Origin of the sequence: Streptomyces thermospinosisporus (genome assembly GCF_039526425.1) — a bacterium.
Lineage (GTDB): Bacteria > Actinomycetota > Actinomycetes > Streptomycetales > Streptomycetaceae > Streptomyces > Streptomyces thermocarboxydovorans.
Map to the genome: position 1 here is coordinate 1 of NZ_BAAAIZ010000110.1, position 56,643 is coordinate 56,643.

The following is a 56,643-nucleotide window of genomic DNA, read 5'->3' on the forward strand; positions in this document are numbered from 1 at the left end:
CGGTCAGCCCGGTACCGGTCGCCCCGGCCGGCTGTCAGCGCGGTACCGGTTCCGCGGCGGCGACTTGGGTCCGCCGCAGGAACCGGAGCAGGGCCTTGGTCTCGAACTGCACCACGGTGACACCCTGCGCGGTGTGGAACTCCACCACGGCCTGGACCCGTCCGCACGGCCACACCCGCACCTGACCGCTGTCGACCGGTTCGGTGAGCCCCCGCTCCAGCAGGTCGCGGTCGACGGGCCATTCGGGCGCCCCGGCCCCCGGCAGTCCGATGCGGACGCATCGGGGATCCCGCTCGGGGTCGTAACGCAGGACGACGCGGACGGGCCGGTCGTCCTCCGGCGGGGCATCGCTGATGACGTGGGCGCGTGCGTACTGCTCTATTACGGACATCGTCCGGCCCCTTTGCGGTGCGCCACCCCCGTGGAAGTTGTCCTTGCGCCCCCTGTCCAGAGTCGCACATTTCCCGCATTACGCCTCCCGGTGAAGGGATCCTTCCCGTGACGGCGCCCGCCCACGCAGTGCAACGACAGGCTCGCTCTTGCAAGGAGGTTGCAATAACGGGCATCATCGGAGCGTGCACGCACCTGACGGATTCATCGACGCCCCCATCTCCGCCGCGGCCGGAGTGCTCGCCGCCGGCGCCATCGCCGTGTCCCTGCGCGGCGCGCGCCGGGAACTCGACGAGCGGACGGCCCCGTTGGCCGGGCTCGTGGCGGCGTTCATCTTCGCCGTCCAGATGCTGAACTTCCCCGTGGCCGCCGGAACCAGCGGCCATCTGCTCGGCGGCGCGCTGGCTGCCATCCTCGTAGGCCCCTATACCGGCGTGCTGTGCGTGTCGGTGGTCCTGCTGCTGCAGGCCTTCCTCTTCGCCGACGGCGGCCTGACCGCGCTCGGCGTCAACATCACCACCATGGCGATCGCCACCGCGGTCACCGCCTACGCCGTGTTCCGGGTGCTGCTGACGCTGCTGCCGCGCACCCGCCGCTCGGTGACCGTCGCCTCCTTCGTCGCCGCCCTGCTCTCCGTCCCGGCCTCCGCCGTCGTCTTCACCCTGCTCTACGCGATCGGCGGCACCACCGAGGTGTCCATCGCCAAGGTCGCCACCGCCATGGTGGGCGTGCACGTCCTCATCGGCATCGGCGAGGCCGTGATCACGGCCCTGACCGTCGGCGCCGTCATCGCCGTACGCCCGGACCTGGTGCACGGGGCGCGCGGGCTGCGACAGCGGCTGAAGCTGCGGGTGAACGGCGAGCTGGTCGACGCCCCGGAGAACGAGCCGGCGCCGGCCCGCTCCCCGCGCAAGGTGTGGATCGCGGGCCTGGTGACGTCCCTGGTGCTGGCCGGCTTCGTCAGCTTCTACGCGTCGGCGAACCCGGACGGCCTGGAGAAGGTGGCCACCGACCACGGCATCGACAAGAAGGCCGAGGAGCACCCCTACGCCGACTCCCCGCTCGCCGACTACGGCGTCAAGGACGTCGACGACGACCGGCTGTCCGGCGGGCTCGCCGGTGTGATCGGCGTCAGTGTCACGGTGGCCGCCGGCACCGGGGTGTTCTGGGCGGTGCGCAGGCGCCGCACGGACGACGGCAACGGCGAGGGCGGCGAGGGCGGTGGCAAGAGCGGCAAGAGCGGCAAGAGCGACAGCAGCGGCGACGGCCGGGTCGGCAACGGCGACGGCACGGACGCGGACTCGCCCAGCAACACGTCCACCACGGTATGACATGGGCGCCGGGCACGCCCACCGGCTGTACCGGCACGGGAACTCCCCCGTGCACCGGCTGCCGCCGCACACCAAGATCACCGCGGTTCTCGCCTTCGTGCTGCTCGTGGTGTCGACCCCGCGCGAGGCGATGTGGGCCTTCGCGGTGTACGCCGGGCTGCTCGCCCTGGTCGCGTACGCCGCCCGCGTCCCGCCCGGCTTCCTGCTGAAACGGCTGCTGATCGAGGTGCCGTTCGTCGCGTTCGCGGTGCTGCTGCCGTTCGTGGCCGAGGGCGAGCGGACCGAGGTGCTCGGGCTGTCCCTGAGCGTCGAGGGGCTGTGGGGCGCCTGGAACGTGCTGGCCAAGGGCACCCTGGGCGTCGCCGCCTCGGTGCTGCTCGCGGCCACCACCGAGCTGCGCGAACTGCTGCTCGGCCTGCAGCGCCTGAAACTGCCGCCGCTGCTGGTGCAGATCGCGAGCTTCATGATCCGCTACGGGGATGTGATCACCGACGAGATGCGCCGCATGCGGATCGCCCGCGAGTCGCGCGGATTCGAGGCGCGCGGGGTGCGCCACTGGGGCGTGCTGGCCAAGTCGGCGGGCGCCCTGTTCATCCGCTCCTACGAGCGCGGCGAGCGGGTGCACCTGGCGATGGTCAGCCGCGGCTACTCCGGCTCGATGCCGGTCATCGACGAGGTGACCGCCTCCCGGGCGCAGTGGTCGTACGCACTCGCCCTCCCCGCTGCCGCCCTCGTCGTCTGTCTGCTGGGATGGGTGCTGTGACTGCCGATACGACCCCCGCTCCCCCGTCCCTCGAGGTCTCCGGGCTCGCCTTCGCCTACCCCGACGGCCATCAGGCCCTGTTCGGCGTGGACTTCTCCGTCGCACGCGGTGAGCGGGTCGCCCTGCTCGGCCCGAACGGCGCCGGGAAGACCACCCTCGTGCTGCACCTCAACGGCATCCTCACCGGCGGCACCGGCACGGTGAAGGTGGCCGGACTGCCCGTGGACAAGCGGCACATGGCCGAGATCCGGCGCCGGGTCGGCATCGTCTTCCAGGACCCGGACGACCAGCTGTTCATGCCGACCGTGCGGGAGGACGTGGCGTTCGGCCCGGCGGCGGCCGGGGTGAAGGGGCCCGAGCTGGAGGAGCGGGTGGACCGGGCGCTCGGCCTGGTCGGCATGCGGGAGTTCAAGGACCGGCCCCCGCACCATCTCTCCTTCGGGCAGCGGCGCCGGGTGGCGGTGGCGACGGTGCTGGCGATGGAGCCGGAGATCCTGGTCCTGGACGAGCCGTCGTCCAACCTGGACCCCGCCTCCCGCCGGGAACTGGCCGACATCCTGCGCTCCCTGGACGTCACCGTCCTGATGGTCACCCACGACCTGCCCTACGCCCTGGAGCTGTGCCCGCGCTCGCTGATCCTCAGCGAGGGCACGATCGCGGCGGACGGCCCGACGGCGGAGCTGCTCTCCGACGACGAGCTGATGCGCGCCCACCGCCTGGAGCTGCCGTTCGGCTTCGACCCGCGCTCGGTGCAGGCGCCCTCGGCCCGCTCCTGACCCACGCGCCGTCCGACACGGGCTCCTGGAACCCCACGCGTGCCCGAGCAGCCCCGGAGGCATGTGGGCCTCAACACTCCAGCGACTGCGGCGGCCACATCGGCATTACGATCGTGCGCGGCCGGTCCGGCCAAGGAATCACAGGCGAACCGCGGCTGTTGCATCCACTGTCACAGGCGACTGCCGGATCGGCGGCTGCCGGATCGCAGCGCACGCGACGGCAACGGCAACGGCAGCACATCGGAAGGGGCCTACGGACGTGGTGGACGTGCACGGCACAGTGGCCGAGGGATTTGAACCCGTTCGCGAGGCCTTCGCACGGAACTTCCAGGCGCTCGGTGAGCGGGGCGCCGCGGTCGCCGTCTACCGGGAAGGGCGCCGGGTCGTCGATCTGTGGGCCGGCGTGAAGGACGTCGACGGGCAGGACGGCGGCGAGCCGTGGCGGCGGGACACCGCCCAGGTGGTCCGCTCGGCGACCAAGGGCGTGGCCGCGGCGGCCCTGCTGATGCTGCACCAGCGCGGCGAGCTGGACCTGGACGCGCCGGTCGGCCACTACTGGCCCGAGTTCAAGGCCCACGGCAAGGAGCAGGTGCTGGTCCGGCACGTGCTGAACCACCGCGCCGGGCTGCCCGTGCTCGACCGGCCGCTCACCCCCGAGGAGGCCGCCGATCCGCAGCGGGCCGCCGAGGCGATGGCCGGCCAGGCGCCCGTGTGGGAGCCCGGCACGGATCACGGCTACCACGCGCTCACCTACGGCTGGCTGATCGACGAACTGGTCCGGCGCATCACCGGCCTGGGCTCCGGCGAGTGGACAGCCCGGGAGATCGCCGGGCCGCTGGGCCTCGACCTGTGGGTCGGGCTGCCGGACGAGCAGGCGCACCGGGTCGGACGGGTCGGACCCGTGGACGGCCCGGAACCCGCCGGTGTGCTCCGCGCCCGGCCCAAGCGCGCGGTGACCGAGGCCTACGCCGACCCGGATTCCCTCACCCGCCGGGCCTTCGCCGCGATCACCCCGTTCCCCGACCAGAACGACCCGGCGTTCCGCGCGGCGGCCCTGCCCGCCGCCAACGGCATCGCCACGGCGGACGGGCTGGCCCGCTTCTACGCCTCCCTGATCGGAGAGGTCGACGGCATACGGCTGCTGGACGCGGCCACCGCCGGCCTCGCCCGCGCCGAGGAGTCGGCGGGCCCCGACCGGGTCCTGGTGGTCGGCACCCGCTTCGGCCTCGGCTACATGCTGCACGGCAGCGCCTCGCCCTTCCTGGCCCCGGGCTCCTTCGGCCACCCCGGCCGCGGCGGCTCCCTCGGCTTCGCCGACCCGGAGACCGGCATCGCCTTCGGCTATGTCACCAACGGCTTCCGCAAGACGGTGACCGCGGACCCCCGCGCCCAGGCGCTGGTCCGGGCGGTGCGCTCGGCGATCGGCGCCTGATGTTCCCCCCCATCGGGTGCCGAGTTGCCGTATCGGCGTCCGATGTCCCGTATCAGGCGTCCGAGTTGCCGTATCGGCGTCTGACGTCCCGTATCAGGCGTGGATCGGGTGGGAGACCCGCCCCGACGCCTGGTCGATCTCGTCGTGCGCCTTGGTCAGCAGCTGCATCGCCAGTTCGTTGAGCGCCCGGGCCCCGGCGACCTCCTCCCCGACCCTGGGCTGATTCGCGTCCGTGTGGTGCCTGGTGGCGTGTCCGTGTGCCCGCAGCTCGGATCCGTCGGGCAGGCGGACCATCGCCACCGCGCGGGTGTGCGTGTCGTCCTCCCTGAACTCCAGCTCCACGTGCCATCCCACAGCGGTGTGCATCATGACGATCACCTCCGGAAGAGCTACTTCCAGGGTGCGCCCGGCGCCCCGCCTCCGCACCCGCCGCGGCGGGCCCGCCGGTCACCCGGCCGGCGCTATCGGGCGTGCAGCATCAGCCCGATCCCCAGCACCATCAGCCCGGCCGCCGCGATGCGCGGTGCACCGAACCGCTCCTTGAAGAACACCGCGCCGATGGCGGCGCCGACGATGACGGACGATTCGCGCAGCGCGGCGATCGGGGCGAGGGCGGCGCGGGTCTGGGCCCACAGGACGAGGGCGTAGGCGGCGACGGACAGGGCGGCGCCGAGCAGGCCGAGGCGGATGTGCGGGCGCAGCATGGCCGCGGTGCCGCCGCGCCGGCGCCACAGGACACAGGCGGGGATGAGCGTGCCCTGGACCGTTATCAGCCAGGCGATGTAGCCGAGGGAGGAGCCGGAGACGCGTACGCCGAGTCCGTCGACGACCGTGTACGCGGCGATGCTCAGCCCGGTGGCGAGCGCGGCGGTGATCGCCGCCCAGTCGGGGCGGCGTCCGCGCAGTCCCCACAGGGCGACGCCGGTGAGGCCGGCGCAGGACACGGCGATCCCGGCGGCGGCCCAGGTGCCGGGCACCTCGTGCGCGAAGACGGCGGCGAGCACCGCCACGACCAGGGGTGCGCTGCCCCGGGCGATGGGATAGGCCTGGCCGAAGTCGCCCAGTTCGAAGGAGCGCATCAGCAGGGCGTAGTAGGCCGTGTGGAGCGCGGCCGAGCCCAGCAGGTAGGGCCAGGCGCCGGCCGCCGGGAACGGCACGAACGGGGTGAGCGCCAGACCGATGAGCAGGCCGCCGCCGGAGATCAGGGCGAAGCCGGCGAGTTTGTCGGAGATGCGGTGGGCCAGCGCGTTCCAGCCGGCGTGGGTGACCGCGGCGAGCAGCACCGCCGCGGTGACCAGGGGCGTCACGAGGAGCGCTCGCGCACGTCCGCCAGGGTGGCGCCGGCGTGGGCGATCAGCGCCTTGGGTTCCATCGGGAAGACGGTGTGCGGGGTGCCGGCCGCGGCCCAGACCAGGTCGTGGTCGAGCAGAGAGCGGTCGGCGAGGACGCGGGTGGTGGTCCGGTGGCCGAAGGGGGGCACGCCGCCGATGGCGTATCCGGTGGCCTCCCGTACGACGTCGGCCTTGGCCCGGGTGACCCGCTCGGCGCCCAGCTCCTGCCGGAGCAGCTCGACGTCGACCCGGGAGGCCCCGTCCATCAGCACCAGCACGGGCTCTCCGTCCGCGGCGAAGATCAGCGACTTGCAGATCTCGCTCAGCTCGCAGCCGACCGCGGCGGCGGCCTCGGCCGCGGTGCGGGTGCCGTCCGGGAAGCGGCGGACCTGCGCGAGCACGTCGGTGAGGCCCAGTCGGCGCAGGGCCTCGGCGAACCGGGGGTGGGCCCCGCTGCTCTCGGCGTCGGGTGTCGTCGTCATGGTGGGCACCGTAGCGGTCGGTGTAGGGGGCATGCGACGGGGTTCCGCGGCGTGGACACGGCCCCTGGGAGGCGAGGAAGCCGGTGAGGGCGCCCCGTCCCCACGGAGCCCTCACCGGCTGGTTCAACCGCGGCCGGGTGTCACACCGAGGTGTCGCAGCCGCGCCGGTTCACGGGGCTGTCACAGCCGCGCCGGTTCACGGGGCTGTCACAGCCGCGCCGGTTCACGGGCGTGTCACACCCGCACCAGTTCCCGGTCCTCGTCCGGGTCGCCGTCCTTCCGCGCGTCGCCCGCGTCGGCGCCGGTGCGCAGGCCCTCGCCCTCGACGTCGACGTCGGGCAGGACCCGGTCCAGCCACTTCGGCAGCCACCAGGCCTTGTGGCCGAGCAGCGCCAGCACCGCCGGGACGATCGCCATGCGGACGATGAACGCGTCGAAGAAGACGGCGACCGCGAGGCCGAAGCCGATCATCTTGACCATCGACTCGCTGGAGCCGATGAAGCCGGAGAAGACCGCGATCATGATGACCGCCGCGGCCGTCACCACCCGTGCGCCGTGCCGGAAGCCGGTCACCACGGCCTGGCCGGGCCGCTCGCCGTGGACGTAGGCCTCCCGCATGCGGGTCACCAGGAACACCTCGTAGTCCATGGCGAGACCGAAGACCACGCCGACCATGAAGATCGGCATCATCGACATCACCGGGCCGGTCTCCTCGACGCCCATCGGGCCGGACAGCCAGCCCCACTGGAAGACCGCGACCACCGCGCCCAGCGCCGCCAGCACGGACAGCAGGAAGCCGAGGGCCGCCTTCAGCGGAACGAGGAACGAGCGGAAGACCACGATCAGCAGCAGGAAGGCCAGTCCCACGACCAGGATCAGATACGGCACCAGCGCGTCGTTGAGCTTCTGCGAGACGTCGATGTTCATCGCGGTGGCGCCGGTGACCAGGACCTCGGCGCCGGTGCCGGCTTTGATGCCGGCCCCCGCGTCCCGGATGTCGTGCACCAGCTCCTCGGTGGTCACCGAGGACGGCTTGGCGTCCGGGATGACGGTAATGGTGGCCGTGTCGCCGGCCTTGTTGGGCTGGGCCGGGGTCACCGTCACCACGTTGTCCAGGCCCTTGACCTCCTCGCCGGTCTTCTGGAAGGCGGCCTGCGCGTCGCCGCTGTCCGCGGCGTCGACGACGACCAGCAGCGGGCCGTTGAAGCCGGGCCCGAAGCCCTCGGACAGCAGGTCGTAGGCGCGCCGCTGGGTGGTGGACGCCGGCTGGGAGCCGTCGTCGGGCAGGCCCAGTTCCAGGGAGGACGCCGGGACGGCCGCGGCGCCGAGGCCGAGGACGCCGAACAGCAGCACCGCCACGGGCCGGCGGACGACGAAGCGGGCCCAGCGGGTGCCCATGTTGGGACGCTGCTGCCCGTCGCCGGCGTTCGTCTTCCGCTCGCCGCCCTGGCCCTTCCCCTGGCCCTTCCTCCGGCCGCCGCCGAGCAGTTTGCTCTTCTGGCCGGCGGGGCGGACCCTGCGGCCGGCGTAGCCGAGCAGCGCGGGGATCATGGTGAGGGCGATCAGTACGGCGATGGCGACGGTGCCGGCGGCGGCGATGCCCATCTTGGTCAGCATCGGGATGTCGACCACGGACAGGCCGACCAGGGCGATGACGACGGTGAGGCCGGCGAAGACCACGGCGGAGCCCGCGGTGCCGGTGGCGCGCCCGGCGGCCTCCTCGCGGTCGCGGCCCTCGGCCAGCTCCGCGCGGTAGCGGGAGACGATGAACAGCGCGTAGTCGATGCCGACGGCGAGGCCGATCATCGTGGCCAGGGTCGAGGTGGTGGATCCGAGGTCGAGGGTGGCCGCCAGCGCGGTGATGGACGCGACGCCGATGCCGACGCCGATGATCGCGGTGAGCAGCGGCAGCCCGGCGGCGAGCAGCGAGCCGAAGGTGATGACCAGCACCACGGCGGCGATGCCTATGCCGATGATCTCGGCGGCCCCGGTGTGCGGCACGGTCTGCAGGGCGTCGCCGCCGATCTCCACGGTCAGGCCGGAGTCACGGGCGTCCTCGGCGGCGTCCTTCAGGGCGTCGCGGGAGGAGTCCGCCAGCTCCATGCCGGAGACCTTGTAGGTGACCGAGGTGTAGGCGATGGTGCCGTCCCGGCTGACGCCGCCGCCCTGGTAGGGGTCGGTGACGGCGGCGACCTCGGGGCCGCCGGAGAGCTGCTCGACGGTCTCGGTGACGGCGGCCTTGTGCTGGGCGTCCGTCATCTTCTCGCCGGCGGGCGCCTTGAAGACGACGCGGGCGGTCGCCCCGTCGGCGCCGGCGCCGGGGAAGCGTTCCTCCAGCAGGTCGAAGGCCTTCTGGGCCTCCGTGCCGGGGATGGCGAAGGAGGTGGTGCCGGCGGCGGGGGCGCCTGCCGCGCCGACGCCCGCGAGCGTCAGCAGCGCCACCCAGAACAGGGCGACGACATGCCGTCGCCGGAAGGCGAGGCGGCCGAGTCGGTAGAGGAAAGTGGCCACGAGGGCTCAACTCCCGGTCAGGTCGTGGGTTCTTCTGGGCAGGGTCGATCGGCCCGACGACATGAGCGGTGCGTCAGGTGCGGTGGGGTGGCTGACTCGGGGACGGTCAGTGCGGGTCAGTGCGGGTCAGTGCGTGGGGACGCCGAGGGCGGGGAGGACCACGGCGTCGATGTACGAGGCGAGGAACTCCCTGGTAGGCGGCAGATCGTCGATCAGGGAACGGGTGGCGAACGCGCCGACGAGCATGTGGACCATGTAGTCCAGCGCGGGGTTGTCGGGGCGGATCTCGCCCCGGTCGACCGCCCGCCGGATGATCCGCTGCAGCTCCTCCATCTCCGGTTCCACCAGCAGTTCCTTGAAGGCCTTGCGCAGATCGGAGTTGGTGTGCGCCGCCATGGCCAGTGCCCGCATCAGCGCGGCGTTGCGCTCCATGACGCAGTCGTCCTCGCGGTCGACGATCGCGTGCAGGTCGCCCGGCAGCGATCCGGTGTCGATGTCCGCGATGCTGCCGGGCTTCTGGCTGCGCATCGCCTTCACCACCAGCTCGGCCTTGCCGCCCCACTGGCGGTAGAGGGTGGCCTTGCTGGAGCGGGTGCGGGCGGCCACGGCGTCCATGGTCAGGGCGTCGTAGCCGACCTCGCGGAGCAGGTCGAGCACCGCCCGGTACAGCTCGGCCTCGCGCTCGGGGGTGATCCGGCTGCGACGCGCCGTGCCGCCGTCCGTCATCCCGCTCACCTCTCTGCTCCGGACCTCTCCGCGCCGCCCTCCGCAAGATGCCCTTGGAGCCCTTGGAGAACGACACGGTTTCGTACACCACGCACAATACCCCGACTCTTAAGAGAACGAAACCGTTTCGTACGTGTCCTGGGTCACGCGCACCCGAGTTGCCCGGGCTCCGGGCCCGGAAAAGCATGGGGAGGTGAGCTATCTGCGGCTGCCGCATCTCCACGACGACCTGCTGTGCTTCGTGACCGAGGACGACCTCTGGCTCGCCCCGCTCGAGGGCCCCGGCCGGGCCTGGCGGCTCACCGTCGACCGCACCAAGCTCGGCCCGCCCCGCTTCTCCCCCGACGGCCGGCACATCGCGTACACCAGCTGGCGCAGCCTCGACCCCGAGGTCCACCTGGTCCCGGTGGACGGCGGACCGGGCCGCCGGCTGACCTACTGGGGCTCCTCCGACACCCAGGTCCGCGGCTGGGCTCCCCCCGACGACGACGGCCACGCCGAGATCCTCGCCGTCACCTCGCACGGCGAGCCCTTCTCCTACTTCACCTGGGCCTACAAGCTGGCCTGCGACGGCAGCCCCGGCCGCAAGCTGCCCTGGGGACCGGTGTCCGACATCCAGGTCGCCGGCATCGACGGCGAGCGCAAGACCCTGCTGCTCACCGGCACCCCGCCGCACGAGCCCGCCTCCTGGAAGCGCTACCGGGGCGGGGCGATGGGCCGCCTCTGGCTGCACGGGCAACGGCTCCTTCAGGACATCGGCGGGCATCTGGAGTCGCCGATGTTCGTCGGCGGCCGGATCGCCTTCCTCTCCGACCACGAGGGCGTCGGCAACCTCTACTCCTGCGCCTACGACGGCTCCGACCTGCGCCGCCACACCGACCACGACGCCTTCTACGCCCGCGCCGCCTCCACCGACGGCCGCCGGGTGGTCTACCAGTGCGCCGGCGACCTGTGGATCGTGGACGACCTGTCCCCCGACTCGGTGCCGCGCAAGCTGGGGGTGCGGCTGAGCGGACCCCGCGCCGGGCGGCGCCGCTACCAGGTGCCCGCCGCCCGCAACCTGGACGGCTTCTCGGTGGACGAGACCGGCCGGGCCAGCGCCGTCGTGGTCCGCGGCAGCCTGTACTGGCTCACCCACCGCGACGGCCCCGCCCGCACCCTGCTCGACGTCCCCGGCGTCCGGGTGCGGCTGCCGGAGATGCTCGGCGCGACCGGGCGGGTGGCGTATGTGACGGACGCCGAGGGCGAGGACGCCATCGAGATCGCCTCCCTGCCGCGCGCCAGCGGCCAGCGCGCACCCCGGCGGCTGGCCGCGGGCCGGCTGGGCCGGGTGCTGGAGCTGGTGTCCGACCCCGAGGGCGAGCGGCTGGCGGTCGCCTCGCACGACGGACGGCTGCTGCTGGTCGACGTCGGCGAGGGGGCCCCCTCGGGCGGGACAGCCGGTGACGAGGAGTCAGGCAGCGGGCCCCCGAACGGAGTCACCGAGCTGATCCGCTCCGTCAACGGCCCGGTGCGGGACCTGGCGTTCTCACCGGACGGCTCCTGGGTCGCCTGGTCGCACCCCGGCATCGGCCGCTCGCTGCGGCAGATCAAACTCGCCCGCATCAAGGACCATTTGGTCGTCGACGTCACCGACGGCCGCTTCGAGGACGAGAACCCCGTCTTCACCCGCGACGGCCGCTACCTCGCCTTCCTCTCCTGGCGCGGCTTCGACCCGGTGTACGACGTGCACACCGGCGATCTCTCCTTCCCGCTGGGCTGCCGCCCCTACCTGGTACCGCTGTCGTCCGCGACGCCGTCCCCGTTCGCGCTGAACCCCGAGGGCCGCCCGGCCGCCGGCGGCATGGACCCGGTGGAGACGGACGAGGGCGAGGAGGGCCGCACCGTCACCGTCGAGGTGGAGGGACTGGAGAGCAGGGTGACCCCGTTCCCGGTCGCCGCCTCCAAGTACTCGGCGCTGCAGCCGGTGGCGGGCGGCGGACTGGTGTGGCTGCGCTGGCCCATCTCCGGCGCGCTCGGCGAGACCTTCGCCAACCCGGACGACACCAGCGGGCGGCCGACGCTGGAGTACTTCAACATCACCAAGGCGAAGAAGTCCGAACTGGTGCAGCACCTCGATGTGTTCGCGGTGAGCGGCGACGGCACCCGGCTGGTGGTGGCCGACGAGGGCGATCTGCGCGCGGTGCCCGCCACCGAGGCCGGCGACAGCGACTCCACCGTCTGGATCGACCTGCGGCGCATCCTGCACGAGGCCGACCCGCCCGCCGAGTGGCGCGGCGCCTACGAGGAGGCCGGCCGGCTGATCCGCGCCTACTTCTGGGACCCCGGCATGTGCGGCATCGACTGGGACGGCGTGCTCCACCAGTACCGGCCGCTGGTCGAACGCGTCGCCTCCCCCGACGAGTTCGCAGACCTGCTGCGCGAGGTCCTCGGCGAACTCGGCACCTCCCACGCCTATGTCACCCCCGCCCGCCGCAACGAGGGCCCCCCGCACTACCGCCGCCCGCAGGGCCTGCTCGGCGCCAACTTCGTGCGCCGCGACGGCGGCTGGACGGTCAAGCGGATCCTGCCCGGCGAATCCTCCGACTCCCGGGCCCGCTCCCCGCTGGCCGGCACCGGCATCCGCGACGGCGCCGTCCTCACCCATGTCGACGGCCGCCCCGTCGACCCGGTCACCGGCCCCTACCCGCTGCTCGCGGGCGCCGGCGGCACCACGGTCGAGCTGACCTTCCGCCCGGCACCCGAGCCCGGCCGCCCCGCCGCCGAGGGCCCGCCCCGCCGGGTCGCCGTCGTCCCCCTCATCGACGAACGCCCCCTGCGCTACCAGGACTGGGTGGCCAAACGCCGCGAGGTGGTACGGGAGTTGAGCGGCGGCCGGTGCGGCTACCTGCACATCCCCGACATGGGCGGCTCCGGCTGGGCCCAGTTCACCCGCGACCTGCGCATGGAGGTGTCCCGCCCGGCCCTCATCGTCGACGTGCGCGGCAACGCGGGCGGCCACATCAGCGAGCTGGTCATCGAGAAGCTGACCCGCACCATCCTGGGCTGGGACCTCACCCGCAACGCCCAGCCGGTGTCGTACGCCTCCAACGCCCCGCGCGGCCCGGTGGTGGCCCTGGCGGACGAGGCGACCAGCTCGGACGGCGACATGATCACCGCCGCCTTCAAGCTGCTCAAACTGGGCCCGGTGGTGGGCCAGCGCACCTGGGGCGGCGTGGTCGGCATGACCGGCCGCCACCGCCTCGGCGACGGCACGGTGATCACGGTCCCCATGAACGCGGCCTGGTTCGACGCCTACGGCTGGTCCGTCGAGAACAAGGGCGTCACCCCCGACGTGGAGGCCCTGCGCACCCCCCTGGACTGGGCCGAGGGCCGCTACGCCCAGCTCGACGACGCGGTACGCCTCGCCCTGGACCTCCTGGAGACCAACCCCCCGGCCACACCCCCCGACTACTCCAACGTCCCCGACCGCTCAAGACCAAAGCTCCCGCCCCGCCCTTGAAGAAGCGGCAGGGCAACTCCCTGAGGGGCGCGGGGAACTGCGCGCCCAGCCCCGAATCACCCGCACACGCCCACGAATCCGCACCCCCACGGCGAACCGGCGACACAAGAGTTGCGGCAACACGAAAGCGGGGCACCCCGTGAAACACAGGGCGCCCCACTCTCAATGGCGGACTCGCCGAGAACTACACCTCGTAGTCCCGGTCGAACCGCTCCTCCTGCTCCCGCCGCTGCGGCTCCATGTCCTCGTCGCGACGGCGGCCAGGCTGCTGCTCCCGGCCCGGCTGGCGCTGCTGACCCTGCTGAGTCCGCTGCTTCGCCTGCTCCTTGAGCTGCTCGGCCTTCTCCTGGAACTGGTCCTTCATGCCCATGTGGGTTCACTCCCGTGGGGGGTGAGGGAATCTGGCTCGATCAGATTCACACGGGCGATGACCCTGCGCATGTCGATCACTTACGCACCGTAGTCGACGCCGAAGCCGCAGCCGACGCCCGGTGCTGCTCATCCGCGTTGCCGCCCGCGCCGACCAGCCCGATCCGCATGCCGTCGAGCCGGTCCGCGAAGCGCCGCATCTCCCGCTGTCCCACGGTGCCGATGAGCGCGGGCAGACAGCCGCGGATGCCCTGCATGCCGCGCAGCCACCACTGCCCGTACACATGGGCGGACCGGCGCTCGATGCCGGCCACGATCCGGTCGACCGCGGGCCCCAGCGGGTAGGTCTTGTTCGACGGCCACGGCAGCCGCTGCCTCAACTCCCGCATCACGGCGTCCTGATCGGCCCCGCGCACCATGTCGGTGTCGGTCCACGACAGATAGCCGACGCCCACCTTCACGCCCCGGTACCCCACCTCGGCGCGCAGACTGTGCGCGTACGCCTCCACACCGGACTTGGAGGCGCAGTACGCGGTCATCATGGGCGCCGGGGTGATGGCGGCGAGCGAGGCTATCTGCAGCAGATAGCCCCGGGACTCCACCAGCATCGGCAGGAAGGCGCGGGCGGTGACCGCGGATCCGATCAGGTTGACCTCGATGACCCGGCGCCAGGCCTCCGGGTCGGAGTCGATGAACGGACCCCCGGTCGCCACACCGGCGTTGGCGACCACGATGTCCACCTTGCCGAAGCGGTTCTTGACCTCACCGGCGACCCGGGCCATCGCCTCGGCGTCGGTGACATCGGCGTACCAGTGGTCGCTCTCGCTGTGCAGCCGCCCGGAGACCTGCTTGAGCGCGTCCGGCTCCAGCCCGACCAGCGCCACCTTCACCCCGCGCGCGGACAGCTTGCGGGCCAGCAGCTCGCCCACGCCGCGGGCCGCTCCGGTGACGACGGCGACCTGTCCTTCGAGACTGACCCTGCTCATGCGCTCTCCTCGGCGGGTACGGCGTTGACGATGTGTTCGGCGACCAGGGCGCGGATCTTCCCGGTGACCAGATCGGGCGCCTCGACCGGCGTCATGTGGCCGATCCCGGGCAGCTCGGTGAGCCCCAGGCAGTTCGGCAGCGCGGCGGCGATGGTCCGGGCGTGCACGGGTGGGGTGAGCCGGTCCGCCGAGCCGGCGACGACCTCGGTCGGCGCCCTCAACTCGGCGACGGCGGCCTCGAGATCGAGCGGCTCGAACAGCCGCGACCAGGCGTACCGGACGCGGGTGGGGCAGGCGTGCACGATGCGCGCGCAGGCGTCCACCATCTCCGGGGCCGAAGCGGGGCCCATGGTCCCGTACTTGAGGATCCGTCGGGAGACGGGCGTGACCGGGCCGAGCGGGGCGCGCGCACCGAGGACGCGCCGGGTCAGCCAGGTGCGCACCCGGCCCGGGCGCAGCGGCAGCACCGTCGACTCGGCGACCAGCCGGGAGGCGCCGGTGCTGCACAGCAGCACGGCCGCCGCGTGCTCACGGACCCTGGGCCGGGCGGAGGCGGCCATGATGGCCATGCCGCCCATGGAGTGCCCGGCGATCACGGCCCGTTCGCCGGGCGTGAGGGCGGCGGCCAGCACCGCCTCCAGGTCGTCGGCGAGGGCCTGCTCGGTGCACACGGGGCTCGCCGGGCTGCGGCCGTGGCCGCGCTGGTCGTAGGCGATGACCCGGTGGTCGGCGGCGAGTTCGCGGATCTGGGCCGCCCAGAAGGCGGTGGAGCAGGTCCAGCCGTGCGCGAGGACGACGGCGGGCGCGTCGTCGGGGCCGTGCACCTCGACGTGCAGCCGGGCGCCGTCGGCGGAGACGGCGGTCAGCTCGCGGGCGGCGGGCGGCGGGGCGTAGGGCCCCGAGGTGACGTGGGTCAGCCGGCTCATGCGCTCACCTCGGCGTTCTCCGTGGTCTCCTGCGGGGCGGCGGGCTCGTCCTCGGCGGGCGGGCGCAGGACGGCGTACTCGGCGAGGTCCACCCGCCGGGTCTCGCGCCGGAACTCGTAGGTGGTGCCGGGCCAGATGGTGGTGTTGCGTCCGTTGGCGTCCAGGTACCAGCTGGTGCAGCCGCCGGTGTTCCACACGGTGCGCTTCATGCGCTGCTGGACGCGGTGGTTCCAGGCGCGCACGGCGCTGGGGCGGGCGTCGAGGGCGGCGCGACCGCCGAGGACGTCCAGCTGGCGGAGGTAGTCGGCCATGTAGTTCAGCTGGGACTCGATCATCAGGATCATGGAGGAGTTCCCGAGGCCGGTGTTGGGCCCGATGATCGTCATCCAGTTGGGGAAGCCGGCGGCGGAGGCTCCGCGCAGCGCCTGCATCCCGTCCGCCCAGGCCTCGGCGAGGGTCTTGCCCTCGGCGCCGACGACCCGCTCGGCGATGGGCATGTCGGTCACATGGAAGCCGGTGCCGAAGATGATCGCGTCGACCTCGGCCTCGGTGCCGTCGGCGGCCACCACCGTCGAGCCGCGCACCTCGCTCAGGCCGCTGGCGACGACGTCGACATTGGGCTGGGCGAGCGCCGGATAGTAGGTGCTGGACAGCAGGATCCGCTTGCAGCCGATGCGGTAGTCCGGAGTGAGCTTGGCGCGCAGTTCGGGGTCCTTGATGGCGCGGGCCATGTTGCGCTTGGCCAGCGCCTCCACCAGGCCCAGCTCACCCGGATGCTTGGTGAACGCCTGGACCTGCAACTCGCGTACGCCCCACAGCAGTCCGCGGCGCAGCTGGGTGGTGAAGGGCAGGGCGCGGTGCAGGGCGCGCTCGGCTGCGCTGATGGTCCGGTCGACGCGCGGCAGGACCCAGGCCGGGGTGCGCTGGAAGAGGGTGAGGCGGGAGACCTCCGGCTGGATGGACGGCACGATCTGGATGGCGGAGGCGCCGGTGCCGATCATGGCGACCCGCTTGCCGCGCAGGTCGTAGTCGTGGTCCCAGCGGGCGGAGTGGAAGACCTTGCCGGGGAAGGTGTCGAGGCCCGGGATGTCCGGGATCTTCGGGTCGGACAGCGGGCCGGTGGCGGAGACGACGACATCGGCGCTCAGGCTGCCGCTGCTGGTCTCGATGTCCCACCGCAGCCGCTCGGTGTCCCACACCATCCGCTTCACCTCCGAGTCGAAGCGGATGTGGGGGCGCAGCCCGAAGGTGTCGGTGACCCGCTCCAGATAGGCGCGGATGTGCTCCTGCCCGGAGAAGGAACGGGGCCAGTCGGGGTTGGGCGCGAAGGAGAAGGAGTACAGGTGCGAGGGAACGTCGCAGGCACAGCCGGGGTAGCTGTTGTCCCGCCATGTCCCGCCCACGCTGCTCGCCCGCTCCAGGACGACGAAGTCGGTGATCCCCTCGCGCCGCAGCCGGACGGCGGCGCCCAGCCCGCCGAACCCGGACCCGACCACCGCGACCCGTACATGTTCGTGTTCGTGCTCGGCCATCCCGAAGCCTCCACGCATCGCTCAGAACTCTGCCAGTGAATACTGGCACGATGGGGAGAGTAGAGCAGTGGCCTACTCATGGGTAGGGGGTCGGCGAGGAAAGTTACCGGTGGTACGCCATAGGCTTCTGACGTGGCAGAGGGCGAGAAGGCATCCGGTGAACGGCGCGAGTACCGCATGGACGAGCTGGCGCGGCTGGCCGGCATCAGCGTGCGGACCCTGCGCTTCTACCGCGAACGCAAGCTGATCCCGCCGCCCCGCCGCGAGGGCCGTATCGCCTGGTACGACGACCGCCACCTGGCCCGGCTGCGCACCATCACCGCCCTGCTGGAGCGCGGCCACACCCTGAACGGCATAGCCGAGCTGGCCGAGGCCTTCGACCACGGCCGGGACGTCGGCGAGCTGCTCGGCATGGAGCCGCCCACCGACGAGACCCCGGTACGCCTCACCCCCGAGGAGCTGGCCGAACGCTTCGCCGGCGAGGACACCCCGGAGAACCTGGCCGCGGCGATGGACCTCGGCTACCTCGGCACCGACGGCCAGCAGATCGTCCACATCAGCCGCCGCCTGCTGGACGTCTCCACCGCCCTGGTCCGCGAGGGCATCCCGCTCGCGGAGGTGCTGCGCGCCGGCAAGGAGGTCCGCACCCACGCCGACGCCCTCGCCGACCTCTTCGCCGACCTGATCCTGCGTCACGCCCCCGAGGAGGCCCTGCACCGCCTGCGCCCCCTGGCCCGCAGCGTGGTGGACGCGGAACTCTCCCTCGCCATGGACCGCCTGCTGCGCAAGAAGCACGAGACGGCCGACGAGCGCGACGGGAAGGCTGCCGGGGCGGACGAGGCCTGATCGCGCCCGCGCCACAACGGCCGAACGCGTCTCAACGGCCGAACGCGTCTCAACGGTCGTAGACGACGGTCACCGGTGCATGGTCCGACCAGCGCTCCGCATGCGAGGCCGCCCGCTCCACATACGCCTTCACCGCACGCCCCGCGAGCCCCGGCGTGGCAGCGTGGTAGTCGATCCGCCACCCTGTGTCATTGTCGAACGCCCGCCCCCGGTAGGACCACCAGGTGTACGGCCCGTCCACGTCCGGATGCAGCGCCCGCACGACATCGACATAGCCGCCGTCGGCCGCGTCGAACACCCGCGACAGCCACTCCCGCTCCTCCGGCAGGAAACCGGAGTTCTTGGTGTTCCCCCGCCAGTTCTTCAGGTCGGCCTTCTGGTGGGCGATGTTCCAGTCCCCGCAGACCAGCACCTCGCGCCCGTCGGCCGCGGCCCGCTCGCGCAGCTCCTTGAGATGCGCGAGGAACTCCCCGAGGAACCGCATCTTCTCGTCCTGCCGCGCGGTCCCCACCTCACCGGAGGGCAGATACAGCGAGGCGACCGTCACACCCGGCAGGTCCATCTCCACGTACCGCCCGCTGCCGTCGAACTCGGCCGACCCGAACCCGACCCGCACCCGGTCCGGCTCCCGCCGGCTGTACAGCGACACCCCGGCCCGCCCCTTCGCGGCGGACGGCGCATGCACCACATGCCAGCCCTCGGGCGCGCGCACCGTGCCGGGCAGCTGCTCCGGCTCCGCACGCACCTCCTGCAGGCACAGCACATCGGCGTCGGTCGCGGCCAGCCACTCCACGAAGCCCTTCCTGGCGGCGGCCCGCAGCCCGTTGACATTGACGGAGGTCACAGTGAACACCCCGGCACGATACCGGCACACTGGACGGGTCCCGCCCCCCACCTCCTGGATTGATTTACGGTACTCAGTATGGACATCCGCCGGGTCCCCTTCGACCACCCCGACGCCGTCAAGCTGAACGACGAGGTTCAGGCCGAGTACCACGTCCGTTACGGCGACGGCGGCGACGCCACGCCCCTGGACCCCGCGGACTTCACGCCCCCGAACGGCATCTACCTGCTCGCCTACGACGAGAACGGCACCCCGGTCGCCTCCGGCGGCTGGCGGGCACGGGACGCCAACGACGAGGGCAACCGCGACGGCGACGCCGAGCTGAAGCGGATGTACGTCATCGAGCAGATGCGCGGCCGCGGCCTGGCCCGCCGCATCCTGGCCGCCCTGGAGGAGGACGCCCGCGCGGCCGGCCGCGTCCGCATGGTCCTGGAGACCGGCACTAAGCAGCCCGAGGCCATCGCCCTCTACACCTCCAGCGGCTACGAGCCCTGCGAGCCCTTCGGCTACTACCGCTTCCACAAGGAAAGCCGCTGCTTCGCCAAGCCCCTCCAGCAGCCGAGGCCGTAGGGCGACGCGCACCCTGCCCATGTGCAAAGCAACCGCCACCGAGGCCTCCCCCGACGTCGAGTTCAGATCCCCCGCTGACGGGTGCGCTCTCACCGCCGCCGAGCACCGCCTCGGCCGGAGCCTCCCGCGGCCCCTGACCACCGCCCCGACGTCTTCGTCTGGGACCACGAAACCGACAGCCGCCTGTGGACCGCCCCCGACCTGAAGACCTACCTCCACCACGCCCTCACCGGTGACGACCACTGGTGGTGCAGGCCGCCGGTGTGACCGAGGCCGCCCGAACCACCGCCGTGGTCACGGCGGTTGATGCTCTGCACCGATGTCTCACGTTGGTGAAGGACGCCCATGTGAGGCCCGAGCTCCCCGTAGCATGATCAGATTCAACCTGAGGGGGGCTCTGTGCGAACGATTCCGACCACCGTGACGGCTGTCCTGGCGTGCCTTCTCATGGGCGTCACCGCGACCGGCTGCACGGACGGCGGTCCGGCGGAACCCTCCGCCGACCAGCTGCTCGACGACGCGAATGCCACGATGCGGGCTCTGAGATCGGTGACCATCGCCACGGTCACCAGGACGACCGGCGGTGACGACCTCACCACCCGCCTGACGACCGACCTCGAAGGCACGTGCACCTTCAAGGCGTCCTCCGCCTCAGGTGCCGCCATCGAGCAGATCCGGATCGACGGGACGGACTACGTCCGCCCGAACCGGGCCTACCTCGAGGAGTCGGGCCGTCGCATGTCCCGTCCCGGCAAGCAGGACCGGTGGATCAAAACCTCTGCCGACGAGTCACAGCCGGGGGACGGTCTCTCCCGGTGCACGCACGAGTTCGCCTCGTTCGGCCGTGCGGAGAAGGGCGAACCGGCCGAGGTCGACGGCACCCCGGCGATCACGCTGAAAGTCACCGACGACAAGGACGGCACCTTCACCTTCTACATCGCCGCCGAGGGCAAGCCGTACATCCTCAAGGCCGTCTACAAGGACGCCAGACTCCAGACCACCACGTCCTTCAGCGCCTTCGACAAGCCCCTGGACGTACGTCCACCGGACAAGGCCAAGGTGCTGGACATGACCGGCCTCGGCTCATGACGGTCAGGAAAGGGCACGGGGCATTAGGGGCCCGTTGCTCGTTCGGGTGCGCACCTCGTACATGTTCCAGCCCAGGTGTCCAGGCTTGACCTTCAGGATGAGTCATCGCGTGAAGGTGAAGGAAACATGCCGACGTACGTCAGCTTACTGAGCTGGACCGATCAAGGTATCCGGAACTACAAGGACACCGCGAAGCGTGCCGAGGCCTTCGGTTCAGCGGTGCAGAAGCTCGGGGCGAAGCTCCTGAGCATCTACTGGACCGTCGGTCCGTACGACCTCGTGGCCGTCGTCGAGGCGCCTGACGACGAAACTGCCACCGCCGCACTCCTGCAGCTCGGTGGTGTGGGCAACGTGCGGACGACGACGCTGCGGGCCTTCGGCCGAGAGGAGATGGAGCGCATCATCGACAAGGCGGCCGGCTGACGATCACGCCGGACTTCGCTGCTGTACGACATGAAAGAACCCCGGCTGGTTACCACCAACCGGGGTTCCGATGTGCGTGGACCTGAGGGGATTTGAACCCCTGGCCCCCTCGATGCGAACGAGGTGCGCTACCGGACTGCGCCACAGGCCCTTGCAACGAGTGAAACTTTAGCATCCCCGCCGGGGTGCTCAAAAATCGTTGTTCGAGGTGGGCGGCGGGCTACTCGTTGGCAGCCCGGCGGTGCTCCCCGTCCTCGTACTGGTCGAAGAGCGGGGTGCGTCCGCGCTCGCGGGCGCGGCGAGCCGAGGCGGCGCGGCGGACGTCGCTGCGCGGGCCGGCGTCCTGCTGGCCGGCGGGCTCGGCCGGCTCCGGCACGGCGGGCTCGGCGGCGGGCGCCTCCTCCGGTGCGACCGCGCTGGAGCGGGCGGAGCTCCAGGTGTCCGGTGCGCCCAGGTCCACGTCGCTGGTGGCGCGCGGGGCGACCGGCGCCGTCACGTACGTCGGCAGCGGCACCGGGACGGGGTCCCAGCTGTCGCCCTGGCCGGGAGGCCGCCGGCGCTCGCGCTGCTGATCGACCCACTCGGCGTGGTCGGTCTGCTCGACCAGGGCGCGGCGGTCGGCGGCGAGGGCGGACAGGCCGGGGTCCGGGGCGGCGCCGGAGGGCGGTCCGTCCTGTGGCTCGGCGGATCCGGTCTCCTGGACCGAGGGGCGGGTGTGGGGCCGGCGGCGGTCGTGCAGGCGCTGGGCGGCGGCCTCGGCCTGCCTGCGGTCCATCTGGTAGGCGAAGCGGCGCCGCTCCTGGGAGCGGAGGTAGGCGATGTACGCGCTGAGCAGCACGGCGGGCACGCCCGGCACCCACAGGAAGGCGAGCCCTCCGACGGCCGCGACGATCGCGCCCAGGGTGAAGGCGAGGAAGAGCAGCGTGGTGGTGCGCCGGCGGCGCGCGAGCACCTTGGAGCGCCGGGCCCGCGCCGCGGCGGCCTGCGCCGCGCGGGCCTTCTGGGCGCGCTGGGCCGCCTGCACGGCACGGTCGGCTCTCTCGGCCCGCTCGGCCGGCGGTTCCTGCCGGGCCGCCGGGACCCGCACGGTGGGTTCCTCGGGGTCGGCCAGGGGCTCGGGGGCGGGCTCCGGGACGGGTTCCTCGCGTCGGGTCTGGGACACGGCGAAGGCCCGGACGTCCACCGAGTCGGTGACCGCGTCCGGGTCGTGGGCGTCGTACTCCCCCTCGTCGGCGGAGCGCGCCCGCAGGTCCTTGGCGTACCGGCGCTCCATGCCCGCCCGTCCGGACAGCAGTCGGATGGCGGTGCTGAAGCGTTCCGTCGGACGAGCCTCGTTGAGCTCGTCCTGCCTACGGAGCCACATCGGCACCAAGTAGGCGGCCCAGGCCCCGACGATGACTGCGTAGATGAGGCCGCTGCTGCTCACACCTCACACGGTAGAGGGGTTTGCATGACGCCATCTGCCAATTCCGCCGGTGTGTCGCACGATCTGGCTGATATTTCGAACTTTTCTTGTGACGCATGCGATCAGCGGACCATCCGGGACGGGAATTCTCCGCCTTCACTCGGTCGCCATCCGATCAATTTCGAACGTTTATTCAATTTCCGGGTGGGTGGCGGACGCCCGGGCCACGCCGCTCGTCGCGGGCCCGCGACCGGTGCCAGCGGTTGAGCAGGCCCTCGGGCACTTCCTCCGCGGTGAGCGCGAAGACGAGATGGTCCCGCCATGCTCCGTCGATGTGCAGATATCGCGGCCGCAGTCCCTCTTCGCGGAATCCGAGTTTCTCCACGACCCGTCGGCTGGGCCCGTTCTCCGGGCGAATGCAGACCTCGATCCGGTGCAGTCCGACGGTTCGGAAACAGTGGTCCACGGCGAGTGCCACCGCCGTCGGCATCACCCCGCGCCCGGCCACCGCCTCGTCCACCCAGTAGCCGATGTGCCCGGAGCACATCGACCCCCAGGTGATCCCGGCGACCGTCAACTGACCGGCCAGCCGCCCCTGGTACTCGATGACGAACGGCAGCATCCGGCCCGCGTTCGCCTCCGACCGCAGATGGCGCACCATCTGACGGAAGGTCGGCCGGTGCGCGACCGGCCCGTGGGGCGTCGGCGGCGGGATGGTCGCCTCCCAGGGCCGCAGCCAGTCGCGGTTGCGCCGGTTGACCTCGCGCCAGGCCCGCTGGTCGCGCAGCCTTATCGGCCGGAGGACGATGTCGCCGTCCACCAGCTCCACGGGCCAGAAGGGCCGGTTCAGGTCGCACCCCCGCTGTCCGCGGCGGGTCCGGGGTGGTCACCGCCGCGCAGCTGGTCGACGGCGTGCCGCAGCAGGGGCTCCAGGACGGCCAGGCCGTCCCTGACGCCGCCGCTGGAGCCGGGCAGGTTCACGATCAGCGTGCTGCCCGCGACCCCGGCCAGCCCCCGGGACAGCGCCGCCGTCGGCACCTTGTCCCGGCCGTGCGCCCGGATGGCCTCCGCGATGCCGGGGACCTCGCGGTCGATCACCCGGCGGGTGGCCTCCGGGGTGCGGTCGGTGGGCGAGATGCCGGTGCCGCCGGTGGTGACGATGACGTCGTACCCGGCGTCGGCGCCCGCGCGCAGCGCGGCCTCCACCGGGTCGCCGTCCGGCACGATCTGCGGGCCGTCGACCTCGAAGCCGAGCCGCTTCAGGCCCTCGGCGATCAGCGGCCCGCCCCGGTCCTCGTAGACCCCGGCCGCGGCGCGGTTGGAGGCGGTGACCACCAGCGCGCGATAGCTCATGCCCTGCTCCAGTCGCCCGACTTGCCGCCCGTCTTCTCCTCGACCCGCACGTCCGTGATGACCGCCTCCTTGTCGACCGCCTTGACCATGTCGATCACGGTGAGCGCGGCGACCGAGACCGCGGTGAGCGCCTCCATCTCGACGCCCGTGCGGTCCGTGGTCTTCACGGTGGCCGCGATCTCCACCGCGTCGTCCGCGACCTCAAGGTCCAGTTTCACACCGGACAGCGACAGGGGGTGGCACAGCGGGATCAGATCGGGGGTGCGCTTGGCGCCCATGATCCCCGCGATCCGCGCGGTGGCCAGCGCGTCGCCCTTGGGCACGCCCTCGCCGCGCAGCAGCTCGATCACGCGGGGCGAGACGAGGACGCGGCCGGTGGCGCGGGCGGTGCGGGCGGTGACGTCCTTGCCGGACACGTCGACCATGCGGGCCGCGCCCGCCTCGTCGATGTGGGTCAGGCGCTGCCGCTCGGTCTCCTGGTCGGCGGTGCCGGGGGTCTCCCCCCGGGGTGGCACAGTCATGCTGCTCGGTGCTCCCGGTCCGGGCCCGGCGCGGTGCGGCGCGCGGGCCTGCTGTGCGCGACACGGTACCGCGCGTCGGGGCCGGTCAGCCGAGCAGGACCACCTCGACGTCCGTGCCGGGCGCGACGGACTCGGTGTCCTCGGGGACGACGATCAGCGCGTTGGCCCGGGCGAGCGCGGCCACCAGATGGGATCCGGCGCCGCCGACCGGGGTCACCTTCCCGTCGGCGTAGCGGCCGCGCAGGAACTGGCGGCGGCCCCTGGGGGAGGTGAGCGGCTCGTCGGCGGTGAGGGTGGCCCGGGTCCGGGGCCGGTGCACGTCGGGCAGGCCCATGAGGGTGCGGATGGCGGGCCGGACGAACAGCTCGAAGGAGACGTAGGAGGAGACCGGGTTGCCGGGGAGGGCCAGCAGCGGGGTGTGGTCGGGGCCGATGGAGCCGAAGCCCTGGGGCTTGCCGGGCTGCATGGCGAGCCTGCGGAACTCCACGCCGCTGCCCGGTTCGTCCTCGTCCCCGGCGTAGGACAGGGCCTCCTTGACCACGTCGTACGCGCCGACGCTGACCCCGCCGGTGGTGACCATCAGGTCGGCGCGGACCAGCTGGTCCTCGATGGCGTCGCGCAGGGTGTCGGCGTCGTCGGCGACCGCGCCCACCCGGTAGGCGATCGCGCCGGCGTCACGGGCGGCGGCGGTCAGGGCGTAGCTGTTGGAGTCGTAGATCTGACCGGGCCGCAGTTCCTCGTCGGGCTGGACGAGTTCGCTGCCGGTGGACATGACCACCACGCGCGGGCGGGGCCGTACCCGGACGGTGCCGCGGCCGATGGCGGCGAGCAGGGAGATCTGCGGCGGGCCGAGCACGGTGCCGGCCTCGAGCGCGCGGTCCCCGGCCTTCACGTCGCTGCCCTGCGCGCGGACGTGGGCGCCCGCCCCGGCCGGGCGGTAGACCAGCACCTGGCCGCCGGCCGCCTCGGGGGCGAGGCTGCGGGCGCGCATGCCGGTGGCGGGGCCCTCGCCGAGGCCGCCGTCGGTCCACTCCACGGGGACGACGGTCTCCGCGCCGGGCGGCAGCGGGGCGCCGGTCATGATGCGGGCGGCCTGGCCGGGGCCCACGTGCAGCGGCTCGGACTGGCCGGCCGCGACGTCCCCGACGACCTCCAGGGCCGCCGGGTAGGCCTCGCTGGCGCCCGCGACATCCGCGACCCGCACCGCGTACCCGTCCATCGAGCTGTTGTCGAAGGGGGGCAGGGAGACCGGGACCGTGATGTCCTCCACCAGGACGCAGCCCTGTGCGTCGAGGAGGTTGAGTTCGATGGGTTCGAGCGGGCGGACGGTGCTGAGGATGTCGTCCAGGTGCTCGTCCACCGTCCAGAGGTGGTCCGGGCCTGCGGTGCGGGGCGCGGCGGTGCTCAACTTCGCTGCATCTCCTCGGTGACGTAACGGCGGAGCCAGGTCCGGAAGTCCGGGCCCAGGTCTTCACGTTCGCACGCGAGTCGGACAATGGCACGGAGGTAGTCGCCCCGGTCGCCGGTGTCATAGCGCCGGCCCTTGAAGACGACGCCGTGCACCGGGCCGCCGATGCTCTCGTCGGCGGCGAGCTTCTGCAGCGCGTCGGTGAGCTGGATCTCGCCCCCGCGGCCGGGCTCGGTCTCGCGCAGTATCCCGAAAACGGCGGGGTCGAGCACGTAACGGCCGATGACGGCCAGGTTGGACGGAGCGTCGGCCGGCTCGGGCTTCTCCACGAGGCCGCCCACACGGACCACGTCGGCGTCCTCGGTGGTCTCGACGGCGGCGCAGCCATAGAGGTGAATCTGCTCCGGGGCCACCTCCGTCAGGGCGATGACGCTGCCGCCGTACTGCGCCTGCACCTCGATCATCCGCTTCAGCAGCGGGTCGCGCGGGTCGATCAGGTCGTCGCCGAGGAGCACCGCGAAGGGCTCGTCACCCACGTGCGGGGCGGCGCACAGCACGGCGTGGCCGAGACCCTTGGGGTCGCCCTGGCGGACGTAGTGCATGGTCGCGAGGTCGCTGGACTCCTGGACCTTGGCGAGGCGTTCGGCGTCGCCCTTCTTCTCGAGGGCGGACTCCAGTTCGTAGTTGCGGTCGAAGTGGTCCTCCAGGGGGCGCTTGTTGCGTCCGGTGACCATGAGGACGTCGTCGAGACCGGCGGCGACGGCCTCTTCGACCACGTACTGGATCGCCGGCTTGTCGACGACCGGCAGCATTTCCTTCGGGGTGGCCTTGGTGGCCGGCAGGAACCGGGTGCCCAGGCCTGCTGCGGGAATGACAGCCTTGCTGATCCGAGGGTGCGACTGACTCATGCCGGACACCATATCCGGTGCGTTTACTGGGAATCTGTCGCTCCGGTTACTTCCCGCTCATATGAGCATATTGAGACAGTACGAGGACAATCTTGAGACAGAACAAGGGCTCGGACGAGGCTGACAAGCGCGCGTTGCGGCGGCATATCGCCGAGGCGAGGCGCGCCTTGACTGCGGATGACGTGCGGGTTGCGGCGGCGGCGCTGGCCGAGCAGGCGCTCGCCCTGCCCGAACTGACGCAGGCGCGCACGGTGGCCGCGTACGTCTCGGTGGGGAGCGAGCCCGGCACCCGTGCGCTGCTGGACGCGCTGCACGAGCGGGGTACCCGGGTGCTGCTGCCCGCGCTGCTCCCGGACAACGACCTGGACTGGGGCCTCTACACGGGCGAGGACTCCCTCGCCCCCGTCAGGCACGGCGGGAAGATGCATCTCTTCGAGCCGGGCGGGGCGCCGCTCGGCCCGGACGCGATCCTCAAGGCGGACGTGGTGCTGCTGCCGGGCCTCGCCGTCGACCGGCGCGGGATGCGGCTGGGCCGCGGCGGCGGCTCCTACGACCGGGTCCTGGCCCGCCTGGAGCGCGCGGGTGCGCGCCCGTCGCTGATGGTGCTGCTGTACGACGCGGAGGTCGTCGAGCACGTGCCCGGGGAGCCGCACGACCGGCCGGTGCACGCGGCGGTGACGCCGTCGGGGGTGCGCAGGTTCGGCTGACCACCCGGGGCCTGCACGAGGACGCTGACCCTCCGGGGCCTGCACGAGGACATGGTCCCGGACATGAGGAAGGGGCCCTCCGGAAGTCCGGAGGGCCCCTTCGTCACTGCGCCGGTCCGCTCAGGGCTTGAGCAGCAGCGTGTCGCTCGTGCTGTCCTGCACCGCCCGCTCGGAGAACGACCACTCCAGCAGCTTGCCCTCGGCCCACTTGTCGGTCTGGTCGACGTAGTGGGCGTTGTAGGCGTGGCCGGAGGCGCCGGTGAGGTTGATCCAGCGGGACTTGTCGAGGTCGCCGAGGTTGACCACCATCCGCATCGACGGCACCCAGACGACCCCGTAGCCGCCGGCCGCGTTCCAGCCGGTGGCGTTGACGGTCGCCTCGCCGCCGCCGAGCTTCCACGGCCCCCGGTTGAGGACGCGCTGCAGCAGGCCCGGGCCCTCGGTGCCCAGGGTCTGGTTCTTCAGGAACAGGCGGTGCAGCCGGCCCCAGCTCCAGGTGTCGATGTCCTTGCCCAGCTTGGCGGTCAGCTCCCAGCGGGCATCGATCAGGGCGCGCTTGAACAGCTCGTCACGGTTCTCCGCGCCCGGACGGGTGCCGGCCTTGGCGGTCTTCCACCAGTCGCTGTCCTGGTCGTCCATCAGATTGCGGACCACCTCGAACCAGCGGTCGCCGCCGTCCGGCTGCGCCTGGTCCGGCGCGCGCATGCCGCACTCGCGCACCTTGCGGGTCTCGTCGGCGGGGCCGGTGGTGTTGACCGGCTCGACCCACAGGCACTGCCCCTCGACCCGCAGCTCCTTGGGCAGCTTGTTGCCGAAGGCCAGCTCCAGGATGTTGCGCCACACGGCGTTGAAGTACGCGGCGGCGGCCGAGTCGGCGTCCTGGGTGTAGTCCCAGCCCTCCAGCAGCTTCTGCGCCTCGCGGACGTCCTTGTCCCCGACGTCGATCTTGAGCAGCTCGGGCACCAGCAGCCTGGCGATGGAGCTCTGGTTGTCCAGCTGCATCTGCCGCATGTCGTCGGTGGAGATCTTGCCGCCGTCCTTGATCTTCGACTGGATCAGGTCGGTGATGCGCTGGCTGCGGGCGCCGTAGCCCCAGTCCGTGGTCAGCGTGTACGGGTACTCCTTGCCGACGACGGCCTGGTTGGCGGTGACGATGTAGCCGCGCTCGGGGTCGTACTCGTAGGGCAGCTCGTCCTGGTCGATCCAGCCGGTCCAGCGGTAGTCGCTGTCCCAGCCGGGCGCCGGGATCGAGCCGTCGTGCCGCTGGGCGCGGGTGGGGATCTTGCCGGGCAGCGTGTAGCCGATGTGGTTGCCGGTGTCGGCGTAGACCAGGTTCTGCGAGGGCACCTCGAACAGCCGGGCGGCCTCACGGAAGTCGTTCCAGTTCTTCGCCCGGTTGATGGCGAAGACGGAGTCCATGGTGCGGCCGGGGTCGAGGGCGGTCCAGCGCAGGGAGACGCCGTAGCCGTCGCCGCGGTCGGGGGCGGCGTTGTCGACGGTGGCCTTCTTGCCGACCCGCACCAGCTCCTTGCTGCGGTCGGAGAGCAGGGGGCCGTTGTCCGTCTCCCGGACGACGATCTTCTCGTCGGAGCCGCCGGCGACCTTGATGGTCTCCTCGCGCGTCCTGAACGGCTTGATCTTGCCGTCGACCAGGTAGCCGTCGCCGGTGATCTTCTCCAGGTAGAGGTCGGTGACGTCGACCCCGGAGTTGGTCAGACCCCAGGCGATGTCCTGGTTGTGTCCGATTATCACTCCGGGCATGCCCGCGAAGGTGTAACCGGCCACGTCGTACTGGCACTTGGCGGAGACGCTGCGGCAGTGCAGGCCCATCTGGTACCAGACGGACGGCAGCGAGGCCGACAGGTGCGGGTCGTTGGCGAGCAGCGGCTTGCCGGTGATGGTGTGCTTGCCGGAGACCACCCAGGAGTTGGAGCCGATGCCGTCGCCGTTGACGCCGACGGCGGCCGGGAGGTCCTTCATGACCTCCTGGAGGCCGGTGAGCTGACTCTCCAGCGCGGACCCTCCGGTCCCGCTTCCCGTACCGGTGCCGGTGCCGGTACCCGTTCCGGCGCCCGTACCCGTACCCGTGCCGGTGCCGGTCCCTGCTCCCGTGCCGCCACCGGTCCCGGTGCCGCTGCCGGTCCCGGTGCCGGTGCCGTTCCCGGTGCCCGTGCCGCTCGCGCCGTCGCCCTGCTCGTACGCCTTGGTGAGCTCGTTGTACTGGCCCTCGAGGATGACCGGCTTGTTCCGGCTGTAGGGGTACGCCGGGTACAGGTCGGCGATCTGCTTCGGGCCGAGGCGGCTGGTCATCAGGGCGCGGTCGATCTCGTCCTGCATGTTGCCGCGCAGGTCCCAGGCCATCGCCTTGAGCCAGGCCACCGAGTCGACCGGGGTCCACGGGCCGGGCTTGTAGTCGTTCTCGAAGCCCAGCGCCGCGTACTCCAGGGAGATCTCCTCGCCCTCCTTGCCCTCGAGGTAGGCGTTGACCCCCTTGGCGTACGCCTGGAGGTACTTCCTGGTCTGCGGCGAGAGCTTCTTCTCGTACTCCTCCTGGGCGATCCGGTGCCAGCCGAGGGTGCGCAGGAACTCGTCGTTCTCGACCTGGCCCTTGCCGAACATCTCCGACAGGCGCCCGGCGGTCAGGTGCCGGCGGACGTCCATCTCGTAGAACCGGTCCTGCGCCTGGACATAGCCCTGCGCCATGAACAGGTCCTCGTCGGAGGAGGCGTAGATCTGCGGAATGCCGTTCCCGTCCCGTTTCACGTCGACGGTGCCGGTGAGACCCTGCAGAGTGATCGAGCCCTTGGTCTGCGGGAAGGAGGCACGCACGGTGCTGATGGACCAGTACGCCCCGTAGGCCGCACCGCCGATCAGGGCCAGCACCAGGACGAGCACGATCAGGCGGAGTTTGCGCCCTCTTGTTCTGCTTTTCCTGCCGGACGTGCCGGGCTGCTGACCCGTGGAGGCGGTGGTATCGGTGGGCATCGCTGTCCTTGCTGTCCTAACGCGAGCGGCAGGTCGGGCTGTTCTTCTGTGTGAGCGCTGGAGCAACGATATGCGGAGGGCCCCGTACCTCTGGACGGGGAGTCGGGAACCGGACCGCACCGGCGTTCGACGCCGCCCGCGCGAGCATCGGGAAACGACCGAGAGTTAGGTAACCTAACAAAGCAATTCGCCCGGGAGAAGGGAAGGTCCGCTGACCATCCACCACCTCAACCAGCTCCTGTTGGTCTGCTCGCTCGTCCTGCTCGTCGCCGTGGCAGCGGTCCGGATCTCCTCGCGCAGCGGGCTCCCCAGCCTGCTCGTCTACCTGGGCATCGGCATCGCCATGGGCCAGGACGGCATCGGGAACATCCAGTTCGACAATGCCGAGCTGACACAGGTCACCGGGTATGCGGCCCTGGTGGTGATCCTGGCCGAGGGTGGTCTGGGCACCAAGTGGAACGAGATCAAGCCCGCCCTGCCCACCGCCTCCGCGCTGGCCACGGCCGGCGTCGCGGTGAGCGTCGGCGTCACGGCCACCGGCGCGCACTATCTGATCGGGCTCGAGTGGCGGCAGGCGCTGATCATCGGCGCGGTGGTCTCCTCGACGGACGCCGCGGCCGTCTTCTCGGTGCTGCGCAGGATCCCCCTGCCGTCCCGGGTGACCGGCACGCTCGAGGCCGAGTCCGGCTTCAACGACGCGCCCGTGGTCATCCTGGTCGTCTCCTTCTCCACGGCAGGCCCCATCCACCACTGGTACGTGCTCCTCGGCGAGATACTGCTGGAGCTGGCCATCGGCGCCGCGATCGGTCTCGCCGTGGGCTGGCTGGGCGCCTGGGGGCTGCGCCGGGTGGCCCTGCCCGCCTCGGGTCTCTACCCGATCGCCGTCATGGCCATCGCCGTCGGCGCCTACGCGGCCGGCGCCATGGCCCACGGCAGCGGATTCCTCGCCGTCTACCTCGCCTCGATGGTGCTGGGCAACGCCCGGCTGCCGCACTGGCCGGCCACCCGCGGCTTCGCCGAGGGGCTCGGCTGGCTCGCGCAGATCGGCATGTTCGTCCTGCTCGGCCTGCTGGTCACCCCGAGCGAACTCGGCGACGACGTGGTGCCCGCGCTCGTCGTCGGACTGGTGCTGACCATGGCGGCCCGCCCGCTCAGCGTGATCCTCTGCCTGCTGCCGTTCCGGATGCCCTGGCCGGAGCAGGCGCTGATGTCCTGGGCCGGGCTGCGCGGCGCCGTGCCCATCATCCTGGCGACGATCCCGATGGTGGAGGGCGTCGAGGCCAGCCGGAAGATCTTCAACATCGTCTTCGTGCTGGTCGTCGTCTACACCCTGATCCAGGGACCGACACTGCCGTGGGTGGCCCGCAAGCTGCACCTGGGCCAGGGCGACGAGGCCGCCGACCTCGGCGTGGAGTCCGCGCCGCTGGAGCGGCTGCGCGGGCATCTGCTGTCGGTCGCCATCCCCAAGGGCTCCAAGATGCACGGCGTGGAGGTGGGCGAGCTGCGGCTGCCCACCGGCGCCGCCGTCACCCTCGTCGTCCGCGACGGCAAGTCCTTCGTCCCGAGCCCCTCGACCGTGCTGCGCCAGGGCGACGAACTGCTGGTGGTCGCCACCGACCCGGTACGCGACGCCACCGAGCGCCGCCTGCGCGCGGTGGGCCGCGGCGGCAAGCTGGCGGGCTGGCTGGGCACGGGCGACGAGGGGGGTGAACGGCGGTCTTGAGGGGTGCGGGTCGGGGGCGGTGTCTCTTCGGGCGTCCGGTGCGGCTGCGAGGGCTGCGAACGGCGCCTCCTGAGCAAGCCCGGCTCAGGCGGTCGGAGAGGTGGGGCGGCACAGCGTGAGCAGCCCGGCTCAGACGGTCGGAGAGGTGGGGCGGCACAGCGTGAGCAGCCCGGCTCAGACGGTCGGAGAGGTGGGGCACAGCGTGAGCAAGCCCGGCTCAGGCGGTCGGAGAGGTGGGGCGGCACAGCGTGAGCAGCCCGGCTCAGACGGTCGGAGAGGTGGGGCGGCACAGCGTGAGCAGCCCGGCTCAGACGGTCGGCGAGGTGGGGCGGCACAGCGTGAGCAGCCCGGCTCGGCGGCGAGAGCGGCGGGCAGCGCTCGAGCAGCCCGGGTCGACAGCCGGAGCGCGGGCAGCGCCTTCAAGCAGGACCGCCCGACGAGAGCAGCGCGGCGATGCGTCCTGAGCCGGGTCCCATGGCGAGATCCGGAGACGGCGCCCATCCCCGGGCTCGGCGGCGAGACCGCAGGGCGGCGGCTCTCAGCCCCGGCCCGACGGCGGGAGCGGCGGGAGCGGCGGGAGCGGCGGGCAGCGTCCCGGAGTGCCCAGGTCCGAAGGCGAGAGCGGGGCGGCGCCTCCTGAGCAGACCCGGCCCGGCGGCCGGAGCTGCAGGCGGCGTTTTCGGGCGGCCGGGGTCCCTGTACCATGCAGGGGACCCCAGATCGAACCAACTCTGCCTGATGCAGAGCTGGCGCGACCGTATGGCGGCCGGGTGCCCTGAGCTGTGGCACCGGTATCTACCGCAGTCAGCGCAAGAGGACAGCTCTCGGCGCGCCCGTAATCCGGGCCTGCGCTACCAGGCGGCAGAAAGGCACGGGCCGTGGCATCCACGGTCACCACGTCGAAGAAGTCGAAGAAGAAGAATTCGGCTGCTGCCACCTCCCGTCCGGGATACGGCCGGCTGCTGCGCACACGCGGCGCCTGGACCTTCCTGCTCCCCGGCTTCGCGGCACGTCAGCCGTTCGCGATGCTCACCCTCTCCATCGTGCTGCTGGTGCAGCACACCACCGGCTCCTACGGCGCGGCCGGCGCCGTCGCGGCCGTCACCGGCGTCTCCATGGCGCTGTTCGCCCCCTGCAACGGGCGGCTCGCCGACCGGTACGGCCAGCGTGCCGTGCTCGTCCCCGGCGTCGTCGTGCATGCCGCGGCGGGCCTCGGCCTGACCGCGCTGGCGCTGGCCGGTGCCCCGCTGTGGGCGCTGTTCGCCGCGGCGGTGCCCACCGGCGCCTCGGTGCCGCAGATCGGCCCGATGGTGCGGGCCCGCTGGGGCGTGGTCCTCAAGAACCCCCGGCTGATGACCACCGCCGCGGCCTTCGAGTCCGTCACCGACGAGCTGACCTTCGTGGTCGGCCCGCTGCTGGCCACCGGCCTGTGCACGGCCGTCGACCCGGCCGCCGGCCTGGTCGCCGAGGCCTCGCTGACGCTGATCGGCGGCCTGCTGTTCGCCGCCCAGAAGCGCACCCAGCCCGCGGTGGGCGTCGGCAGCGGCACGCGCGTCGAGCACGGCTCCGCGCTGCGCGTCCCCGGCGTGCGGGTGCTGATCGTGACCTTCCTGGGCATCGGGTCCGTCTTCGGCGGCATGCAGGTGTCGCTGGCGGCCTTCAGCCAGTCGATCGGCGAGCCCGGCCTCAACGGCGTCCTCTACGGCATCTTCGCCACGGGCAACATGCTCTCCGGCATCGCCTGCGGCGCCATCGCCTGGAAGATCACCCCGCAGCGGCGCCTGGTCCTCGCCTATGCCGCGCTCGCCCTGACCGCGTCCGCCCTGTGGACCGCGCACTCGGCGCTGCTGCTCGCCGGCCTTGGCCTGCTGGTCGGCATGTGCATCGCACCTGCCCTGATCACCGGCTACACCATCGTCGAGAAGCTGGTGCCGGCCGGCGCCCGCACCGAGGCGTTCACCTGGCTCACCGGCGCCGTCGCGCTCGGCCAGGCGGCCGCCGTCACCCTCGCCGGCCAGCTGGAGGACCGCCTGTGGACCGGCGCCGGCTTCCTGGTGCCGATGGGCGGGACCGTGCTGGCACTGGTGACCCTGCTGGCACTGCGGTCACGGCTGGTGCCGGGCCCGCGCGGGCGCACCGTGGCACGTGGCGTCGGTCACCGCGGGCCCCTCGCAGTGGACTGAACGCAAGGAATGAGTCACTATGGTTCGTCGTTAGCACTCATCGAGTGAGAGTGCCAGGAGGAAGACAGTGCCCACCTATCAGTACCAGTGCACCGAGTGCGGCGAGGGCCTCGAGGCGGTGCAGAAGTTCACCGACGACGCCCTGACCGAGTGCCCCAGCTGCAAGGGCCGCCTGAAGAAGGTGTTCTCGGCGGTCGGCATTGTCTTCAAGGGTTCCGGCTTCTACCGCAACGACAGCCGCAACACCTCCTCGAGCAGCTCTCCCGCCTCGAAGTCGTCGAGCTCCTCGTCGTCCTCGGACTCCGGGTCGGGCTCGTCGTCCGCCTCGTCCTCCTCGTCCTCCTCGTCGTCCTCGTCCTCGACGAGCAGCAGCTCCACCAGCACCACCGCCGCCTGAGGCTCAACGCTCACAGGCACAGCCTTCCGGACCCTGTCGTCCTGCGACGACGGGGTCCTTGGCGTTTGCACGGGCCGTTAGGGTTCGGGGCATGGCGAACACGGCGAACGCTTCCGCGCCCGCGGCCGAGATCGGTGTGATCGGCGGCTCCGGCTTCTACTCCTTCCTCGACGATGTGACCGAGGTCCAGGTGGACACCCCCTACGGGGCGCCCAGCGACTCCCTCTTCCTCGGCGAGGTGGCCGGCCGGCGGGTCGCCTTCCTCCCCCGGCACGGCCGCGGCCACCATCTGCCGCCGCACCGGATCAACTACCGGGCCAACCTCTGGGCACTGCGCTCGGTGGGCGTGCGCCAGGTCCTCGGGCCGTGCGCGGTGGGCGGGCTGCGCCCCGAGTACGGGCCGGGCACGCTGCTCGTCCCCGACCAGCTGGTGGACCGCACCAAGTCCCGGATCGGCACGTACTTCGACGGGCTCCCGCTGCCCGACGGCACGGTGCCGAACGTGGTGCATGTGTCGCTGGCCGACCCCTACTGCCCGAACGGCCGTGCGGCCGCGCTGAAGGCGGCGCGCGGGCGGGACTGGGAGGCGGTCGACGGGGGCACGCTCGTCGTGGTCGAGGGGCCCCGCTTCTCCACCCGCGCGGAGTCCCTGTGGCACCAGGCGCAGGGCTGGTCGGTGGTGGGCATGACCGGCCACCCGGAGGCGGCGCTCGCCCGCGAGCTGGAGCTCTGCTACACCTCGCTGACCCTGGTCACCGACCTCGACGCCGGCGCGGAGACCGGGGAGGGCGTCTCGCACGACGAGGTGCTGCGGGTGTTCGCGGCGAACGTGGACCGGCTGCGGGGGGTGCTGTTCGACGCGGTCGCGGCGCTGCCGGCGAACGAGGAGCGGGACTGTCTGTGCACGTCGGCGCTCGGGGGGATGGATCCGGGGTTCGCGCTGCCGTAGCCGGTGAGCTGGCGGGCGCGGCCGGTGAGCTGGCGGGCGCGGCCGGTGAGCTGGCGGGCGCGGCCGGTGAGCTGGCGGGCGCGGCCGGTGAGCTGGCGGGCGCGGGCGGTGAGCTGGCGGGCGCGGGCGGTCGGGAACCCATTGGGGGCCGTGAGGGGCTGAGGGGGCGGGGAGCCGGGGCGGCTCGGGGAGCTGGAGCGGATCGGAGAGCTGGAGCTCCGTGAGCTGGAACGGCTCCGTGGTCCCGAGCGGCTCGGAGAGGGGAGCTCCGTGAGCTGGGACGGCTCTGGGCGCCGGAGCGGCTCGTTCGGGTGAGCGGGTTTTCCACATGCCGGAGGGTGTCCACAGGGTCCGGCGGAGATCGGCGCGAGGCCTCATCGTGGGGATCGCAAGCCGGTCTCCGTCACCAGGTGGTGGTCCTCATGTCACTCCGTCAGTCCGCTCGCCCGACCTCGCGCCAGTCCTCTCAGTCCTCTCCTCAGTCCTCTCCTCGGTCCTCTCCCTGGTTCTCTCGTCAGTTCTCGGCGCCTCTGGTCTCGCCCAGCGCCTCCGCCGCCGGCACCCCGGTCTCCGGCCCGCCCGGCGCCGAGGTCCCTCCCACGTGCGAGGTGCCGCACTTCGCCCCGGTGCGGGTGCGCGCCGGCCTGCTGGGGTCCCCCGCGCTGGCCCGGCACCGCAGGCGGGCCATGGCGGTGGGCCTCGCGGTGACGGCGGCGGCGCTGGTCGCGGCCGGGCCACGGGACACCGACCGCTCCCGGGGTCATCCCGAGCGGACACCGGCCTCCCGCGCGGCCCCGGCGGCGACCGGCGAGCGTGCCCCGGCCTGGGCGGCGCGCACCGCCGCGGCCATGGTCACGGCACCGGTGCGGATCTCCGACGCGGCCACGGTCCGGCTGCTGCGGCCGGGCGACCGCGTCGACGTCATCGCCGCCGAGGAGACGGCGACCGGGGGCGAGGCCCGCGTGGTGGCGCGCGGGGCGCGGGTGTCCGAGGTCCCGGAGCCGGTGGCGGAAGGGCCGGGAGACGGCGGTGCCCTGGTGGTCCTCTCGGTACCGCGCCCCGTGGCGGCCGAACTCGCCGGCGCGAGCGCCACGGCACGACTGGCGGTGACCCTGTGCTGAACGCCCCTGTCGCCGCCGTCCCGGACACCCCTGTCCCCGACCGGCCGCCGCATGTCCCTTCCGAGCGACCCGACTGGACAGGCCCGCAAGGCGTTGACGTAGGTTGCGGAGCGTTTTGTTGCACGCACCACGTATGCGAGATGGGGCCCCGAGGTGAGCGAGAAGAAGGAATCCGTGTGGCAGGGCTTCAAGGCCTTCCTGATGCGCGGGAACGTCGTCGATCTGGCCGTCGCCGTGGTGATCGGCGCCGCGTTCACCAACATCGTCAACGCGGTCGTGCGGGGCGTGATCAACCCGCTGGTCGGCGCGTTCGGCACCAAGAACCTCGACAGCTACACCTCCTGCCTGAAGGGTCCCTGCGAGGGCACCGGCGACTCGGCGACGGGGGTGCGGATCCTGTGGGGTTCGGTGCTCGGCGCCACGCTGCAGTTCCTGATCACCGCGGCGGTCGTCTACTTCCTGATGGTGCTGCCCATGTCGAAGTACCTGGCCAGGGTGGCCGACCGCAGGAAGGCCAAGGAGGGCGCGAAGGAACTCGTCGAGGTGACCGAGCTGGAGGTGCTCAAGGAGATCCGCGACGAGCTGGTGGCGCAGCGGCAGGCGGGCCGCGGAGAGGCGTAACCGGTCGCCCGGCTCAGATGTGGTGGGGCGGCTTCTCGTCGAGGAAGCGCTTGAGATCGGCGGCGCTGTCGCCGGACGGCGCCTCGCCCCACCCTCGGTCGGTGTCGTCCGAGGTCTGCTGGTCCAGCGGGTCGTCGAAGACCAGCGCGGGCTTCGGCTCGCGCGGCTCGGGTTCGGGGGCGGTGCTCATACGTCCCAGGGTACGGCCCCGCCGGCGGGTGGCCGAGGCGGCGGCCGGCGCGGAAGCGGCGCCTGGCCGACCAGGGCGTGCACCACACTGAGCGCATGACAGTTGACGCACTGACCGATGTGGCCGGCCTGCGGGTGGGGCACGCGACGCGCAGCGGCGGCGGATGGCTCACCGGCACCACGGTGGTGCTGGCGCCCGAGGGCGGGGCGGTGGCCGCCGTGGATGTGCGGGGCGGCGGTCCCGGCACCAAGGAGACCGACGCGCTGGATCCGCGGAACCTGGTGCAGAAGACCGAGGCGATCGTGCTCACCGGCGGCAGTGCCTACGGCCTCGACTCCGCCTCCGGGGTGATGGCCTGGCTGGAGGAGCAGGGGCGCGGTGTGCGGGTCGGCGCGGACCCGAAGCATGTCGTGCCGGTCGTACCGGCCGCCTGCGTCTTCGACCTGGGCCGGGGCGGCGACTTCCGGGCCAGGCCGGACGCGGCCCTGGGGCGCGCCGCGGTGGAGGCGGCCGCGGCGAGCGAGCCCGGGGCCCCGGTCGAGCAGGGCTGCGTGGGCGCCGGTACCGGAGCCGTGGTCGGCGTGATGAAGGGCGGCGTCGGCACGGCGAGCACGGTGCTGAAGTCGGGGTTCACGGTGGCCGCGCTGGTGGTGGCCAACGCGGCGGGGTCGGCGGTGGACCTGGAAACGGGGGTGCTGTACGGGGAGTTGGCCGGAGGCCGGGTGCGCTACCCGGAGGAGAAGGTGCACGCGGCGGCGCGACGGCGCCTGGAGGAGTCGGCCGAGCGGAACGCGCCCCCGCCGCTCAACACGACGCTCGCGGTGGTCGCCACCGACGCGGACCTGACCCAGGCGCAGGCCCAGAAGCTGGCGGGCACCTCCCACGACGGCATCGCCCGCGCCGTGCGCCCGGTGCACCTGCTCAACGACGGTGACACGGTCTTCACCCTGGCCACCGGCCGCCGGCACCTCGACCGCGCCGACCCGCTGGCGCTGAACGAACTGCTCGCGGCGGGCGCGGACATGGTGACCCTCGCCATCACCCGGGCGGTCCGGGCGGCCACCCCGGTGTCGACGCCGGGCGGCGCGTGGCCGTCGTACGAGGAGCTGTACGGCACCGGCTGACACCCGGTCACCCCTCGCGGGCTCTCCTCGGCGCCCGCTGCCCTCCCCGCGGGCTGTCTCTCCCGCCGACCGACTGCCCCTCACGCGGGCGGGCTTGCACCCCGGCTTCCCTGCGCACCCTCTGCCGCACACCCCGACTGCCCTCGCACAAACCCTCGTTCACACCGTCGGCGGGCGGAATGTCGCGGTTCTGTCACCGTGGTGTCGCTGGTCGGGGCGCGGCGGAACCCGGGGCGGGGCCGACGGGCTCTTGGTTCACGTACGTGTGCGGATCACTCACATCGACCGAACCTGGAGCAGCCCGTGACAACGCCGGACATTGCAGCGCGGCGCGTGGTGGCGGCGTGTGCCGCCCTGCTGGTCGGCGCCCTCACCCTCACCGCCTGCGGGGGCAACGCCAACGCCGACAGCGACAAGGGAGGCGAGGGAGGTGACGCGAAGGGCGCGACGATAGCGATCTCGGCGAAGGACGGCTCGACGGGCGCCTCCATCAACTCCACCGGGGTGAAGGTCACCGGCGGCCGGCTGACCGACGTGAAGATGGCCCTGGCCGAGACCGGCGAGGCGGTGCCCGGCGAGCTGGCCGGCGACGGGCGCGCCTGGAAGCCGAAGGAGCAGCTGGAGCGCGGCACCAAGTACCGGATAGCGGCCACCGCCAAGGACGGCGAGGGACGCACCTCCAAGGCCGAGTCGGAGTTCACCACGGTCAGCCCGGCGAACAGCTTCATCGGCACGTACACGCCGGAGAACGGCTCGACGGTCGGTGTCGGCATGCCGGTGTCGTTCACCTTCGACAAGGCGATCAGCGACAAGAAGGCCGTCCAGTCGCACATCACCGTCACCTCCAGCAGCGGGCAGAAGGCGGTCGGGCACTGGTTCAACTCCCAGCGGCTCGACTTCCGTCCGAAGGAGTACTGGAAGTCCGGCTCCAAGGTCACCGTGAAGATCGACCTGGACGGTGTGGAGGGCGCGAACGGCGTCCACGGCGTGCAGAAGAAGACGGTGACCTTCACCGTGGGCCGCTCCCAGGTGTCCACCGTGGACGCGAACACCCAGACCATGACGGTGGTGCGGGACGGCAAGACGGTCAAGTCGGTGCCGATCTCGGCGGGCGACGCGCAGCACTCCACGTACAACGGGCAGATGGTGATCTCGGAGAAGTTCGTCCAGACCCGGATGAACAGCCAGTCGGTCGGCCTGGGCTCGGAGTACGACATCCAGGACGTGCCGCACGCCATGCGGCTGACCACCAGCGGCACCTTCATCCACGGCAACTACTGGTACAACACGGGCAACCCGCCGTTCGGGCGGGTCGGCAGCAGCCACGGCTGCGTCGGACTGCAGGACGTGCGGGGCGCCCAGGGCGACACCCCCGGCAAGTGGTTCTACGACAACTCCCTCATCGGGGACGTGGTGATCGTCAAGAACTCGCCCGACACCACGGTCGCGCCGGACAACGGGCTCAACGGCTGGAACATGGAGTGGAGCGAGTGGGTCGCGGGCAGCGCCGTCTGAGCCGGCCCGCCCCACCCGCCCCACCCGCCGCAACCGCCAAGTACGCGCCTGACGGCCGGAACTGAGGTCGCCTCGGGCCGCCCGGGAACCCTCCGGGCGGCCCGTTCGTCTTTCTCCCCGCACGTTTTCTCGGATCCCGGACATGATGTCCGACCGAGGGGCTACGGTATGCACCCACAAGGTGACATGCAGCGACGCCGGGAGAAACCTTGAGCGTTCCGTACGAGACGGCAGCGTATGATTCCGCCGACTCGCCCGAGTCCCCCAAGGAGCACCTCGCACGGCTCCTCGGCCGCACCCTGAACTCCTTCGAGCTGCCGGACGAGACGATACGGCGCCTGGACTGCGCGCTGGCGCACGACACCTCGCTGCACTCGGCGCACCACAGCGCGGGCCTGCACCGTGAGACCTACCGCCACACCTGGCTGCTCTCCGACGGATCGGCGCTCACGCTCTGGGAGCTGGTCCACAACACCGCGCCGGACGGCGAGCCCCAGCACGAGGTGTACGCGGACGAGGAGGAGCTGCGCGCCGCCACGGCCCGGCTGCCGCTGCCGGTGGACGCCCCGGACTTCGAGCTGCCGGTGACGGTGCAGCTCACCATGGTGCACGCGCCCCGGTACGCCTACGCGCCGGACGACTCGGCGGACCACGCCCGCCGTTTACTGCGCCGGGCGGAGAACGCCGACCGGCCGGGCGCGGAGACGGCCGCGCTGCTGAGCAGGGCGTTCGCGTACCAGATCACCCAGGCCTTCGGCCGGCCGCGGCACCCGGGGCGTCCGGGGCTGAACGTGTCGCTCTACGAGCACGCCTTCCTGCTCCGCGACGGCGCGGAGGTCTCGCTGTGGGAGGTCGAGCACACGGCCACCCCGGACGGGCGGCACATGTGCGAGGTGTATGTCACCGAGGACGCGGCCCGCGACGCGATGGAGCGAAGGGCCGCCCGGATCTTCTGACGGCCCCGCCCGAACCGCGGGCAGCCGGATCTTCTGACGGCCCCGCCCGAACCGCGGGCAGCCGGATCTTCTGACGGCCCCGCCCGAACCGCGGGCGGCCGTTCTCGCCCTGTCGAGTGTTGTTGCCTTACTGGCCGGAAAGGTCTGTCAGTCCTCCTCGTGGCGGCCGCCGTCCCTGAAGCGCCGCACCAGGCCCGCGAAATCATCGCGCTCCTCCGAAGTGAGACGCACCGCCTCCGCACGCGGCCCCGTTAGGCGCTGGCCGGGGATCACGGGGATCCCAGGGCCTGTGTGCCGCACCGACTGCGGGGCGGCCGCCGCGTACTGCACCGCCCGTCCGCGCCGCCCGCGCCCGGAACGGCGTGCCAGGCCGCGGCGCCATGCCGCGACCAGTCCCGCCGTGCAGGCGAGGGCGGCCAGGGCGAGAAGCCCGGCGCCCGCCACCCCCCTCGAGATCGAGTCGTGCTCAGGCATGCGCCCCAGTACACACCCGCGGTCCGGGATGTGTACCCCGGACCGTGAGGAGCGTGATGTATCTCGCAGTTGGTGCGAACCCGGCGTAGTGGATCCCGTGCCCGCGGTCGATGTCGTGTGCTCAGGACACCAGTTCCGGCTCCTTCTCCGCCACCGGGGCGGTGGCCTCGTCCGGCCCGGCCCCTTCGACGTGCTGCGCCGGACGCTTCGGCAGCGCGAACATCAGCAGGAAGATCAGGCCCAGCACCGCGGCCACCCAGCTCAGCGCGCACTGGAAGCCGTCCGCGTAGGCCGGGCCCACCTCGGCCGGGGTGAGCCGGTCGTCGATCACCCCGAAGAAGATCACCGACACCAGGCCGAGGCCCAGCGCGTTGCCCATCTGCTGCACCGTGTTGATCAGCCCGGAGGCCGACCCGGAGTGCTCCCGCGGCACCTCGGAGAGCACGGCGTCCGTCAGCGGGGCCACGATCAGGCCCATGCCGGCGCCCATGACCACCAGCGGCAGCGCCATCTGCCAGGAGGTGATGCCCATGCCGTAGCGGTCGGACTCCCAGATGTAGAGCAGCACTCCGGCCGCCATCACCAGCGCGCCGGCCTGGAGCACCTTGCGCCCGAAGCGCGGCACCAGCAGCTGCACCGACATCCCGGCCGCCGCGGAGACGGCGATGGAGAACGGCACCCCGGTCAGTCCGGCCCGCAGCGCGCTCCAGCCCAGGCCGATCTGCATGTACAGCGTCCAGACCAGGAAGAAGACACCGAGCACGATCCCGAACACCGTCTGCACGGCGATGCCCGCCGCGAAGCTCTTCACCCGGAACAGCGACAGCTCGATCAGCGGGGAGCCGTCCCGGGCGCTCTTGCGCCGCTCGTAGGCCACCAGCACCACCAGGACCAGGACCGCGCAGGCCATCGAGACATAGCCCCACACCGGCCAGCCCAGCTCCTCGCCGCGGGTGAGCGGGTAGATCACCATCAGCAGGCCCAGCGTCACCAGCGCGACGCCGACGAGGTCGAGGCGCAGGGCGCGCGGGGCCTTGGACTCGGTGATGAACCGGCTGCCGAGGATCAGACCCGCGATGCCGACGGGCAGGTTGATCAGGAAGATGGGCCGCCACTCCAGACCGAAGAGATTCCACTGCGTCAGCAGCGCGCCGAGCAGCGGACCGGACACCGCGCCCAGGCCCACGATCGCGCCGAACAGCCCGAACACCTTGCCGCGTTCGTGCGCCGGGAACGTCGCGTGCACGATCGACAGCACCTGCGGCACCATCAGCGCCGCCATGGCGCCCTGCAGAACGCGGGAGGCGACCAGCATCTCGGGGTTCACGGCGAACCCGCACAGCGCGGAGGCGAGGGTGAAGCCTCCCATGCCGATGAGGAAGATCCGCTTGCGGCCGTGGATGTCGCCGAGCCGGCCACCGGTGATGAGCCCGGCCGCGAAGGCCAGCGCGTAACCGGCGGTGATCCACTGGACCTGGCTGAAGGTGGCGCCCTCGGCGCGCTTGATCGACGGAATCGCCACATTGACGATCGTCACGTCCACGAGGTCCATAAAGGCCGCCGTCATCACGATGGCCAGCGCGAACCAGCGGCGGCGGTCGCCCACGGGCTGTGTCTCGGTGAGGTTCATGCCGCTGACGCTATCGGCCATATAGGTCAGATCATGTCCTAGATCTGCGGCATCCTCGTTTCCATGACGACCGACACCCCGGCACGCCTGCTTCAGCTCCTCTCCCTCCTCCAGACGCCCCGCGAATGGCCCGGCGGCGAACTCGCCGAGCGGCTCGGGGTCTCCCGCCGCACGGTCCGGCGCGACATCGACCGGCTGCGTGAACTCGGCTACCCGGTGCAGGCGACCATGGGCGCCGAGGGCGGCTACCGGCTGGTCGCCGGCAAGGCGATGCCACCGCTGGTGCTCGACGACGAGGAGGCGGTGGCGATCGCGGTCGGCCTGCGCGCCGGCGCCGGGCACGCGCTCGAGGGCGTCGACGAGGCATCGGTACGGGCCCTGGCGAAGCTGGAGCAGGTGCTGCCCAGCCGGCTGCGCCACCGGGTCGCCAACCTCCAGGCCGCGACCAGCCCGCTGACCAGCGGCGACGGCCCGACCATCGCGCCGGAAACACTGACCGTGATGGCCTCCACCATCGCCGGGCATGAGCGGCTGCGCTTCGCCTACCGCGCGGCCGACGGCACCGAGTCCCGCCGGCTGACCGAGCCCTACCGCCTGGTGTCGACCGGACGCCGCTGGTACCTCGTCGCCTACGACCTCGACCGCGCCGACTGGCGCACCTTCCGCGTCGACCGGGTGAGCGACCCGTTGGCCACGGGCGCCCGCTTCACCCCCCGGGAGCTGCCGACCGGCGACGCGGCGGAGTACCTGCGGCGCTCCATGCACCGCAACCAGGACACCTACGACCTGGACATCACCTTCGCCGCACCGGCGCAGACCGTCGCAGCCAGGCTCCCCGGCTGGCTGGGCACACCCGAACCCCTGGACGAGCAGAGCTGCCGGCTGCGCACCACGACCACCGACGCCAAGGACTGGATGGCGGTGCGCCTGGCCATGCTGGGCTTCGACTTCACGATCAACTCACCGGCGGAACTGGCCGACGCGGCCGTCGAGTTGGGTGACCGCCTGCGGAGGGCGGCGGCGGGCGCCTCGACGGGCTGAGCACGGCGGCAAAGGCCGCGACGAGCTGAGCACGGCTGCGGGCTGTCACCCCCGCCGGGTCACTCCCCGCCGCTCGCCAACTCCTCCCACGGGAAGTCCCGTAGGCATCCAAGGTTCCGCAGGGCCAGTTCGGCAGGCCCCTGTGCCCCCTCCGCCGGCGCCTCCCCGGCCGCCCACGCCTCGACCGCGGTACGCACCGCCGCGCTCGCGACGGCCGCCGCGTACCGGAGGCGGGCCGGCACGGCAACGTTGTCGGAGCCGTCAACGCTGCTGGAGCGGTCGGCGAGTTGACGTCCCGTCACTCGCTGGGCCAGCACCTCCGCCAGCTGCCGCTCCGAGGCCTGACCGACCTCCGCCCAGACCCGGCGCAGCGCGGGCTCCGACCCGGCGAGCCGGATCAGCGTGCGCATCCACTCCCAGGACCCCGCCGAGACGCCCACCCCGGGCGTCAGGGTGTGCCGCACGGCCGCTGCCAGCGCCTCCGGCACGGAGGCCCCGGCCGGTGCCGCCCGCACCGCTTCCGTCCAGCGCCGGGCGCCGGCCTCGTAGAGCGGGGCGACGGCCTCCTCCTTGACGGCGAAGTACCGGTAGAAGGTGCGCGGGGCGATGCCCGCCGCCTGGGCGATGTCCTCCGCGCGGGTGGCCCTGAGACCCCGCCGCACGAAGAGGCCGGCCGCGGCACGGGCGATGGCCATGCGGGTCTCGGCCTTGCGTCGCTCGGTGAGCGAGAGCGCCGGAGGAGTCGGAGGAGTGGTACCGGTCACGCCCGGCAGGCTATGCCCATGTGGCACAATCTGCCATCTGGCGGGCCACCCCGGGGTTCAGGTCCGGGGTGACCCGCCCTCCAGGCACACGCCCGTCCGGGAACGGACATGAAGAAGCCGGGCCCGGCGCCCGGGGGGAAGAGCGCCGAAGCCCGGCTGGGAAGTCCCGGCGCCGGGGGGGTTGTGCGTCGGGACGTGGTTCTCGGGGCCGTGAGCGAGCACGGCCACGGGGGTGGGACCTGAAGCCCGGGACCCGGCGCGGACGATGCCGAACCGGCCCGAACTCCCGGTCTTGGAAGTCTTGTTCCCGGAGCTGTCGATTTGAAGCGACGCGGAACGGCCAATGTTTGCGCGGTCTTTCGCCACCCGGCGTGCGCCGTGGGTGGCATGCCGCCCCTCGGAGGGGGATGCCCCGGAGCGGGCGGTGAAAGGTTCTCTGCGCGACCGGCCGCCGTCCACCGCATCGCGCGACGGCGTCACGCCGCCGCGTCGAAGCCGGTGTCGCGCGCCAGCTTCTTCAGCTCCAGCAACGCGTGCTTCTCGATCTGGCGGATGCGCTCGCGGGTCAGGCCGTGCTCCTTGCCGACCTCGGTCAGCGTGCGCTCCCGGCCGTCCTCGATGCCGTAGCGCATCTTGATGATCGAGGCCGTGCGCTGGTCGAGGCGGCTGATCAGGTCGTCCAGCTCCTCGCTGCGCAGCAGTGTCAGCACCGACTGCTCGGGGGACACGGCGGAGGTGTCCTCCAGCAGGTCGCCGAACTGGGTCTCGCCCTCGTCGTCGACCGACATGTTCAGCGAGACCGGGTCACGGGCCCAGTCCAGCACGTCGGTCACCCGCTCGGGCGTGGAGCCCAGCTCCTCGGCGATCTCCGCCGGCTCCGGCTCGCGGCCGTGCTCGCGGTTGAATTCGCGCTGCACACGGCGGATGCGGCCCAGCTCCTCCACCAGGTGGACGGGCAGGCGGATCGTGCGGGACTGGTCGGCTATCGACCGCGTGATGGCCTGGCGGATCCACCAGGTGGCGTAGGTGGAGAACTTGAAGCCCTTGCGGTAGTCGAACTTCTCCACCGCGCGCACCAGGCCGGCGTTGCCCTCCTGGATCAGGTCCAGCAGCGGCAGACCACTGCGCGGGTAGCGGCGGGCGACGGCGACGACCAGACGGAGGTTGGAGCGGATGAAGATGTCCTTGGCCCGCTCGGCCTCGTCCACCAGGGCCTGGAGCTCCTCACGGGTGGCTCCGGCCTTGTTCTCCTCGTAGCCGTCGAGGATCTGCCGTGCGAACACACCCGCCTCGATGATCTTTGACAGCTCGACCTCCTTTGCGGCGTCGAGCAGCGGTGTGCGCGCGATCTCGTCGAGGTACATGCCGACCAGATCGCGGTCTGCGATCTCGCCGCCATGGGCGCGAACGCTGCTTGCCATGTCGACCGTCTCGCCGGTGGCGGACTGACGACGGGCGACGGCGCGGGTTGCCATGCGTGCTCCCTTGCGATGGTGAGGTCAGCGGGCGGTCCTGCGGACGCTGGGCACTGCTCAGGTCTTCTCCGGACTCTTCTCGGGTGCCCGGCATCCGAACGAAACAACGACTTGAATCGGGACAGAATTCCCAAGCCGACCCACAATTTTTGTGATCATGCAGTACCCTGTCCGGCCACACGGGGAGGCGTGATGCCATCTGAGCTTGCAGAGGTCCAGGTCAGGCCGGGGTGCGAGGGGGATCTGCCGGCTCTCACCGAGCTGTACAACCACTACGTACGTGAGACGCCCATCACCTTCGACACGGCGCCCTTCACTCCGGAAGAGCGCCGCCCTTGGCTGCTCTCCCACCCCATAGACGGGCCGCACCGCCTGATGGTTGCCACAGGCCCCGATCCCGGGCAGCTTGCCACAGGCCCCGATCCCAGGCAGCGGATCCTGGGCTATGCCACGTCCAGCCCGTTCCGGCCCAAGCCCGCCTACGGCACCTCCGTGGAGACGACGGTCTACGTCGCCGCCGACGCCGGCGGCCGGGGCCTCGGCACGCTGCTCTACAAGGCCCTCTTCGAGGCCCTCGCCGGGGAGAACCTGCACCGCGCCTACGCGGGCATCACCCAGCCGAACGAGGCGTCGACCCGGCTGCACGCGCGCTTCGGCTTCCGGTACGTCGGCACGTACCGCGAGGTGGGGTACAAATTCGGCCGCTACCGGGACGTGGCCTGGTACGAGAAGGAGCTGTGAGAAGGAGCCGTGAGGGCGCGGACCTCTGAACCCACCCGACCCCCAGCCGCCCGGCCCCCCAGCCGCCCGGCCCTCCGGGCCGTCTCTCAGCCGAACTGCACCGACCGCTTGGCCAGCCCCATCCAGAACCCGTCGATCACCGACTTCTGTTCCCCGAGATCACCGGCCGCGTCGGCGGCCCCCATGGTCACGAAGAGCGGGGCGAAGTGCTCGGTGCGCGGATGGGCGAGCCGGCCGGCCGGTGAGGTGTGCGTGAAGTCCAGCAGCGCGTCCACGTCGCCGGACTCCAGGGCCCGGCGCCCCCAGTCGTCGAACTCCGCCGACCAGGCCGGAATGCCGCCCTGGCGCAGTGCGGCGAGGTTGTGGGTGAAGAAGCCGGAGCCGATGATCAGCACGCCCTCGTCGCGCAGCGGCGCCAGCCTGCGCCCGATCTCCATCAGCCGGACGGGGTCCAGGGTCGGCATCGAGACCTGCAGGACGGGGATGTCGGCGTCCGGGTACATCTCCACGAGCGGGACGTAGGCGCCGTGGTCGAGGCCCCGGTCGGGCACGTCCTGCACGGGGAGGCCGGGGGCGCGCAGCAGCTTGCGCACCGAGTCGGCGAGCTCCGGCGCGCCGGGGGCACCGTAGGTCACCTGGTAGTAGTGCTCGGGGAAGCCCCAGAAGTCGTACACGAGCGGGACCCGGGTGGTGGCGCCGAGGGCGAGCGGGGCCTCCTCCCAGTGGGCCGAGACCACCAGGACCGACTTCGGGCGGGGCAGGGCGGCCGACCAGGCGGCCAGCTCGCCCGGCCAGACCGGGTCGTCGGCGAGCGGCGGCGCGCCGTGGCTGAGGTAGACGGCGGGCATGCGCTCTGCGGTCTCGCTGGTCATGGCGGCGGCTCCCTCCGGGCGGTGCCGGACTCTCGCGAAGCAGTCCCGGACACGGACACCCGCGACTTACTTAAACTCTAAACTTTCCCCTCCCGACCGTACGCCCCACTTGTTTAAAGTTCAAGCAGTGCCGCCGTAGAGTGGATGCATGAACACGGCACCCGCATCCGAACCCTCCGGGGAACCCCGCTGGCTCACAGACCAGGAGCAGGGCGTGTGGCGCTCGTACATCGAGGCCACGACCCTCCTGGAGGACCACCTGGACCGCCAGCTCCAGCAAGACGCCGGCATGCCGCACATCTACTACGGCCTGCTGGTCCAGCTGGCCGAGTCCCCCCGGCGGCGGATGCGGATGACGGAACTGGCCATGCACGCGAAGATCACCCGCTCGCGCCTCTCGCACGCCGTGGCCCGCCTGGAGAAGAACGGCTGGGTGCGCCGCGAGGACTGCCCCTCCGACAAGCGGGGCCAGTTCGCGGTGCTCACGGATGAGGGCTACGAGGTGCTGCGCCGGACCGCGCCCGGCCATGTGGAAGCCGTCCGCCAGGCGGTCTTCGACCGGCTCAGCCCCGAACAGCAGAAGTCCCTCGGCGAGATCATGCGGATCATCGCCGAGGGACTCCAGCCCAAGGAAGCGGGTGCGGACCTGCCCTGGCTGCGCTGAGCGGCCGGGGCAGGTCCGCGGGAGGCGTACCGGACGAGGCGTCCCCTCCTCGCCGGTACGCGGGGCCCGGGTCGTCCGTGAGGCCGTCCGTGAGGCCCGAAGGGGTTCCCCCGAGGGGGCGGGTGGCTCAGTGGGCGACCACCGGCACCGCCACCTCGTCCTCCTCGGCGGCCTCGGCCGAACCGGCGACCGCGGTGGTGCCCGGCCGGCCCGCGTTGACGAAGGTCAGCGCGATCGCGGCGGCCAGGACCAGGATGCCGACGGCGAACCAGATGGCGCTGGTGTAGCCGTGCACCATGCCCTGCAGCTGGACCAGCTGCTGCTGGGACCGGCTGGCGGCACCGCCGATGTGGTCGGCGACGTAGGCCGTGGTGGCCGAGGCGGCGATGGTGTTCAGCAGGGCCGTACCGATCGCGCCGCCCACCTGCTGCGAGGTGTTGACCATCGCGGAGGCGACACCGGCGTCCCGCGGCTCGACGCCGAGGGTGGCCAGCGACATGGCCGGCATGAATGCCGTACCCATGCCGAGACCGAGCAGCAGCATCGCCGGCAGCAGCAGGGCCGCGTACGAAGAGCCGATCTCCAGCTGGGTCAGCAGCAGCATGCCCAGCGCGGCGACCAGGAAGCCGGGCCCCATCAGCAGCCGCGGCGCGACCCGGGTCATCAGCCGGGTGCCGATCTGGGTGGATCCCGTGATCATGCCCGCGATCATCGGCAGGAAGGCGAAGCCCGTCCTGACCGGCGAGTATCCCTTCACGACCTGCAGGTAGTAGGTGAGGAAGAGGAACAGCCCGAACATCGCGATGATCGCCAGGCCGAGTGACAGGTAGACCCCGCCGCGATTGCGCTCGGTGATCACGCGCAGCGGCAGCAGCGGCGCCTTGACCCGCGACTCGACGACCACGAACGCCAGCAGCAGCACGGCGGAGGCCACGAACATGGCGACCGTCACCGAGTCGCCCCAGCCGTCGGACTCGGCCCGGGTGAAGCCGTAGACCAGCGCGACCAGACCCAGGGTGGACAGGATCACGCCGGGTATGTCGAGCGGCGAGCGGTTGCGGCCGCCCTTGGGCTCACGGATGACGAAGTACGCCCCGGCCGCGGCGACCACGGCGAACGGGATGTTGACGAAGAACGTCCAGCGCCAGTCCAGGTACTCGGTGAGGAAACCGCCGAGGATCAGACCGACGGCACCACCGCCGCCGGCGATCGCACCGTAGATGCCGAACGCCTTGGCGCGCTCCTTGCCGTCGGTGAACATCACCGCCAGCAGCGACAGCGCGGCCGGCGCCAGCAGCGCGCCGAACACACCCTGCAGCGCGCGGGAGCCGAACATCATCGCCTCATTGGTGGCCGCGCCGCCCATCGCGGAGGCGGCGGCGAAGCCGGCCAGACCGGTGACGAAGGTGCGCTTGCGGCCCCACAGGTCGGCGATACGGCCGCCGAAGAGCAGCAGACCGCCGAAGGCGAGCGCATAGGCGGTCACCACCCACTGGCGGTTGCCGTCCGAGATGCCCAGGTCCTGCTGGGCGGAGGGCAGGGCGATGTTCACGATGGTGGCGTCCAGGACCACCATCAGCTGGGCGAGCGCGATGAAGACCAGCGCTTTCCAGCGGTTGGGATCGACGGCTCGGACGGCACGCCGGGCGCTGTCCGGGATCTTCGAGGCTGAAGAAGACATGGGGGTACCCACTTCGGAACTTCGTGACGGAAATTTCGGGACTGGTGAAGAAAAAGCGCGTACTGCGGTAAAGGCCCGTCGGCTGTGCCCGTGCCTGAGGCTGTGTGGTGTTTGTGACTGTGCGGTGTTTGTGACTGTGTGGTGGCTGTGACTGTGTGGTGGCTGTGACTGTGTGGTGGCTGTGGCTGTCGGTGTCTGGGTGGGCGCTGTGGTCAGATCGGCTTCGGACTGACCCGTGAGTCGTCTCCTGGACGGCTCATCCGCTCGCTCCTCGGCCCTGGCGCAGGTCCTCCATCGTGACGGCGGTTCCCGGCAGGACGGACGGGGCCGGGGCCCGCATGCCGTCCAGGAGCAGCTGCACATGCCGGTGGACGAACCGGTTGAAGCGTTCGAGGCTCTCGCATCCGGTACCGGCCGGGGGCCGGCTGAGCTGCGAGACGCCGACCAGCAGGTCGCCGAACTCCACGTCCTCCCGGAGCCGGCCGGCCGCCTTCGCGCGGTCCATCAGCCGTGCGACCAGGCTCTCGACCCGCTCCCGCGACTCCTCCAGGTCGGGGTGGTGCTGGTCGAAGGTGCTGGAGACCATCGGGCACAGCGCGCTGATCCGCTCGTCGGCGGCGGCGTGTGCGAAGCGCTCCAGGGCCTCGAACGCGTCCCCCGTCTCGGCGAGCGCCTCCTCGGCCGCCCGGGCCGTGCGTTCCATCACGGAACAGACGACCTCGCGGACGAGCGCGTCGCGATCGGGGAAGTTGCGGTACACCGTGGCGTTGCCGACGCCGGCCCGGCGCGCGATCTCGTCGAGCGGGACGTCGGGCCCGTGCGCGACGAACATCTCACGGGCGGCGGTGACGATCCGCTCCCGGTTGCGCAGGGCGTCGGCACGCGGCCGGGGCGCCTTGCGCGGTACTGGGGTGGCGGTCTGCACGGTGCGCTCCTGTGGTCGTTGCTTCAGTACGAGCTGCTGCTCTTGTTGTCTTGTCGCTGCTCCGCGGTCACTGCTTCCGCGGTTGCTGCTTCCGCGGTTGCTGCTTCCGCTTCCGCGGTTGCTGCGTCCGTGTGCTTCTCTGTGCTTCTCTGCGACGAACCGGGGAGCTGGTCCCCGTTTCGCGCGGACACAGCTCTAAACGGGGAAGGGCTCCCCGGTTATTTCCCTCCTGCCGAAAAATCTCCTTGTGACCTGAATCACAAGCCCCGGCGGCACGGAACCCCACGATCGGCCCGCCCAGCGAGCGAGCGCGCATCCGGCGACGCAGGGTGATCGAGAGGGTGCAGCCGGAGACCGGCGGCTGCCGTGTGGAGCGGAGGGTCCTCGTGCAGCCGCAGCCGAGCAGACGCGCCATATCCCCGCGCCGCGTCGTCGCCCTGGCCTGCATGACCGCCCTCACCCTCGCCGTCAGCACCTCAGCCGGCAACGGCCGTCTCTCCCCCGCCACTTCGGCCGCCGGCGCCGGTTCCGGAGCCGCCCCGAACATGCTGTCCCGCAGCACCGCCCACGCCCCCTGCCTGATCAGCAGCTCCCGCGAGGTCCAGATGTCCGAGGGCATCCCGACCCCGTCCGGCTACGCCCGCTCCACCGGCACGGTCCGCGCCCTCACGCTGATGATCGACTTCTCGGACGCGCCCGGCGAGGGCGACGCCCTCGACCGCTACCGGGAGTTCTTCCCGAAGACCCAGGAGTGGTTCCGCACCAGCTCCTACGGCCGGCTCGACTACCGTCCCGAGATCCCGATCCCCGACTGGCTGCGCATGCCCAAGTCGTTCCGCGCCTACGGGATAGAGCGGGGAGCCCCCTTCGACCCCGGCTACCGCGACCTGGTGCGCGACATCGTGGAGGTGGCCGACCCCGAGGTGGACTTCCAGGAGTACGACGTGCTGAACGTGCTGGTGACGCCGAACGCCGGCCCCTCCGCCCTCGACACGGTGCTGTCCGTCACCTTCGCCGGCAACAACCAGGCCCCCACCGCCGACGGCGTCCCCGTCGCCAACGCCTCCTTCGTCTACTCCCGCCAGGACGACGGCTCCGGCACCTACGGACAGACCGGGTACCGCGTGCTGCCGCACGAGAACGGCCACGTCTTCGGCCTGCCCGACCTCTACACCGCCGAGGGCGGCGGCGCGGTCGGCCACTGGGACATCATGAGCGAGGACTGGGGCGCCAACAACGACTACCTCGCCTGGCACAAGTGGAAGCTGGGCTGGCTGGACGCGTCCCAGGTCCACTGCGCGGCCGAGGCGGGCACCCGCGACTACACCCTCACCCCGCTGGCCCACCGCGGCGGCCCCAAGCTCGTCTTCATCCCCCTCGACGACCGCACCGGCTACGCCGTCGAGATCCGCACCCGGGCCGGCAACGACGAGGCCGTCTGCCGCCCCGGCGTCCTCATCTACAAGGTCGACGCCAACGTCGACACCGGCATGGGCCCCATCAGGGTCTACGACGCCCGCCGCGAAAGCGGCGGCTGCACCCGCAGCCCCAACGTCCACGCCGAACTCTCCGACGCCCCCTTCCGCAAGGGCCAGACCTTCATCGACCGCAAGGCGGGCATACGAGTGACCGTCGTGGCCGAGCCGGACACGGCCGCGGAAGCGAACGTGGAACCGGCAGCACCGGCAGCACCGGCAGCACCGGCAGCACCGGCAGCAGACCACGGCAACGACAACCGCCCGGCGGCCCACGCCCCCCAGGCCCCCCGCCCCGGCGACCACTACCGCATACGGGTATCCCGAGACGAAGCCCTGGACGACTGACGCGCCCGCCCATCACCCCTGCCCCCGAGGCCACCCTCTCCCGATCTTGCTGCCATAACCCCCAGCCCCCACCGCGCCCGATCCGGTACCCTGACGCCTGTGGTCCTCCACGACCACAGGCCACCACCAGGCCCTGCCTTCGTAGCTCAGGGGATAGAGCACCGCTCTCCTAAAGCGGGTGTCGCAGGTTCGAATCCTGCCGGGGGCACAGCAAAGCACCAGGTCAGGAGCCCTTCCGTCCAGCGGACGGGAGGGCTCCTGCGCTTGCAGCACACATATGGCACACATGCCATGCGCGCGGACGGTGGGGAGCTGGCAGGATGCCCGTCAAGGATGATCTGGCCCGGCGCCGGCACGAGAAGTTGATCGACCGCCTTGAGTCGCTGATGCGGGCCGCGCTCAAGCCCGAGTACCAGGGCTACTACGGGCATCTGATCCTGAGCAGCGACGATCTCGCGGAGATGGGCGAGCTCAAGGACGTCCGGCGTGCCGCTCGGGAGGCGGGGCGTCGTCTCGGCTGGAAGGCGACCACCCAGCTCGTCGGTGGCCGGCTCTTTGTGCTCGACGAGCGGGAGGTTCCCGAGGAGATCGAGCAGCTGGCTGGAGACACGGCCGCTGCAGCGATTGACGGGGCCTGGCAGGAAGGCCGCCGACCGCGCGGCATCTGATCCGAGGGAGCGGCGAGGGGCCGCCCCACCGCAAAAGCGTGGTGGGGCGGCCCCTTCGACTACGGCTCCCCCGCACGGATTAGGCACACATCACGCGGCGTCTTCCTCCAGGGCTGCCACCGTCTCGGCGGCCTCGCGAGCCTTCCTCTCCGCCTTCTCCAGCTTGGCCTTCGCCTTGGCCAACTGCTTGGCGCGGCGCTTGTGCATCTTCTTCGACACCTCGTCCAGACGGTCCGGGAAGAGGTGGCCGTACGTGTCCAACGTCAGGGTCGCGGACTTGTGGCCCAGCATCGTCTGTACGACGTTGACGTCCGCGCCGCTGGCGATGGCGAGCGAGGCCGCCGTGTGACGCAGCTTGTGCGGGGTGACCTTGAGGTGCCCCAGCCCGGCCTTCACGACCGCCGGCGCGAAGAACCGCTGACGGAAGTTACGGGCACGCAGCGGGCCTCCCTGAGGGGCGGTGAAGAGCAACTCCTCATCTCCCCGGCCCTGGAGGTGGGGCTTCAACTCCTCTGCCAGGAACCGCGGGATCGGTACCGACCGGCGCTCGTGGTTCTTGGGGGTGTCGAGGTAGAGCTTGCCGTTGTCCTCGGCGTACGCCTCGACGATGTGCGCTCGGCAGGCGTCCAGGTCCACGCGACCCACCTTCAGCGCGGACGCCTCGCCCCACCGCAGGCCGGTGTAGGCCAGCAGCAGGATGAACACCCGGTAGGCGCCCGACGCGTTGGCCAGCGCGTCGACCTGCATGTCATCGAGGTACACGTGGTCGGCCGGCGCCGCCTTCGGCAAGGGCACGCCGACAGCCGGGTTGACCGCCAGACGACGAGCCTTGACCGCGTAGCCGACAACGCGGCTGAGGACGACGTACGCCTTGCGGACCGACCGAGGGCTGAGCTTCCTGCCGCCTGCCGCCTCGCCGGACAGCAGGTCCGCGAGCCACTCGGCGATGTCCTCGAAGTGGATGCGGTCCAACGGTGTGGTGCCCCACCTGGGGATCACGTGGACGTCGAGAACGCCGCGATAGCGGCCCCGGGTCGAACGCTTGAGATGGATCTGCGCGGCCAGCCAGGACTCCGCCACCTCTGCGAATTTCACGCGTGCGGCTGCGGGATCGCGGTAGGAGCCGTCGTTGAGACGGGACTCCATCCTTGTCCGCTCCGCCTCGGCGTCGACCTTGCGGGCGAAGGTCTTCATCTTCGGCTTGCCATCGGGGTCGTACCAGCGCACGCGGTACCGCCCCGGCGGCGTACGGCCCGCCCGCTTGGCTTCCGCCACGGCCCGTACGTACGTCCCGTGCCCGATGCGGTCCTCAATCCAGACCCGCGCCAACTAGCACCCCCTCCGGTCATTACTGGACACCGACGGGAGCGGCAGGAGCAGGGCCATGGGAGGAACACCGAGCGCGGTGGCGATGGCGACGAGGTCGTCGACATCGCAGCGTCGGTGGGCGCGTTCGATTCGGCTGAGGGCGGTGTTGGACATCGGGCGGCCCAGCGCGGTGCAGCGGGCGGCGAGCTGGTGCTGGGTCAGGCTGCGCACGAGGCGTAGGTGCTCGATGGCGCGGGCGGTGTGGAGGCCGGCGGGGCCTATTTCGACAGGTCGGGTTGCCATGACAGGTAGCTGTAACTTGCATCCGGCCGTCATGGCAAGAGTTGGTTCTTAAACTCTATAAAAGTCGCCCGGGGGCGAAGTGGTGTTCGTCTCGCCGAATTCCGGTACATCACGAGCCTTTTCAGCGGAGAGGCCGTGCTATCTTCCCTCCGCGTCACGGAGATGGGCGATTTGAGCGACTATCAGCCATAGTGTCCGGTAGGCTGACCGCGCCACTGATGACTGCTGGGCGCTATCTCTGAGCTGCGGAGGTATCGGATTCCGACCCCTCTGCCAGCCGTTGCGCCACAGAAAAATTCCAGGCTCTGCGGGAGCGATTTCGGCAACCGGGGATCCACCCTTACTGTTTGGTCTCCCCCGGCCACGCCGAGAGAACTAGTACAGAGTTTCAGAACTAACTCTGGACTTTTCCCTGGGCGGTGTGGCTGTGTTGTGCAGGCCCGTTGTTCAACACCGAAAAGGAGCCCTGTGCCGAAGACCTCTCCCCGCGGTACCAACGTCCCTGTCGCCACCGCAGCTGCCCAGCGCGGCCCGCTGGCCACCCCTGCGGAGGTCGCCACCTACCTCGGGGTGCCGGTGAAGACCCTCTACCAGTGGAAGTACCGGGGCGTCGGCCCCAACGTGCACAAGGTCGGCCGCCACCTGCGCTACCGCTGGCACGAGGTGGACGCCTGGCTGAACGCCCAGGCCACGTACGACCTCGTGGTCTGACGCCGCCCTTTCAGGGACAGCGAAACGGCTCTCGGCGAGCCACCGCCGAGAGCCGCACAGTCCCTGCCCCATCGCCCCTGAATTGACCGATCCGGTGGGCCGGGCCTTGCCCGTCCGGCCCACCAGGGAGGAACGCCTGTGGACGAACCTACGTCCTCCACCACCCCTACCGCATCCCCGACGCCCACCTGGCCGCCCGTCGCCGTCCCCGGCCAGGCAGCTCCCGCAATACCCGAACCCTCGCCCGCCGAGGACGAGAAGCCGCCCCAGGCTCCAGAGGGCGCCGCCTTGCTGGACGAGCTGCGGGAAGCCATCGCCCGGTACGTGATCCTGCCCAGCAGCGAGGCGCTGACCGCCGTCACACTGTGGGTCGCGGCCACGCACATCCAGCCCGCCCTCCAGCACGCGCCTCGTCTCGCGGTGGTCGGACCGGCGAAACGGTGCGGCAAGTCCCGCCTGCTGGATGTGATCACGGAGACCGTGCGCGAGCCGCTGATCACGGTCAACACCAGCCCGGCGGTCGTCTTCCGCGCCATCGGCGATGACCCGCCCACCCTGCTGGTGGACGAGGCCGACACCATCTTCGGCAGCATCAAGGCCGCCGAGAAGAACGAGGAGCTGCGCGGCCTGCTCAATGCCGGCCACCAGCGCAACCGGCCCGCCCTGCG

53 protein-coding genes, 2 tRNA genes and 1 pseudogene (1 of these 56 only partly in view) are annotated in these 56,643 nt (G+C 71.7%); 27 read left to right on the forward strand and 29 right to left on the reverse strand.

Annotated features, from left to right (window positions below; genetic code table 11):
• Positions 1-34: 34 nt before the first annotated feature.
• Positions 35-391 (reverse strand): SsgA family sporulation/cell division regulator, encoded by a 357-nt coding sequence (locus ABD207_RS28360; RefSeq protein ID WP_344016061.1) that lies wholly within the window; start codon positions 389-391, stop codon positions 35-37.
• 184 nt (positions 392-575) lie between these two features.
• Here ABD207_RS28360 and ABD207_RS28365 point away from each other — a divergent pair, with 184 nt between their 5' ends.
• The 4 genes from ABD207_RS28365 to ABD207_RS28380 all read left to right on the forward strand — a co-directional run bounded on the left by ABD207_RS28365 (position 576) and on the right by ABD207_RS28380 (position 4,692).
• On the forward strand, positions 576-1,721 hold the full coding sequence (locus tag ABD207_RS28365; RefSeq protein WP_344016063.1) for an energy-coupling factor ABC transporter permease: 1,146 nt from the start codon (positions 576-578) through the stop codon (positions 1,719-1,721).
• Between the two features lies 1 nt (position 1,722).
• Positions 1,723-2,484 carry a cobalt ECF transporter T component CbiQ gene (gene cbiQ / locus ABD207_RS28370; RefSeq protein ID WP_344016064.1) on the forward strand — a complete coding sequence of 254 codons (762 nt, stop codon included), beginning with the start codon at positions 1,723-1,725 and terminating at the stop codon, positions 2,482-2,484.
• Positions 2,472-3,260 carry an energy-coupling factor ABC transporter ATP-binding protein gene (locus tag ABD207_RS28375; protein WP_344016065.1) on the forward strand — a complete coding sequence of 263 codons (789 nt, stop codon included), beginning with the start codon at positions 2,472-2,474 and terminating at the stop codon, positions 3,258-3,260. Before cbiQ ends, ABD207_RS28375 begins: the two co-directional genes overlap by 13 nt.
• Positions 3,261-3,522: 262 nt before the next feature.
• Positions 3,523-4,692 (forward strand): serine hydrolase domain-containing protein, encoded by a 1,170-nt coding sequence (locus ABD207_RS28380; RefSeq protein ID WP_344016115.1) that lies wholly within the window; start codon positions 3,523-3,525, stop codon positions 4,690-4,692.
• A gap of 93 nt (positions 4,693-4,785) precedes the next feature.
• On the opposite strand, the gene ABD207_RS28385 is transcribed toward ABD207_RS28380, so the two are convergent.
• The 5 genes from ABD207_RS28385 to ABD207_RS28405 form a co-directional block, all read right to left on the reverse strand.
• Positions 4,786-5,061 (reverse strand): DUF1876 domain-containing protein, encoded by a 276-nt coding sequence (locus ABD207_RS28385; protein ID WP_344016067.1) that lies wholly within the window; start codon positions 5,059-5,061, stop codon positions 4,786-4,788.
• A 92-nt stretch (positions 5,062-5,153) separates the two neighbouring features.
• A complete protein-coding gene (locus ABD207_RS28390; RefSeq protein WP_344016069.1) occupies positions 5,154-5,999 on the reverse strand; it encodes an EamA family transporter in 846 nt (281 codons plus the stop codon).
• Entirely contained in the window at positions 5,996-6,505 is a 510-nt protein-coding gene (locus ABD207_RS28395) for a YbaK/EbsC family protein (RefSeq protein ID WP_344016070.1), read from the reverse strand. The genes ABD207_RS28390 and ABD207_RS28395 overlap by 4 nt, the downstream gene beginning before the upstream one ends.
• A 234-nt stretch (positions 6,506-6,739) precedes the next feature.
• Entirely contained in the window at positions 6,740-9,016 is a 2,277-nt protein-coding gene (locus ABD207_RS28400; protein WP_344016071.1) for an MMPL family transporter, read from the reverse strand.
• Between the two features lie 126 nt (positions 9,017-9,142).
• Positions 9,143-9,742: a TetR/AcrR family transcriptional regulator gene (locus tag ABD207_RS28405; protein ID WP_344016116.1), complete on the reverse strand. Its 600-nt coding sequence runs from the start codon at positions 9,740-9,742 to the stop codon at positions 9,143-9,145.
• A gap of 193 nt (positions 9,743-9,935) precedes the next feature.
• Between ABD207_RS28405 and ABD207_RS28410 the strand changes: the two genes are divergently transcribed.
• A complete protein-coding gene (locus ABD207_RS28410; RefSeq protein ID WP_344016072.1) occupies positions 9,936-13,244 on the forward strand; it encodes a S41 family peptidase in 3,309 nt (1,102 codons plus the stop codon).
• A 184-nt stretch (positions 13,245-13,428) separates the two neighbouring features.
• Here ABD207_RS28410 and ABD207_RS28415 read toward each other — a convergent pair whose 3' ends face one another.
• The 4 genes from ABD207_RS28415 to ABD207_RS28430 form a co-directional block, all read right to left on the reverse strand.
• The gene (locus ABD207_RS28415) at positions 13,429-13,614 is read right to left on the reverse strand and encodes a hypothetical protein (protein ID WP_344016073.1); all 186 of its coding nucleotides are present in this window, start codon (positions 13,612-13,614) and stop codon (positions 13,429-13,431) included.
• A 76-nt stretch (positions 13,615-13,690) separates the two neighbouring features.
• Positions 13,691-14,599, reverse strand: coding sequence for an SDR family oxidoreductase (locus ABD207_RS28420; protein WP_344016074.1), 909 nt, complete (start codon positions 14,597-14,599; stop codon positions 13,691-13,693).
• Positions 14,596-15,525: an alpha/beta fold hydrolase gene (locus tag ABD207_RS28425; RefSeq protein ID WP_344016075.1), complete on the reverse strand. Its 930-nt coding sequence runs from the start codon at positions 15,523-15,525 to the stop codon at positions 14,596-14,598. Before ABD207_RS28425 ends, ABD207_RS28420 begins: the two co-directional genes overlap by 4 nt.
• Positions 15,522-17,057 carry a flavin-containing monooxygenase gene (locus tag ABD207_RS28430; RefSeq protein ID WP_344016076.1) on the reverse strand — a complete coding sequence of 512 codons (1,536 nt, stop codon included), beginning with the start codon at positions 17,055-17,057 and terminating at the stop codon, positions 15,522-15,524. Before ABD207_RS28430 ends, ABD207_RS28425 begins: the two co-directional genes overlap by 4 nt.
• A 177-nt stretch (positions 17,058-17,234) precedes the next feature.
• Here ABD207_RS28430 and ABD207_RS28435 point away from each other — a divergent pair, with 177 nt between their 5' ends.
• A complete protein-coding gene (locus tag ABD207_RS28435; protein ID WP_344016117.1) occupies positions 17,235-17,903 on the forward strand; it encodes a MerR family transcriptional regulator in 669 nt (222 codons plus the stop codon).
• 49 nt (positions 17,904-17,952) lie between these two features.
• Here ABD207_RS28435 and ABD207_RS28440 read toward each other — a convergent pair whose 3' ends face one another.
• Positions 17,953-18,756: an exodeoxyribonuclease III gene (locus ABD207_RS28440; protein ID WP_344016077.1), complete on the reverse strand. Its 804-nt coding sequence runs from the start codon at positions 18,754-18,756 to the stop codon at positions 17,953-17,955.
• A gap of 69 nt (positions 18,757-18,825) precedes the next feature.
• On the opposite strand from ABD207_RS28440, the gene ABD207_RS28445 reads away from it, so the two are divergent.
• From ABD207_RS28445 to ABD207_RS28455, 3 genes are all read left to right on the forward strand, one after another.
• The gene (locus tag ABD207_RS28445; RefSeq protein WP_344016079.1) at positions 18,826-19,317 is read left to right on the forward strand and encodes a GNAT family N-acetyltransferase; all 492 of its coding nucleotides are present in this window, start codon (positions 18,826-18,828) and stop codon (positions 19,315-19,317) included.
• A 399-nt stretch (positions 19,318-19,716) separates the two neighbouring features.
• Positions 19,717-20,406: a LolA-like protein gene (locus tag ABD207_RS28450; protein WP_344016081.1), complete on the forward strand. Its 690-nt coding sequence runs from the start codon at positions 19,717-19,719 to the stop codon at positions 20,404-20,406.
• Between the two features lie 126 nt (positions 20,407-20,532).
• Positions 20,533-20,829, forward strand: a complete 297-nt coding sequence (locus ABD207_RS28455) for a GYD domain-containing protein (RefSeq protein WP_344016083.1) — start codon at positions 20,533-20,535, stop codon at positions 20,827-20,829.
• A gap of 77 nt (positions 20,830-20,906) precedes the next feature.
• On the opposite strand, the gene ABD207_RS28460 is transcribed toward ABD207_RS28455, so the two are convergent.
• The 7 genes from ABD207_RS28460 to galU form a co-directional block, all read right to left on the reverse strand.
• Positions 20,907-20,980 (reverse strand) — tRNA-Ala (locus tag ABD207_RS28460).
• Positions 20,981-21,049: 69 nt separating this feature from the next.
• Positions 21,050-22,255, reverse strand: coding sequence for a divisome protein SepX/GlpR (sepX, locus tag ABD207_RS28465; RefSeq protein ID WP_344016084.1), 1,206 nt, complete (start codon positions 22,253-22,255; stop codon positions 21,050-21,052).
• 172 nt (positions 22,256-22,427) lie between these two features.
• A complete protein-coding gene (locus tag ABD207_RS28470; protein ID WP_344016086.1) occupies positions 22,428-23,063 on the reverse strand; it encodes a GNAT family N-acetyltransferase in 636 nt (211 codons plus the stop codon).
• A 17-nt stretch (positions 23,064-23,080) separates the two neighbouring features.
• A complete protein-coding gene (locus ABD207_RS28475; protein WP_344002573.1) occupies positions 23,081-23,587 on the reverse strand; it encodes a MogA/MoaB family molybdenum cofactor biosynthesis protein in 507 nt (168 codons plus the stop codon).
• Positions 23,584-24,108: a cyclic pyranopterin monophosphate synthase MoaC gene (moaC, locus tag ABD207_RS28480; RefSeq protein ID WP_344016087.1), complete on the reverse strand. Its 525-nt coding sequence runs from the start codon at positions 24,106-24,108 to the stop codon at positions 23,584-23,586. Before moaC ends, ABD207_RS28475 begins: the two co-directional genes overlap by 4 nt.
• 85 nt (positions 24,109-24,193) lie before the next feature.
• Positions 24,194-25,516: a molybdotransferase-like divisome protein Glp gene (gene glp / locus ABD207_RS28485; RefSeq protein ID WP_344016088.1), complete on the reverse strand. Its 1,323-nt coding sequence runs from the start codon at positions 25,514-25,516 to the stop codon at positions 24,194-24,196.
• Positions 25,513-26,424 carry a UTP--glucose-1-phosphate uridylyltransferase GalU gene (gene galU, locus ABD207_RS28490; RefSeq protein WP_344016089.1) on the reverse strand — a complete coding sequence of 304 codons (912 nt, stop codon included), beginning with the start codon at positions 26,422-26,424 and terminating at the stop codon, positions 25,513-25,515. The genes glp and galU overlap by 4 nt, the downstream gene beginning before the upstream one ends.
• A 134-nt stretch (positions 26,425-26,558) precedes the next feature.
• Here galU and ABD207_RS28495 point away from each other — a divergent pair, with 134 nt between their 5' ends.
• Positions 26,559-27,131 carry a 5-formyltetrahydrofolate cyclo-ligase gene (locus ABD207_RS28495; RefSeq protein ID WP_425580859.1) on the forward strand — a complete coding sequence of 191 codons (573 nt, stop codon included), beginning with the start codon at positions 26,559-26,561 and terminating at the stop codon, positions 27,129-27,131.
• A gap of 120 nt (positions 27,132-27,251) precedes the next feature.
• Here ABD207_RS28495 and ABD207_RS28500 read toward each other — a convergent pair whose 3' ends face one another.
• Positions 27,252-30,116, reverse strand: a complete 2,865-nt coding sequence (locus ABD207_RS28500) for a penicillin acylase family protein (protein ID WP_344016091.1) — start codon at positions 30,114-30,116, stop codon at positions 27,252-27,254.
• 211 nt (positions 30,117-30,327) lie between these two features.
• Here ABD207_RS28500 and ABD207_RS28505 point away from each other — a divergent pair, with 211 nt between their 5' ends.
• From ABD207_RS28505 to mscL, 6 genes are all read left to right on the forward strand, one after another.
• Positions 30,328-31,839, forward strand: a complete 1,512-nt coding sequence (locus tag ABD207_RS28505; protein ID WP_344016118.1) for a potassium/proton antiporter — start codon at positions 30,328-30,330, stop codon at positions 31,837-31,839.
• Between the two features lie 878 nt (positions 31,840-32,717).
• A complete protein-coding gene (locus ABD207_RS28510) occupies positions 32,718-34,022 on the forward strand; it encodes an MFS transporter (protein ID WP_344016092.1) in 1,305 nt (434 codons plus the stop codon).
• A gap of 67 nt (positions 34,023-34,089) precedes the next feature.
• Complete coding sequence (locus ABD207_RS28515; protein ID WP_344016093.1) at positions 34,090-34,419, forward strand: FmdB family zinc ribbon protein; 330 nt, start codon at positions 34,090-34,092, stop codon at positions 34,417-34,419.
• Positions 34,420-34,510: 91 nt separating this feature from the next.
• The gene (locus ABD207_RS28520; protein WP_344016094.1) at positions 34,511-35,368 is read left to right on the forward strand and encodes an S-methyl-5'-thioadenosine phosphorylase; all 858 of its coding nucleotides are present in this window, start codon (positions 34,511-34,513) and stop codon (positions 35,366-35,368) included.
• Between the two features lie 608 nt (positions 35,369-35,976).
• Positions 35,977-36,489 (forward strand): CpaB family protein, encoded by a 513-nt coding sequence (locus tag ABD207_RS28525; RefSeq protein WP_344016095.1) that lies wholly within the window; start codon positions 35,977-35,979, stop codon positions 36,487-36,489.
• 153 nt (positions 36,490-36,642) lie between these two features.
• Positions 36,643-37,110 carry a large conductance mechanosensitive channel protein MscL gene (mscL, locus tag ABD207_RS28530; RefSeq protein ID WP_344016096.1) on the forward strand — a complete coding sequence of 156 codons (468 nt, stop codon included), beginning with the start codon at positions 36,643-36,645 and terminating at the stop codon, positions 37,108-37,110.
• A 13-nt stretch (positions 37,111-37,123) separates the two neighbouring features.
• On the opposite strand, the gene ABD207_RS28535 is transcribed toward mscL, so the two are convergent.
• Positions 37,124-37,300, reverse strand: coding sequence for a hypothetical protein (locus ABD207_RS28535; RefSeq protein ID WP_167996133.1), 177 nt, complete (start codon positions 37,298-37,300; stop codon positions 37,124-37,126).
• 95 nt (positions 37,301-37,395) lie between these two features.
• On the opposite strand from ABD207_RS28535, the gene ABD207_RS28540 reads away from it, so the two are divergent.
• The 3 genes from ABD207_RS28540 to ABD207_RS28550 all read left to right on the forward strand — a co-directional run bounded on the left by ABD207_RS28540 (position 37,396) and on the right by ABD207_RS28550 (position 40,895).
• The gene (locus ABD207_RS28540) at positions 37,396-38,424 is read left to right on the forward strand and encodes a P1 family peptidase (RefSeq protein WP_344016097.1); all 1,029 of its coding nucleotides are present in this window, start codon (positions 37,396-37,398) and stop codon (positions 38,422-38,424) included.
• 303 nt (positions 38,425-38,727) lie between these two features.
• A complete protein-coding gene (locus ABD207_RS28545) occupies positions 38,728-39,939 on the forward strand; it encodes a L,D-transpeptidase (protein ID WP_344016098.1) in 1,212 nt (403 codons plus the stop codon).
• A 209-nt stretch (positions 39,940-40,148) separates the two neighbouring features.
• Entirely contained in the window at positions 40,149-40,895 is a 747-nt protein-coding gene (locus ABD207_RS28550; RefSeq protein WP_344016099.1) for a DUF6227 family protein, read from the forward strand.
• 147 nt (positions 40,896-41,042) lie between these two features.
• On the opposite strand, the gene ABD207_RS28555 is transcribed toward ABD207_RS28550, so the two are convergent.
• Both ABD207_RS28555 and ABD207_RS28560 read right to left on the reverse strand, forming a co-directional pair.
• Positions 41,043-41,369 carry a hypothetical protein gene (locus tag ABD207_RS28555; protein ID WP_344016100.1) on the reverse strand — a complete coding sequence of 109 codons (327 nt, stop codon included), beginning with the start codon at positions 41,367-41,369 and terminating at the stop codon, positions 41,043-41,045.
• Positions 41,370-41,490: 121 nt separating this feature from the next.
• Entirely contained in the window at positions 41,491-42,999 is a 1,509-nt protein-coding gene (locus ABD207_RS28560) for an MFS transporter (protein WP_344016102.1), read from the reverse strand.
• 63 nt (positions 43,000-43,062) lie between these two features.
• Between ABD207_RS28560 and ABD207_RS28565 the strand changes: the two genes are divergently transcribed.
• Entirely contained in the window at positions 43,063-44,040 is a 978-nt protein-coding gene (locus tag ABD207_RS28565; RefSeq protein WP_344016103.1) for a helix-turn-helix transcriptional regulator, read from the forward strand.
• Positions 44,041-44,099: 59 nt separating this feature from the next.
• Here ABD207_RS28565 and ABD207_RS28570 read toward each other — a convergent pair whose 3' ends face one another.
• Positions 44,100-44,804, reverse strand: coding sequence for a TetR/AcrR family transcriptional regulator (locus ABD207_RS28570; RefSeq protein WP_425580856.1), 705 nt, complete (start codon positions 44,802-44,804; stop codon positions 44,100-44,102).
• Between the two features lie 476 nt (positions 44,805-45,280).
• Positions 45,281-46,279 (reverse strand): sigma-70 family RNA polymerase sigma factor, encoded by a 999-nt coding sequence (locus ABD207_RS28575; RefSeq protein WP_344016105.1) that lies wholly within the window; start codon positions 46,277-46,279, stop codon positions 45,281-45,283.
• A 192-nt stretch (positions 46,280-46,471) separates the two neighbouring features.
• Here ABD207_RS28575 and ABD207_RS28580 point away from each other — a divergent pair, with 192 nt between their 5' ends.
• Positions 46,472-47,020, forward strand: coding sequence for a GNAT family N-acetyltransferase (locus ABD207_RS28580; protein WP_344016106.1), 549 nt, complete (start codon positions 46,472-46,474; stop codon positions 47,018-47,020).
• 86 nt (positions 47,021-47,106) lie between these two features.
• On the opposite strand, the gene ABD207_RS28585 is transcribed toward ABD207_RS28580, so the two are convergent.
• Positions 47,107-47,868, reverse strand: coding sequence for a dioxygenase family protein (locus ABD207_RS28585; RefSeq protein ID WP_344016120.1), 762 nt, complete (start codon positions 47,866-47,868; stop codon positions 47,107-47,109).
• A gap of 172 nt (positions 47,869-48,040) precedes the next feature.
• Between ABD207_RS28585 and ABD207_RS28590 the strand changes: the two genes are divergently transcribed.
• Positions 48,041-48,556 carry a MarR family winged helix-turn-helix transcriptional regulator gene (locus tag ABD207_RS28590; RefSeq protein WP_344016107.1) on the forward strand — a complete coding sequence of 172 codons (516 nt, stop codon included), beginning with the start codon at positions 48,041-48,043 and terminating at the stop codon, positions 48,554-48,556.
• Positions 48,557-48,683: 127 nt separating this feature from the next.
• On the opposite strand, the gene ABD207_RS28595 is transcribed toward ABD207_RS28590, so the two are convergent.
• Positions 48,684-50,237, reverse strand: coding sequence for an MFS transporter (locus ABD207_RS28595; RefSeq protein WP_344016108.1), 1,554 nt, complete (start codon positions 50,235-50,237; stop codon positions 48,684-48,686).
• Between the two features lie 256 nt (positions 50,238-50,493).
• Positions 50,494-51,162, reverse strand: coding sequence for a TetR/AcrR family transcriptional regulator (locus ABD207_RS28600; protein ID WP_344016109.1), 669 nt, complete (start codon positions 51,160-51,162; stop codon positions 50,494-50,496).
• A gap of 386 nt (positions 51,163-51,548) precedes the next feature.
• On the opposite strand from ABD207_RS28600, the gene ABD207_RS28605 reads away from it, so the two are divergent.
• From ABD207_RS28605 to ABD207_RS28615, 3 genes are all read left to right on the forward strand, one after another.
• Entirely contained in the window at positions 51,549-52,985 is a 1,437-nt protein-coding gene (locus ABD207_RS28605; protein WP_344016110.1) for a M6 family metalloprotease domain-containing protein, read from the forward strand.
• 135 nt (positions 52,986-53,120) lie between these two features.
• A tRNA-Arg gene (locus ABD207_RS28610) sits at positions 53,121-53,193 on the forward strand.
• A gap of 112 nt (positions 53,194-53,305) precedes the next feature.
• Complete coding sequence (locus ABD207_RS28615) at positions 53,306-53,653, forward strand: hypothetical protein (protein ID WP_085571756.1); 348 nt, start codon at positions 53,306-53,308, stop codon at positions 53,651-53,653.
• 90 nt (positions 53,654-53,743) lie between these two features.
• On the opposite strand, the gene ABD207_RS28620 is transcribed toward ABD207_RS28615, so the two are convergent.
• Positions 53,744-54,928: a tyrosine-type recombinase/integrase gene (locus tag ABD207_RS28620; protein ID WP_344016111.1), complete on the reverse strand. Its 1,185-nt coding sequence runs from the start codon at positions 54,926-54,928 to the stop codon at positions 53,744-53,746.
• 54 nt (positions 54,929-54,982) lie between these two features.
• Positions 54,983-55,264: a helix-turn-helix domain-containing protein gene (locus ABD207_RS28625; RefSeq protein ID WP_242782239.1), complete on the reverse strand. Its 282-nt coding sequence runs from the start codon at positions 55,262-55,264 to the stop codon at positions 54,983-54,985.
• Positions 55,265-55,732: 468 nt separating this feature from the next.
• On the opposite strand from ABD207_RS28625, the gene ABD207_RS28630 reads away from it, so the two are divergent.
• Positions 55,733-55,975 (forward strand): helix-turn-helix transcriptional regulator, encoded by a 243-nt coding sequence (locus ABD207_RS28630; RefSeq protein ID WP_179167084.1) that lies wholly within the window; start codon positions 55,733-55,735, stop codon positions 55,973-55,975.
• Between the two features lie 138 nt (positions 55,976-56,113).
• A pseudogene (locus ABD207_RS28635) lies at positions 56,114-56,643 on the forward strand (DUF3631 domain-containing protein) (it continues 731 nt past the right edge of the window).

Excerpts from the sequence above, each read along its gene's own strand:
- ABD207_RS28360 (WP_344016061.1), bottom strand. The coding sequence starts at position 391 with ATGTCCGTAATAGAGCAGTACGCACGCGCCCACGTCATCAGCGATGCC.
- cbiQ (WP_344016064.1), top strand. The coding sequence starts at position 1,723 with ATGGGCGCCGGGCACGCCCACCGGCTGTACCGGCACGGGAACTCCCCC.
- ABD207_RS28375 (WP_344016065.1), top strand. The coding sequence starts at position 2,472 with ATGGGTGCTGTGACTGCCGATACGACCCCCGCTCCCCCGTCCCTCGAG.
- ABD207_RS28385 (WP_344016067.1), bottom strand. The coding sequence starts at position 5,061 with ATGATGCACACCGCTGTGGGATGGCACGTGGAGCTGGAGTTCAGGGAG.
- ABD207_RS28395 (WP_344016070.1), bottom strand. The coding sequence starts at position 6,505 with ATGACGACGACACCCGACGCCGAGAGCAGCGGGGCCCACCCCCGGTTC.
- ABD207_RS28405 (WP_344016116.1), bottom strand. The coding sequence starts at position 9,742 with ATGACGGACGGCGGCACGGCGCGTCGCAGCCGGATCACCCCCGAGCGC.
- ABD207_RS28415 (WP_344016073.1), bottom strand. The coding sequence starts at position 13,614 with ATGGGCATGAAGGACCAGTTCCAGGAGAAGGCCGAGCAGCTCAAGGAG.
- ABD207_RS28420 (WP_344016074.1), bottom strand. The coding sequence starts at position 14,599 with ATGAGCAGGGTCAGTCTCGAAGGACAGGTCGCCGTCGTCACCGGAGCG.
- ABD207_RS28425 (WP_344016075.1), bottom strand. The coding sequence starts at position 15,525 with ATGAGCCGGCTGACCCACGTCACCTCGGGGCCCTACGCCCCGCCGCCC.
- ABD207_RS28430 (WP_344016076.1), bottom strand. The coding sequence starts at position 17,057 with ATGGCCGAGCACGAACACGAACATGTACGGGTCGCGGTGGTCGGGTCC.
- ABD207_RS28435 (WP_344016117.1), top strand. The coding sequence starts at position 17,235 with ATGGACGAGCTGGCGCGGCTGGCCGGCATCAGCGTGCGGACCCTGCGC.
- ABD207_RS28445 (WP_344016079.1), top strand. The coding sequence starts at position 18,826 with ATGGACATCCGCCGGGTCCCCTTCGACCACCCCGACGCCGTCAAGCTG.
- ABD207_RS28455 (WP_344016083.1), top strand. The coding sequence starts at position 20,533 with ATGCCGACGTACGTCAGCTTACTGAGCTGGACCGATCAAGGTATCCGG.
- ABD207_RS28475 (WP_344002573.1), bottom strand. The coding sequence starts at position 23,587 with ATGAGCTATCGCGCGCTGGTGGTCACCGCCTCCAACCGCGCCGCGGCC.
- moaC (WP_344016087.1), bottom strand. The coding sequence starts at position 24,108 with ATGACTGTGCCACCCCGGGGGGAGACCCCCGGCACCGCCGACCAGGAG.
- galU (WP_344016089.1), bottom strand. The coding sequence starts at position 26,424 with ATGAGTCAGTCGCACCCTCGGATCAGCAAGGCTGTCATTCCCGCAGCA.
- ABD207_RS28500 (WP_344016091.1), bottom strand. The coding sequence starts at position 30,116 with ATGCCCACCGATACCACCGCCTCCACGGGTCAGCAGCCCGGCACGTCC.
- ABD207_RS28520 (WP_344016094.1), top strand. The coding sequence starts at position 34,511 with ATGGCGAACACGGCGAACGCTTCCGCGCCCGCGGCCGAGATCGGTGTG.
- ABD207_RS28535 (WP_167996133.1), bottom strand. The coding sequence starts at position 37,300 with ATGAGCACCGCCCCCGAACCCGAGCCGCGCGAGCCGAAGCCCGCGCTG.
- ABD207_RS28540 (WP_344016097.1), top strand. The coding sequence starts at position 37,396 with ATGACAGTTGACGCACTGACCGATGTGGCCGGCCTGCGGGTGGGGCAC.
- ABD207_RS28555 (WP_344016100.1), bottom strand. The coding sequence starts at position 41,369 with ATGCCTGAGCACGACTCGATCTCGAGGGGGGTGGCGGGCGCCGGGCTT.
- ABD207_RS28560 (WP_344016102.1), bottom strand. The coding sequence starts at position 42,999 with ATGAACCTCACCGAGACACAGCCCGTGGGCGACCGCCGCCGCTGGTTC.
- ABD207_RS28565 (WP_344016103.1), top strand. The coding sequence starts at position 43,063 with ATGACGACCGACACCCCGGCACGCCTGCTTCAGCTCCTCTCCCTCCTC.
- ABD207_RS28575 (WP_344016105.1), bottom strand. The coding sequence starts at position 46,279 with ATGGCAACCCGCGCCGTCGCCCGTCGTCAGTCCGCCACCGGCGAGACG.
- ABD207_RS28580 (WP_344016106.1), top strand. The coding sequence starts at position 46,472 with ATGCCATCTGAGCTTGCAGAGGTCCAGGTCAGGCCGGGGTGCGAGGGG.
- ABD207_RS28585 (WP_344016120.1), bottom strand. The coding sequence starts at position 47,868 with ATGCCCGCCGTCTACCTCAGCCACGGCGCGCCGCCGCTCGCCGACGAC.
- ABD207_RS28590 (WP_344016107.1), top strand. The coding sequence starts at position 48,041 with ATGAACACGGCACCCGCATCCGAACCCTCCGGGGAACCCCGCTGGCTC.
- ABD207_RS28595 (WP_344016108.1), bottom strand. The coding sequence starts at position 50,237 with ATGTCTTCTTCAGCCTCGAAGATCCCGGACAGCGCCCGGCGTGCCGTC.
- ABD207_RS28615 (WP_085571756.1), top strand. The coding sequence starts at position 53,306 with ATGCCCGTCAAGGATGATCTGGCCCGGCGCCGGCACGAGAAGTTGATC.
- ABD207_RS28625 (WP_242782239.1), bottom strand. The coding sequence starts at position 55,264 with ATGGCAACCCGACCTGTCGAAATAGGCCCCGCCGGCCTCCACACCGCC.